The organism is Pseudomonas turukhanskensis (genome assembly GCF_027922365.1).
Lineage (GTDB): Bacteria > Pseudomonadota > Gammaproteobacteria > Pseudomonadales > Pseudomonadaceae > Aquipseudomonas > Aquipseudomonas turukhanskensis.
In genome coordinates, this window is sequence record NZ_BSFN01000004.1 from 115088 (window position 1) to 171478 (window position 56391).

Annotated in this window: 50 protein-coding genes (2 of these 50 only partly in view); 26 read left to right on the top strand and 24 right to left on the bottom strand. The window is 60.7% G+C overall.

The genetic code is table 11. The features are described from left to right. The 5 genes from lpdA to PKE98_RS09185 all read left to right on the top strand — a co-directional run. On the top strand, window positions 1-541 hold the 3' portion of the coding sequence (gene lpdA / locus PKE98_RS09165) for a dihydrolipoyl dehydrogenase (protein WP_271194978.1). 860 nt of this gene lie to the left of the window's left edge; the window shows 541 of its 1401 coding nt (coding positions 861-1401); its start codon lies beyond the left edge, outside the window; its stop codon occupies window positions 539-541. Window positions 542-767: 226 nt separating this feature from the next. Further along, entirely contained in the window at window positions 768-1832 is a 1065-nt protein-coding gene (locus PKE98_RS09170) for an AI-2E family transporter (protein ID WP_271194979.1), read from the top strand. 107 nt (window positions 1833-1939) lie between these two features. Continuing rightward, window positions 1940-2848 (top strand): glycosyltransferase, encoded by a 909-nt coding sequence (locus tag PKE98_RS09175; RefSeq protein WP_271194980.1) that lies wholly within the window; start codon window positions 1940-1942, stop codon window positions 2846-2848. Further along, entirely contained in the window at window positions 2848-3801 is a 954-nt protein-coding gene (locus PKE98_RS09180; RefSeq protein ID WP_271195209.1) for a glycosyltransferase, read from the top strand. The genes PKE98_RS09175 and PKE98_RS09180 overlap by 1 nt, the downstream gene beginning before the upstream one ends. Next, the gene (locus tag PKE98_RS09185) at window positions 3789-4664 is read left to right on the top strand and encodes a glycosyltransferase (RefSeq protein WP_271194981.1); all 876 of its coding nucleotides are present in this window, start codon (window positions 3789-3791) and stop codon (window positions 4662-4664) included. Before PKE98_RS09180 ends, PKE98_RS09185 begins: the two co-directional genes overlap by 13 nt. A gap of 8 nt (window positions 4665-4672) precedes the next feature. On the opposite strand, the gene PKE98_RS09190 is transcribed toward PKE98_RS09185, so the two are convergent. The 4 genes from PKE98_RS09190 to PKE98_RS09205 form a co-directional block, all read right to left on the bottom strand. Then, entirely contained in the window at window positions 4673-5851 is a 1179-nt protein-coding gene (locus PKE98_RS09190; RefSeq protein WP_271194982.1) for an O-antigen ligase family protein, read from the bottom strand. A 154-nt stretch (window positions 5852-6005) separates the two neighbouring features. Further along, entirely contained in the window at window positions 6006-7463 is a 1458-nt protein-coding gene (gene adeC, locus PKE98_RS09195; RefSeq protein WP_271194983.1) for an AdeC/AdeK/OprM family multidrug efflux complex outer membrane factor, read from the bottom strand. After that, window positions 7463-10594, bottom strand: coding sequence for an efflux RND transporter permease subunit (locus PKE98_RS09200; protein ID WP_271194984.1), 3132 nt, complete (start codon window positions 10592-10594; stop codon window positions 7463-7465). Before PKE98_RS09200 ends, adeC begins: the two co-directional genes overlap by 1 nt. A gap of 3 nt (window positions 10595-10597) precedes the next feature. Beyond that, window positions 10598-11779, bottom strand: coding sequence for an efflux RND transporter periplasmic adaptor subunit (locus tag PKE98_RS09205; protein ID WP_271194985.1), 1182 nt, complete (start codon window positions 11777-11779; stop codon window positions 10598-10600). Window positions 11780-12045: 266 nt separating this feature from the next. Here PKE98_RS09205 and PKE98_RS09210 point away from each other — a divergent pair, with 266 nt between their 5' ends. Then, complete coding sequence (locus tag PKE98_RS09210) at window positions 12046-12678, top strand: TetR family transcriptional regulator (protein WP_271194986.1); 633 nt, start codon at window positions 12046-12048, stop codon at window positions 12676-12678. Window positions 12679-12828: 150 nt separating this feature from the next. Here the strand turns inward: PKE98_RS09210 and PKE98_RS09215 are convergent, their stop codons facing one another. The 3 genes from PKE98_RS09215 to PKE98_RS09225 all read right to left on the bottom strand — a co-directional run bounded on the left by PKE98_RS09215 (window position 12829) and on the right by PKE98_RS09225 (window position 16351). Further along, complete coding sequence (locus PKE98_RS09215; RefSeq protein WP_271194987.1) at window positions 12829-14175, bottom strand: class II 3-deoxy-7-phosphoheptulonate synthase; 1347 nt, start codon at window positions 14173-14175, stop codon at window positions 12829-12831. A 111-nt stretch (window positions 14176-14286) separates the two neighbouring features. Beyond that, window positions 14287-15027, bottom strand: coding sequence for a sulfite exporter TauE/SafE family protein (locus tag PKE98_RS09220; RefSeq protein WP_271194988.1), 741 nt, complete (start codon window positions 15025-15027; stop codon window positions 14287-14289). Then, window positions 15017-16351 (bottom strand): flavin-containing monooxygenase, encoded by a 1335-nt coding sequence (locus PKE98_RS09225; protein WP_271194989.1) that lies wholly within the window; start codon window positions 16349-16351, stop codon window positions 15017-15019. The genes PKE98_RS09220 and PKE98_RS09225 overlap by 11 nt, the downstream gene beginning before the upstream one ends. Before the next feature lie 186 nt (window positions 16352-16537). Between PKE98_RS09225 and PKE98_RS09230 the strand changes: the two genes are divergently transcribed. After that, window positions 16538-17311 carry a spermidine synthase gene (locus tag PKE98_RS09230; protein WP_309298746.1) on the top strand — a complete coding sequence of 258 codons (774 nt, stop codon included), beginning with the start codon at window positions 16538-16540 and terminating at the stop codon, window positions 17309-17311. Between the two features lies 1 nt (window position 17312). Here the strand turns inward: PKE98_RS09230 and PKE98_RS09235 are convergent, their stop codons facing one another. Then, on the bottom strand, window positions 17313-18104 hold the full coding sequence (locus tag PKE98_RS09235; RefSeq protein ID WP_271194990.1) for a crotonase/enoyl-CoA hydratase family protein: 792 nt from the start codon (window positions 18102-18104) through the stop codon (window positions 17313-17315). A 411-nt stretch (window positions 18105-18515) separates the two neighbouring features. Here PKE98_RS09235 and PKE98_RS09240 point away from each other — a divergent pair, with 411 nt between their 5' ends. After that, the gene (locus PKE98_RS09240) at window positions 18516-20186 is read left to right on the top strand and encodes a DEAD/DEAH box helicase (RefSeq protein ID WP_507763566.1); all 1671 of its coding nucleotides are present in this window, start codon (window positions 18516-18518) and stop codon (window positions 20184-20186) included. Window positions 20187-20334: 148 nt separating this feature from the next. Here the strand turns inward: PKE98_RS09240 and PKE98_RS09245 are convergent, their stop codons facing one another. Then, window positions 20335-21105: a DODA-type extradiol aromatic ring-opening family dioxygenase gene (locus tag PKE98_RS09245; protein WP_271194991.1), complete on the bottom strand. Its 771-nt coding sequence runs from the start codon at window positions 21103-21105 to the stop codon at window positions 20335-20337. 98 nt (window positions 21106-21203) lie between these two features. On the opposite strand from PKE98_RS09245, the gene PKE98_RS09250 reads away from it, so the two are divergent. Beyond that, window positions 21204-21860, top strand: coding sequence for a thiopurine S-methyltransferase (locus PKE98_RS09250; RefSeq protein WP_271194992.1), 657 nt, complete (start codon window positions 21204-21206; stop codon window positions 21858-21860). A gap of 15 nt (window positions 21861-21875) precedes the next feature. Here PKE98_RS09250 and PKE98_RS09255 read toward each other — a convergent pair whose 3' ends face one another. Next, window positions 21876-22937 carry an SMP-30/gluconolactonase/LRE family protein gene (locus PKE98_RS09255; protein ID WP_271194993.1) on the bottom strand — a complete coding sequence of 354 codons (1062 nt, stop codon included), beginning with the start codon at window positions 22935-22937 and terminating at the stop codon, window positions 21876-21878. A gap of 134 nt (window positions 22938-23071) precedes the next feature. On the opposite strand from PKE98_RS09255, the gene rnd reads away from it, so the two are divergent. The 5 genes from rnd to PKE98_RS09280 all read left to right on the top strand — a co-directional run bounded on the left by rnd (window position 23072) and on the right by PKE98_RS09280 (window position 27593). After that, window positions 23072-24211, top strand: a complete 1140-nt coding sequence (gene rnd / locus PKE98_RS09260) for a ribonuclease D (protein ID WP_271194994.1) — start codon at window positions 23072-23074, stop codon at window positions 24209-24211. After that, the gene (locus tag PKE98_RS09265) at window positions 24208-24501 is read left to right on the top strand and encodes a YcgL domain-containing protein (RefSeq protein ID WP_271194995.1); all 294 of its coding nucleotides are present in this window, start codon (window positions 24208-24210) and stop codon (window positions 24499-24501) included. The genes rnd and PKE98_RS09265 overlap by 4 nt, the downstream gene beginning before the upstream one ends. Window positions 24502-24740: 239 nt before the next feature. Beyond that, the gene (locus PKE98_RS09270) at window positions 24741-25673 is read left to right on the top strand and encodes a D-2-hydroxyacid dehydrogenase (protein ID WP_271194996.1); all 933 of its coding nucleotides are present in this window, start codon (window positions 24741-24743) and stop codon (window positions 25671-25673) included. A 127-nt stretch (window positions 25674-25800) separates the two neighbouring features. After that, window positions 25801-26250 (top strand): YcgN family cysteine cluster protein, encoded by a 450-nt coding sequence (locus PKE98_RS09275; protein WP_271194997.1) that lies wholly within the window; start codon window positions 25801-25803, stop codon window positions 26248-26250. Window positions 26251-26330: 80 nt separating this feature from the next. After that, the gene (locus tag PKE98_RS09280) at window positions 26331-27593 is read left to right on the top strand and encodes a M61 metallopeptidase family protein (protein WP_271194998.1); all 1263 of its coding nucleotides are present in this window, start codon (window positions 26331-26333) and stop codon (window positions 27591-27593) included. A 91-nt stretch (window positions 27594-27684) separates the two neighbouring features. Here PKE98_RS09280 and PKE98_RS09285 read toward each other — a convergent pair whose 3' ends face one another. The 3 genes from PKE98_RS09285 to PKE98_RS09295 all read right to left on the bottom strand — a co-directional run bounded on the left by PKE98_RS09285 (window position 27685) and on the right by PKE98_RS09295 (window position 29321). Further along, complete coding sequence (locus PKE98_RS09285) at window positions 27685-28170, bottom strand: RNA methyltransferase (RefSeq protein ID WP_271194999.1); 486 nt, start codon at window positions 28168-28170, stop codon at window positions 27685-27687. An 11-nt stretch (window positions 28171-28181) separates the two neighbouring features. Beyond that, entirely contained in the window at window positions 28182-28553 is a 372-nt protein-coding gene (locus PKE98_RS09290) for a YajD family HNH nuclease (RefSeq protein ID WP_108099891.1), read from the bottom strand. A gap of 87 nt (window positions 28554-28640) precedes the next feature. Further along, entirely contained in the window at window positions 28641-29321 is a 681-nt protein-coding gene (locus PKE98_RS09295) for a spermidine synthase (protein WP_271195000.1), read from the bottom strand. Between the two features lie 64 nt (window positions 29322-29385). On the opposite strand from PKE98_RS09295, the gene PKE98_RS09300 reads away from it, so the two are divergent. After that, window positions 29386-29685, top strand: coding sequence for a hypothetical protein (locus PKE98_RS09300; RefSeq protein ID WP_271195001.1), 300 nt, complete (start codon window positions 29386-29388; stop codon window positions 29683-29685). Between the two features lie 135 nt (window positions 29686-29820). On the opposite strand, the gene PKE98_RS09305 is transcribed toward PKE98_RS09300, so the two are convergent. After that, window positions 29821-31887, bottom strand: a complete 2067-nt coding sequence (locus PKE98_RS09305) for a S9 family peptidase (RefSeq protein ID WP_271195002.1) — start codon at window positions 31885-31887, stop codon at window positions 29821-29823. A 99-nt stretch (window positions 31888-31986) separates the two neighbouring features. On the opposite strand from PKE98_RS09305, the gene PKE98_RS09310 reads away from it, so the two are divergent. The 3 genes from PKE98_RS09310 to PKE98_RS09320 are packed head-to-tail and all read left to right on the top strand — an operon-like array spanning window position 31987 to window position 33881. Beyond that, window positions 31987-32499 carry an MFS transporter gene (locus PKE98_RS09310; RefSeq protein ID WP_271195003.1) on the top strand — a complete coding sequence of 171 codons (513 nt, stop codon included), beginning with the start codon at window positions 31987-31989 and terminating at the stop codon, window positions 32497-32499. 39 nt (window positions 32500-32538) lie between these two features. Next, complete coding sequence (locus tag PKE98_RS09315; protein WP_271195004.1) at window positions 32539-33312, top strand: class II glutamine amidotransferase; 774 nt, start codon at window positions 32539-32541, stop codon at window positions 33310-33312. A 35-nt stretch (window positions 33313-33347) separates the two neighbouring features. Beyond that, a complete protein-coding gene (locus PKE98_RS09320) occupies window positions 33348-33881 on the top strand; it encodes a DUF2937 family protein (protein WP_271195005.1) in 534 nt (177 codons plus the stop codon). Between the two features lie 77 nt (window positions 33882-33958). Here PKE98_RS09320 and PKE98_RS09325 read toward each other — a convergent pair whose 3' ends face one another. From PKE98_RS09325 to PKE98_RS09335, 3 genes are all read right to left on the bottom strand, one after another. Beyond that, complete coding sequence (locus PKE98_RS09325; protein WP_271195006.1) at window positions 33959-35137, bottom strand: vWA domain-containing protein; 1179 nt, start codon at window positions 35135-35137, stop codon at window positions 33959-33961. A gap of 164 nt (window positions 35138-35301) precedes the next feature. Continuing rightward, window positions 35302-36147, bottom strand: a complete 846-nt coding sequence (locus PKE98_RS09330; RefSeq protein ID WP_271195007.1) for an AAA family ATPase — start codon at window positions 36145-36147, stop codon at window positions 35302-35304. Between the two features lie 181 nt (window positions 36148-36328). Further along, window positions 36329-37405, bottom strand: coding sequence for a DUF748 domain-containing protein (locus PKE98_RS09335; RefSeq protein ID WP_271195008.1), 1077 nt, complete (start codon window positions 37403-37405; stop codon window positions 36329-36331). A 249-nt stretch (window positions 37406-37654) separates the two neighbouring features. On the opposite strand from PKE98_RS09335, the gene cysK reads away from it, so the two are divergent. The 3 genes from cysK (at window position 37655) to PKE98_RS09350 (ending at window position 41682) form a co-directional block, all read left to right on the top strand. Beyond that, window positions 37655-38629: a cysteine synthase A gene (gene cysK / locus PKE98_RS09340; protein ID WP_271195009.1), complete on the top strand. Its 975-nt coding sequence runs from the start codon at window positions 37655-37657 to the stop codon at window positions 38627-38629. Between the two features lie 73 nt (window positions 38630-38702). After that, the gene (locus PKE98_RS09345; protein WP_271195010.1) at window positions 38703-39920 is read left to right on the top strand and encodes an ATP-binding protein; all 1218 of its coding nucleotides are present in this window, start codon (window positions 38703-38705) and stop codon (window positions 39918-39920) included. 97 nt (window positions 39921-40017) lie between these two features. Beyond that, a complete protein-coding gene (locus tag PKE98_RS09350; RefSeq protein WP_271195011.1) occupies window positions 40018-41682 on the top strand; it encodes an MFS transporter in 1665 nt (554 codons plus the stop codon). Here the strand turns inward: PKE98_RS09350 and PKE98_RS09355 are convergent. Then, on the bottom strand, window positions 41677-42579 hold the full coding sequence (locus PKE98_RS09355) for a DMT family transporter (RefSeq protein WP_271195012.1): 903 nt from the start codon (window positions 42577-42579) through the stop codon (window positions 41677-41679). The genes PKE98_RS09350 and PKE98_RS09355 overlap by 6 nt on opposite strands. 95 nt (window positions 42580-42674) lie before the next feature. Further along, window positions 42675-42992: a hypothetical protein gene (locus PKE98_RS09360; protein WP_271195013.1), complete on the bottom strand. Its 318-nt coding sequence runs from the start codon at window positions 42990-42992 to the stop codon at window positions 42675-42677. 158 nt (window positions 42993-43150) lie between these two features. On the opposite strand from PKE98_RS09360, the gene PKE98_RS09365 reads away from it, so the two are divergent. Continuing rightward, the gene (locus tag PKE98_RS09365) at window positions 43151-43621 is read left to right on the top strand and encodes a helix-turn-helix domain-containing protein (protein ID WP_271195014.1); all 471 of its coding nucleotides are present in this window, start codon (window positions 43151-43153) and stop codon (window positions 43619-43621) included. Between the two features lie 3 nt (window positions 43622-43624). Here PKE98_RS09365 and PKE98_RS09370 read toward each other — a convergent pair whose 3' ends face one another. After that, on the bottom strand, window positions 43625-44518 hold the full coding sequence (locus tag PKE98_RS09370) for a DUF6685 family protein (protein ID WP_271195015.1): 894 nt from the start codon (window positions 44516-44518) through the stop codon (window positions 43625-43627). Window positions 44519-44683: 165 nt separating this feature from the next. On the opposite strand from PKE98_RS09370, the gene PKE98_RS09375 reads away from it, so the two are divergent. Further along, window positions 44684-44917 (top strand): DUF2835 domain-containing protein, encoded by a 234-nt coding sequence (locus PKE98_RS09375; RefSeq protein ID WP_271195016.1) that lies wholly within the window; start codon window positions 44684-44686, stop codon window positions 44915-44917. 76 nt (window positions 44918-44993) lie between these two features. Next, on the top strand, window positions 44994-46019 hold the full coding sequence (locus tag PKE98_RS09380; RefSeq protein ID WP_271195017.1) for a quinone-dependent dihydroorotate dehydrogenase: 1026 nt from the start codon (window positions 44994-44996) through the stop codon (window positions 46017-46019). A gap of 116 nt (window positions 46020-46135) precedes the next feature. Here PKE98_RS09380 and rmf read toward each other — a convergent pair whose 3' ends face one another. Beyond that, window positions 46136-46351, bottom strand: a complete 216-nt coding sequence (rmf, locus tag PKE98_RS09385; protein WP_108099858.1) for a ribosome modulation factor — start codon at window positions 46349-46351, stop codon at window positions 46136-46138. A gap of 584 nt (window positions 46352-46935) precedes the next feature. Between rmf and rlmKL the strand changes: the two genes are divergently transcribed. Beyond that, entirely contained in the window at window positions 46936-49155 is a 2220-nt protein-coding gene (rlmKL, locus tag PKE98_RS09390) for a bifunctional 23S rRNA (guanine(2069)-N(7))-methyltransferase RlmK/23S rRNA (guanine(2445)-N(2))-methyltransferase RlmL (RefSeq protein WP_271195018.1), read from the top strand. Between the two features lie 922 nt (window positions 49156-50077). On the opposite strand, the gene dacB is transcribed toward rlmKL, so the two are convergent. After that, the gene (gene dacB / locus PKE98_RS09395) at window positions 50078-51511 is read right to left on the bottom strand and encodes a D-alanyl-D-alanine carboxypeptidase/D-alanyl-D-alanine endopeptidase (protein WP_271195019.1); all 1434 of its coding nucleotides are present in this window, start codon (window positions 51509-51511) and stop codon (window positions 50078-50080) included. A gap of 263 nt (window positions 51512-51774) precedes the next feature. Here dacB and PKE98_RS09400 point away from each other — a divergent pair, with 263 nt between their 5' ends. Then, the gene (locus tag PKE98_RS09400) at window positions 51775-52122 is read left to right on the top strand and encodes a YggL family protein (RefSeq protein ID WP_271195020.1); all 348 of its coding nucleotides are present in this window, start codon (window positions 51775-51777) and stop codon (window positions 52120-52122) included. Between the two features lie 938 nt (window positions 52123-53060). Here the strand turns inward: PKE98_RS09400 and PKE98_RS09405 are convergent. Together PKE98_RS09405 and PKE98_RS09410 are read right to left on the bottom strand one after the other, a co-directional pair. After that, window positions 53061-56033 carry an HD domain-containing phosphohydrolase gene (locus tag PKE98_RS09405; RefSeq protein WP_271195021.1) on the bottom strand — a complete coding sequence of 991 codons (2973 nt, stop codon included), beginning with the start codon at window positions 56031-56033 and terminating at the stop codon, window positions 53061-53063. Between the two features lie 165 nt (window positions 56034-56198). Beyond that, window positions 56199-56391, bottom strand: the end of a protein-coding gene (locus tag PKE98_RS09410) for an FUSC family protein (RefSeq protein WP_271195022.1). The gene runs 893 nt beyond the window's last position; the window shows 193 of its 1086 coding nt (coding positions 894-1086); its start codon lies off the right edge, out of view — the gene reads right to left on this strand; the stop codon is at window positions 56199-56201.

Consider the following 56391-nt stretch of genomic DNA (forward strand, 5'->3'; position numbering starts at 1 on the left):
TATCACGCCTGATAAACGTGGCATGCTGGAAAATCAGAAGCACCGCTCCGGCGTACCGGGCATCTGGATTATCGGCGACGTCACTTCCGGGCCGATGCTTGCGCACAAGGCCGAAGACGAAGCCATCGCCTGCATCGAACAGATTGTCGGCAAGGCGGGCGAGGTGAACTACGCGCTGATTCCGAGCGTGATCTACACCAAGCCGGAAGTGGCCACGGTGGGTAAAACCGAGGAGCAATTGAAGGCCGAAGGGCGGGCGTACAAGGTCGGCAAATTTCCGTTTGCAGGTAATAGCCGGGCCAAGATCAACCACGAGAGCGAAGGCTTTGTAAAAGTGCTGGCTGATGAGCGCACGGACGAAGTGCTAGGCGTGCACCTGGTCGGTCCCAGCGTCAGCGAGTTGATTGGCGAGTACTGCGTGGCGATGGAGTTTTCCGCTTCGGCCGAAGATATCGCGCTCACCTGCCATCCGCATCCGACCCGCTCGGAAGCATTGCGCCAGGCGGCGATGAATGTGGATGGTTGGGCGATGCAGGCGTAATGGGAGAGGAAGTGCCTGCCATCACACGGTCGTCCCAGCGCAGGCTGGGACCCAGACTCTTCTGTCGCACTCAATACCTCGCCACCTTCCACATTCCAGCCCCCAGGCGCTGGCGTGAAGGAAGGTTGTTCCCTCTTCACCGTCGGCCTACCGCTCCGATAAAACCTGCACTTGCCGTTGCGCTCGCGGACTAAAGGCTCATCAGCCCTTTAAACCGCGAGCCTCCATGGTCAACCCCGATTTTGAAAACAAACTGTTCCTGGGCCTTCTGGTGCTGGTCACCCTGGCGTTCGGCTGGATTCTGCTGCCGTATTACGGCGCGGTATTCTGGGCGATCGTGCTCGCGGTCTTGTTCAGTCCCTTGCAGCGTTGGCTGGCCCAGCGGCACAAGAGCTCACGCAACCTGACGGCATTGACCACCTTGCTGATCTGCCTGTGCATTGCCATTTTGCCGGTGGTATTCACCACGGCCTTGCTGATTCAGGAAGCGGGCGAACTGTACAAACGCATTGAAAGCGGTGAAGTGGATATCGGCGCGTATATGTTCGAAATGAAGCGCCACCTGCCCACGTTCGTGCAGACGCAGATGGACCGCTTCGGCCTGGGCAGCTTTACCGGCATCAAAGACAAAGCCATCACCGGCGCCATGCAAGGCAGTCAGGCGGTGGCAAGCCAGGCCTTCACGTTGGGGCAGAACACGTTCGAATTTCTGATCAGCTTCGGCATCATGCTGTATCTGCTGTTCTTTTTTCTGCGTGACGGCCATGAGTTGGTACGGCGAATCCGTATGGCCATTCCTCTAAACGAAGGGCAGAAGCGTCGTCTGCAATTGCGATTTACCCGCGTGGTGCGCGCCACAGTAAAAGGCAATGTGCTGGTGGCCGTCACCCAGGGCGCGCTGGGCGGGTTGGCGTTCTGGTTTCTGGGTATCACCAGCCCACTGCTGTGGGCGGTATTGATGGCGTTTCTGTCGTTGCTGCCGGCGGTTGGCGGCGGGATTGTCTGGGTGCCGGTGGCGGTGTATTTCCTGGCCACAGGGGCCATCTGGCAGGGCGTGGCGCTGACCCTGTTCGGGGTGTTGGTGATCGGTATGGTCGATAACGTACTGCGGCCAATTCTGGTGGGGCGTGATACGCAGATGCCGGACTATATGATTTTGCTGTCGACCCTCGGCGGGCTAACGATTTTTGGCTTGAACGGCTTTGTGATCGGGCCGTTGATCGCGGCGTTGTTCCTGTCGTGCTGGGGCATTTTTACCAGCACCAGGCAGACGGTGCGTTTGCCTTCGTAGTTTCACCGTGGATACGAGGATTTTCCTACTGATGTGAACGTGGCGTCTGGCAGAAGCGCCAATAGGGACTGCGGAACATAGTCACATTTCCGCCCAGGCCTCGCCGCATGTCTCAGTCAGCCCCCCTGATCAGCATCGTCATTCCCACCTACAACTACGGTCACCTCTTACCCCGAGCCCTGAATTCGGTAGTGGCGCAACTGGCCCCGGACGTTGAAGTGGTCGTGGTCGACGATGGTTCTACCGATGACACGCTGGCGGTGCTCGCCGTCTACCAGAGCCGCATTGGACAGCCGTTGCAAGTTATTGCGCAGGCCAATGGCGGCGCCGCCGTTGCCCGCAACAACGGTGTGCGCGCGGCGCGCGGGCGTTATGTGCTGCTGCTGGACGCCGATGACGAATTGCTCCCCAATGGCCTGCAAGCGTTGCGCAACGCACTGTTGACTGACCCTGACGCTGGAATGGTGCTGGGCGCTTACCTGTCGGTGAATGCCGCAGGTGTGGAGCGGTTGCGTTTGCCTACTGGGGTGACCGGCGACAAAGTCGAACGGGTGCGGCGCTATTTGCTGGAAAAGAAAATCGCCGTGTCCCACAGCCGTTCCCTCTTTCGCCGTGACCTGCTGCTGCGTAGGCCCTATCCGCAAGGCTTACCCAGCGGGGAAGACATCCCGGTATTCGCCTGTCTCCTGGCTACGGCCTCGGTGGTAACCACCGAGACGGCGGTGGCGAAAATCTATAAACACGCAGACAGCCTGCGCCATCGGCGGGGTCTGGAGGTGCTATGTGCTGAGCGCCTGGTGGCGGAGGTGTTCGCCTCGTTGCCGCTGGAATGCCAACACCTTCGTCAGCGGTATCAGGCGCATCGATATCTCTCCTTGTTTCGTGCGGCCGCGCTGTATGGCGACCGTTCGGCGGCAGCAGTGTTCTATCGTCACGCGTTGCGGCTCAGCCCTTTGCAAGCACTGCGTATGTGCTACCTGAACCGGTGGCTGCGGGTGAACCTGGGGTGGCGTTGATGCGGGTGCTGGTGATCACCGCTGCACAGCGGCTGCCGGACCTGAGCACTCTTTACGCGAAGCTCGCCGAGCAGTTGGACCTGGATATCCGGCTTCTGGACAAGGCTGAGCAACGCAATCTGAAGCGCAGCTTGGCAGGTGTGGACCTGGGCCAATACGCGCGCATTCTGGTGGATGTGCCGTTTCGCCGTATTACTCGTCAGCGTGCGTTTCTGAGTTCCTTGCAGGGGCTGGTTTTCTATGAGGAAGACGCCTGCCAGAACTACATCTCCAGCTCTAGCCGCTTTGGCGCGTTCAGCCGTTTTTATGCGGGGCTGGCTGCTCCCCGGGTAATTGTCACCGGCGCCAGGTTGGCTTGGCGATTGCGCCAGGAAGGCGTGGATGCTCATTTTCTAGGCAAGGGTTACGACTCGGCCTGCTTGTATGCCGAAAACCGAACGCGCGATATCGAGCTGGGTTTTATCGGCCGGGTTGCCAGCGTCGAATACGCCGAACGTTACCGCTTGTTATCCCAATTGGCTGCCTGCGAACCCCTGCAGTTGCTGCGAACATCGCCCGGCGAGGCGTACCGGCAGATGCTGAATCGAATTCAGGTGTTTGTCAGTGCAGACGTGGGGCTTGGCGAATACATGGCAAAAAACTTCGAAGCCATGGCGTGCGGTTGTCTGCTGCTGGCCTGGCGCCAACCGGATGAAGAACGTGCGTTGGGGCTGCGTGACGGTGAGCACCTGCTGCTATTCAGCAGCCTGAGCGAGCTGCGGGGCCACATTCAGCAGCTACGCGCCGACCCTCTGCGCCGGGCACGCATCGCCTCTGCTGGGCAGCAATGGGTCATGACCCAGCGCAGTTACCCCGTCATGGCTGAACAACTCGGGGTGCACCTGAGCGCGGCCTGGCCGGCAGGTGTAGAAAACCCGCAGTCGAATTGCTGGAGAAAGTTATGGCCGTTCTAGGGCGCGAGCAGCTGCCGCTGGTGAGCGTCATCATCGCCAGTTACAACCACGGAGCTTATGTTGAGCAGAGCATCCTCAGTGTGCTGCAGCAGACGTATCCGAACGTGGAACTGCTGGTGGTAGATGATGGCTCGACGGATCACAGCGTGGGGCGCATCCAGCAGTTGCAGCAAGCGCATGGCTTCGATTTTCGCACCCAGTCCAACCAGGGCCTGTCTCGCACGTTGAACGAGGCCATTTCCAGAGCCCGAGGCAGCTTGATCGTTCCCTTTGGTTCCGACGACATCATGCTGCCTGAGCGCTTGGCGCTCCAGGTGGACTACATGCGAGACAAACCACAAGTAGGTATCTGCGCAGGCAATATCGAAGAAATAAATGAGCTGGGAGTGCTGCTCGCGCCCGCTCGACCGCTGCCGGCGAGACGCCTGACCTTCGATGATATTTTCATGCACCGCCAACCTGGCGCACCGGCCCCGACCTTGATGTTCCGCCGCGAAGCATTGGAGCGCGTAGGCGGTTTCGATCCGGCGATCCGCCTGGAGGATTTGCTGATCCAGCTAAAAATTACCCGTATCGGTTTTTGCATTGATGTGTTGGAAAAGGTGCTGGCGCAGTACCGCGTTCACCCCACCAACACTTACAAAAATTACCGGTTTATGCTCGAAAACGTGCTGCGCACCTATGCCCATTTCAGCGACCACCCGGCTTACCCGCATGTATGCCGCCGCTTTCGCCACTCGATGTTTTTAAAAGCTGCGGGTACCGACAAGGCCTTGGCTTGGCAACTGTTGCACGAGATGCCCCTGCATGAATGGGACGGCAAGACATGGCGCGGTCTGCTGCGGTTGTTGTTGCGCCGCTGACGCCTGGGTCAGGCCGTGTGCGTTGGTGCTTGGGTAGCCGCCAGTAACGCCAGCGGAATCCACAGCAGAAACCAGTATTCGTTGGGGCGGGCAAAGAATCCGCTACCTTCGGTGAACCCCGCCACCACGCCGAATACCACCAAGGCCGAAGCCAACACCACGTTGCGTTGTTCACGTTGGCGCCAGGCGTAGCCAAGGGCATACGCAAAAATCAGCAGCCATAACACCAGACCCACCAGCCCACCTTCAAACAGCACACCGAGCAGAATGTTGTGGGTGTCAGCGAATACTTCGGCGACGTTGGCAATGGCGAACACCTGCGGGTGGTTTAAGCCAAGTCCGAAGAGCAGGCGGCCGTCCAGTTGGTGTAAGGCTTCGGTCCAGATCGCTGGACGCAACGACAACCCGCGGCTCAGGAGGCTATCGACCGGTTGGGTAAATTGCCAAATCAACACCGCCGCGACTCCCACGGCAATGATCGGCCAAATCCGCCGCCGCCACTGCAACGCGGCCATCCAGAGCAGCGCCGCCGTCACCGCCAGCAGGGGTGTGCGCGAACCGGTCATCAGCAGCAGTAGCCAGAGCGGCGCCAATGCTGCCAGAGGACCCCAGGCCATGGGCGTTGGATGCTGATACCAGCGACACAACCAATACACCGTGAAAAAACCAAACACATGGGTGCTTTTCAGCGCGTTGTAGAGCGCACCGTACCCGTGTAAGCGGCCGCCTTCTCCCAAGTAGTAGTAATAGGCGATGGAAAACACAGCGGCCAGGCCTGCGGCCCGCGCCGCCCACTCGGTGGTGCGTGCAAGCTGACCTGGCCGCTGGTTGGCTAGAACCAGAGCGGCGGCAAACACCAGCACGATATACAACGGACGTTTGGCCATGCTTAGCCAGGCGTGGTCACTGTCGGACCACCCAAACGACACCAGCATGTAAGCGGCAAAAAGCAGAAACAGCCGCACTAGCCATGACGTTGTCAGCTCCGCCATCCACCGTGGTTGCAGCAGTAGAACAAGCAGCGTTGGTGCGGCTAGCGTCGCGTAGTAAAGGGCGTGATAAAACTGGCGCTCGCCAATCCAGAACATCCCCGTCAACAAGGCAAACCATCCAAGGGGCAGGCAGTAGTTGAGCAGCACGTGGGTGAGCGAGTGACGAAAACAGGGGGGGGCACTGTGAGAGGTCATGGCGGTGGCTTTGCGCAGGATGGGAGGCCGCAAAAGTATTGGGCTGCGCGCGAAAAGCGAACCTGAAAAATACGCAGAAATTTCTTAGGGAATTTCGCTTAGGCAGATACCCATCCCGAATTAAAAAAACCCGCGATCTGGCGGGTTTTTTTTATTACTCGGAAAACTGTCCCGGCGTGGCCGGGTCAGCCGTTTTTTGCCCGGTGTTTTCCACCCAGCCGCCACCTAAGGCCTTGTACAGGTTGACCTCGCTGGTGAGCTGCGCCAACCGGTCGGTGATCAGCGCCTGCTGGGCGCTGAACAACGAACGCTGGGCGTCGAGAAAGGTCAGGTTGCTGTCGATACCGGTGCGATAGCGCCGCTCGGCCAGGCGGTAGTAGTCCTGGTTGGCGGTGACGAAATCACGCTGGGCCTGCAACTGTTGGTTGTAGGTCTGGCGTGCTGCCAGGCCATCGGAGACTTCCTGGAAGGCGGTCTGAATGGATTTCTCGTACTGGGCTACGCGAATGTCCTTCTGGATTTTCGAGTAGTCGAGGCTGGCTTTGAGCTCACCGGCGTTGAAGATCGGAATGCTGATGGTGGGCGAAAAATACCAACTGCCCGAACCGCCTTTGAACAGGTTGGACAGGTCGGCGCTGCTGCTGCCGGCATTGGCGGTCAGGCTAATGGTCGGGAAAAACGCTGCACGGGCCGCGCCGATATTGGCGTTGGCCGCTTTCAGCAGAAACTCGGCCTGGAGAATATCCGGGCGGCGTTGCAGCAGTTCAGACGGCAAGCCGGCCGGCAATTCTTCCAGCAGGTCATCGGCCAGCGGCTTGTTGGCCACCAGGTCGTCCGGCACCGAGGTGCCGAGCAGCAGGGCCAGGTTGTTGCGGTCTTGGGCAACCAGGCGTTGGTACTGAGCCAGGGCCACCCGCGCGCTTTCTACCGAGGTGCGTGCCTGGCTGAGGTCCAGGGCCGAGGCCACACCGACATCGTTGCTACGTTGGGTCAGCTTGAGGCTGTCTTCGTAGGTTTTCAGCGTTTCCTGCGTGAGCCGCAGGAGCTCCTGGTCGGCAGTCAGCGTCAGGTAGGCGTTGGCAACGTTGGCCACCAGGCTAAGCTGGGTGCTGCGGCGGGCCTGTTCGCTGGAGAAGTAAGTTTGCAACGCTTCTTCACTGAGGCTGCGCACGCGGCCAAACAGGTCCAGCTCATACGCGCTGACACCCAACGTGGCCGAGTACTGGCCGCTGGTGGTGGCCTTGCCGGTTTGCGACAGGTCCCCCGGCACGCGCTGACGCACACCGGTGCCATCGGCGCTGACCTTCGGGAACAGCTCCGAACGCTGAATACGGTACTGCGCGGCGTAGGCGTCGAGGTTCAGCGCGGCCACGCGCAGGTCGCGGTTGTTGACCAGCGCGGTCTGAATCAGCTGTTGCAGCGCGGGGTCGTGGAAGAACTGGCGCCAGCCTTGTTCGGCTTCGGCCACTTGCGCCGACTCGTTCGGGCCGTAGGCCGGCCCTTGCGGGTAGGCCTGGGCAACCGGCGAGGCCGGCTGCAGGTATTCAGGAATCAGCGAGCAGCCACTGAGCATCAGGCTGGCAATCGCGAGGGACAGGAGTGACTTGCGCATCAGTGGCCAGCCTCATTGCTTGGAGTTTCAGTCTCTTTGCCTTTGAACAGCGAGGAGATGGTGACGAAGAACAGTGGCACCCAGAAGATTGCCAATACGGTTGCGGTGATCATGCCGCCGATTACGCCGGTACCGATGGCGTGCTGGCTGCCTGAACCGGCACCGGTGGAAATCGCCAGCGGTACCACGCCAAGGATAAAGGCCATGGAGGTCATGATGATCGGTCGCAGGCGCATGCGGCAGGCTTCCAGCGCGGCGTCCACCAGAGACTTGCCTTGTTCGTGCAGTTCTTTGGCGAACTCCACGATCAGGATGGCGTTTTTCGCCGCCAAGCCCACTGTGGTCAACAGGCCCACCTGGAAGAACACGTCGTTGGACAGCCCACGCAGGCTGGTGGCCATGAGCGCACCGATAATACCCAGCGGTACCACCAGAATGACTGCGATCGGAATCGACCAGCTTTCATACAGCGCGGCCAAGCACAGGAACACCAGAAGCAGCGAGATGGCGTACAGTGCCGGCGCTTGCGAGCCGGACAGGCGTTCTTCGTACGACAGACCGGTCCAGGAAATACCCACGCCGGCAGGCAGCTTCTTGGCCAGTGCTTCGACTTCGGCCATGGCTTCACCGGTGGAGTAACCCGCCGCTGGCGAACCCATGATTTCCATGGCTTCTACACCGTTGTAACGGGCCAGTTTTGGCGAGCCGTAGATCCACGAGCCGGAGGCAAAGGCGGAGAAGGGCACCATCTTGCCTTCGCCGTTGCGCACGTACCATTTCTGCAGGTCTTCGGGCGTCATACGCGATTTGGCTTCGCCCTGGATATACACCTTCTTCACTCGACCACGGTCGATGAAGTCGTTGACGTAGCTACCGCCCAGAGCAATCGACAGGGTGTTGTTGATGTCCGACAGGGTGACGCCCAAGGCGCTGGCGCGTTCGTCATCGATAGTCAGCTGGAACTGCGGTTCATCGTTGAGACCGTTGGGGCGCACTTGCATGAGCACTTTGCTTTGCGCGGCCATGCCGAGGAACTGGTTGCGCGCTTCCATCAGCTTGTCGTGGCCAATACCGGCACGGTCTTGCAGGAACACGTCAAAACCGGTGGCGTTACCCAGTTCCAGTACCGCTGGGGGCGCAAAGGCAAACACCATGGCATCGCGGAAACTGAAGAAATGCTGCTGAGCACGCTGGGCCAGGGCAAACACGGTGTTTTCCGAGGAACGCTCACCCCACGGCTTGAGCATGATGAAGGCCATACCCGAACTCTGACCGCGGCCGGCGAAGTTAAAGCCGGTAACGGTGAACACCGAGTTCACGGTGTCCGCTTCGTCTTTCAACAAGTAGGCACGCATTTCATCGACCACCACCTGGGTGCGGCCGGCACTGGAACCCGCTGGGGTTTGTACCTGAGCAAACAGCACGCCTTGGTCTTCTTCCGGCAGGAACGCGGTTGGAATGCGAGTGAAGAGCCAGACCATGCCTACCAGCAATACGGCATAGCCCAGCAGGTAAGGCACCTTGTTACGCAGCATGCCGCGCACGCCACGTTCGTAGCCGTTCACTGTGCGGTCGAAGTTGCGGTTGAACCAGCCGAAGAAGCCGCGTTTCGGTCCGTGGTCGCCTTCCTTGATCGGTTTGAGCAAGGTGGCGCATAACGCCGGGGTGAAGATCAGGGCAACCAGCACCGACAGGCCCATGGCCGAGACAATGGTGATGGAGAACTGACGGTAGATCACACCGGTGGAGCCGCCGAAGAAGGCCATTGGCAGCAATACCGCCGAAAGCACCATGGCGATACCGACCAACGCACCCTGGATCTGACCCATGGATTTCTTCGTCGCCTCTTTGGGCGACAAGTGTTCCTCGGCCATTACCCGTTCAACGTTTTCCACCACCACGATGGCATCGTCCACCAACAGGCCGATGGCCAGCACCATGCCGAACATGGTCAGGGTGTTGATGGTGAAACCTGAGGCAGCAAGGATGCCGAAGGTACCCAGCAACACCACCGGTACAGTCATGGTGGTGATGATGGTGGCGCGGATGTTCTGCAGGAACAGGAACATCACCAGGAACACCAGCGCTACGGCTTCCAGCAGGGTGTGCACAACGCCTTCGATGGAAGCGGTGACCACTGGGGTGGTGTCGTAGGGGTATACGGCTTTCATGCCGGCCGGAAAGAACGGTTCCAGGTCGGAAATGGTGGCGCGAATGGCTTTGGCGGTATCCAGGGCGTTGGCACCGGTCGCCAGCTTGATCGCCAGACCCGAAGCCGGCTTGCCGTTGAACTGGGCGCTGATGCTGTAGTTTTCACCGCCAAGCTCGACCTTGGCGACATCACCCAGGCGCACTTGCGAGCCGTCGCTATTGACCTTGAGCAGAATGTTCTTGAACTGATCTGCGTTCTGGAAACGGGTCTTGCCGATGATGGTGGCGTTCAGCTGCTGGCCGGCGACGGCGGGCAAGCCACCGAGCTGGCCGGAGGACACTTGCACGTTTTGCGCGGCGACGGCGGTTTTCACGTCCACCGGGGTCAGCTGGAATTTGTTCAGCTGGGCCGGGTCGAGCCAGATACGCATGGCGTACTGCGCACCGAACACCTGGAAGTCACCCACACCGGCGGTGCGCGAGATCGGGTCCTGCATGTTGGACACGATGTAGTTCGACAGGTCGTCCTTGGTCATGCTGCCGTCTTCGGACACCAGACCCACCACCATCAGGAAGTTCTTCACCGCCTTGGTGACGCGGATACCCTGTTGCTGCACTTCTTGCGGCAGCAGCGGGGTGGCCAGGTTGAGCTTGTTCTGCACCTGCACCTGAGCGGTGTCGGGGCTGGTGCCCTGGTTGAAGGTGGCGGTGATGGTCATGCTGCCGTCGGAGTTACTTTCCGAGCTCACATAACGCAGGTTGTCGATACCGTTGAGCTGTTGCTCGATGATCTGCACCACGGTGTCTTGCACGGTCTGTGCGGAGGCGCCCGGGTAGGTCACCTGAATGGCGATGGCAGGCGGGGCAATTGCCGGGTACTGGTTGATTGGTAGTTTGAGAATGGACAGCGTGCCGACCAGCATGATCACCAGGGCGAGTACCCAGGCGAAAATGGGGCGGTCGATAAAGAATTTCGACATGAGTTACTTCCCTTCGCCTTGAGCCTGGCCTTTGTCGTCAGCCGCTTTGGCTGGCTTTTGCGCTGCTGCCGCGCCATTTGCCGGGGCAACGTTGGTGGCTTCGGACACTTTCACTTCCACGCCCGGTTTCACGTATTGCAGGCCTTCGGTGATGACACGGTCGCCGGCTTTCAGGCCATCGTTGATTAGCCATTCGGTGCCCAGGGTGCGTTCGGCATTGAGCTGACGCAGCTCGACCTTGTTCTCGGCGTTGACTACCAGCGCGGTAGGCTGGCCTTTCAGGTCACGGGTTACGCCTTGCTGCGGAGCGAGGATGGCGTTTTCGTTGACCCCCGATTGCAGCTGGGCATGCACGAACATGCCGGGCAGCAGTTGGTGGTCGGGGTTGGGGAATACCGCGCGGATGGTGACCGAACCGGTGCCTTCATCTACCGACACTTCGGAGAATTCCAGCTTGCCTTCTTTCTCGTAGAGGCTGCCGTCTTCGAGCACCAGCTTGACCTTGGCGGCGTTGTCGCCGGCTTTCTGCAGGTGACCGCTTTCCAGTTCGCGGCGCAGTTTCAGCAGTTGGGCCGAAGACTGGGTGACGTCGACATAGATGGGGTCCAGCTGCTGGATGGTCGCCAGGGCGGTGGTCTGGCCGTTGCTGACCAGGGCGCCTTCAGTGACCGCAGAGCGGCCGATGCGACCGGCAATCGGCGCCAGCACTTTGGTGTAACGCAAGTTGATCTGTGCGCTTTGCAGCGACGCTTCGGCCTGCAGGCGTTGGGACACGGCGTTGTCGTATTCCTGGCGGCTTACTGCTTGCTCACCCACCAGCTGCTTGTAACGGTCGGCCAGCGACTTGGCCGATTGCAGGGTGGCTTCGGCGCTTTTCAGGGTGGCTTCGTAAACGGCGGCGTCGATCTGATACAGCTGCTCGCCGGCTTTTACCTCACGGCCTTCGGTGAACAGACGCTTGAGGATGATGCCATTCACTTGCGGGCGAACTTCAGCCACGCGGTACGCGTTAGTACGACCTGGCAGTTGGCTGACGAGGGAATAGGCCTGCGGCTTCAAGGTCACCACGCCCACTTGTGGGGTCTGTTGTGGCGGCGCTTCTGCTGCTTTTTCGCAACCGGTGAGCAACAGCGTTGCCAGTGCGAGGGCGGTAACCAGAGCGGTGGGGGCTGGCTTGAATTGCATGAAAGGCCTCATGTCGATCGGCGCTTGGAAGGGCGTCGGTACGATTGGTTAGTTTTTAATCGTTTTGGTTAGGCGGCTGATCAAGGCGTGATCAAAAAGTAAAAAAATTAAGTTGGATAGGTAGGATGCTAAGAAATATACTTACATTCACGGTTGTTTGTAAATGTCTAAAGCTCGCTGTTACATAAGCTTTTTTCAGGCTTTGCACCTAACTGACACGACGCTGACATAACCCTTACGTGTCGCTAACCAAAGGCTGTTTCTGCATGGTCAGACGTACAAAAGAAGAAGCGCAGGAAACCCGTAGCCAAATTCTCGATGCCGCCGAAAAGGCCTTTTACGAGCATGGCGTCGGGCGTACCACGCTGGCCAGAATTGCCGATGTCGCCGGGGTAACCCGAGGCGCCATCTATTGGCATTTCAGTAACAAGAGCGATCTTTTCCAAGCCATGCTTGAGCGGGCGCATTTGCCGTTCGAAGAGCTGGCCAAGGCCAGTGAAAGCGCCACCGAGCCCGACCCCTTGGGGCGCATGCGCGAGCTTCTGGTGCAGGTGCTGAAACAGACAGCGACGGATGCCAAGGTACGGCGCATCAACGAGATTCTGTTCCACAAATGTGAATACACTGAAGAGCTCAACGACCTGCGTCAGCAGATGCAAGACAACAGCATCGACTGCGACCAGCGTATCGAGCTCACGTTACGTAACGCCATCAACAAAAACCAGTTGCCAGCCGACCTCGACACCCAGCGAGCGGCGATCTGTCTGCATTCGTTTATCGACGGAGTACTGGCCAAGTGGCTGCTGGCGCCCAAGAGCCTGGCCCTGGGTAAAGAGGCGGAGCGGATAGTGGATGCGGCGCTGGATATGTTGCGGTTGAGCCCGGGGTTGCGGGTGTAACCTGGGCCGGGTTAAAACGCCCGTCGTCCCCGCGAAGGCGGGGACCCAGAATCTCGGGTGATACGAGTGATGTGCCGGGCACACTATTCTGGATTCCCGCCTACGCGGGAATGACGGTGTCGAGTGTAATTACGTCGTTTGGGACAAAGCCTAACGACGAACCTGCTTCAACGTTTCCGCAATCAAAAACGCCAATTCCAGCGACTGATCGGCATTCATCCGTGGGTCGCAATGGGTGTGGTAGCGGTCGGACAATCCATCTTCAGTAATTGGCCGCGAGCCGCCGATGCATTCGGTGACATTCTGCCCGGTCATCTCGATATGAATGCCGCCGGCGTAAGTGCCTTCGGCTTCGTGCACCTGGAAGAACTGTTTCACCTCGGCCAGAATCTGCGCAAAGTCGCGCGTCTTGTAGCCGCTGGAGGCCTTGATGGTGTTGCCGTGCATGGGGTCTGAACTCCACAGCACATGGCGGCCTTCTTCTTTAACGGTACGCAGCAGACGCGGCAGCCCGGCTTCCACCTTGTCGGCGCCCATGCGCACGATCAGGTTGAGGCGGCCCGGGTCGTTATCCGGGTTGAGAATATCGATCAGGCGAATCAGGTCTTCGCTGCTCATGCTCGGGCCGCACTTCACGCCGATGGGGTTTCCCACGCCGCGCAGGAATTCCACATGGGCGCCGTCGACTTGCCGGGTGCGGTCGCCAATCCACAACATATGCGCCGAGCAGGCGTAGTCGCCGCCGGTCAGGCTGTCGCGGCGCACAAAGGCTTGCTCGTAGTTCAGCAACAGTGCTTCGTGGGCGGTGAAGAAACTGGTTTCGCGCAGTTGCGGCGAGGTGTCCATGCCGCAGGCGCGCATAAATGCCAGGGTTTCGTCGATGCGGTCGGCAAGCTGGTTGTATTTTTCGCCGAGCGCCGAGTTCTCGATAAATTCCAGGTTCCACTTGTGCACCTGGTGCAGGTCGGCAAAACCGCCCTGGGCAAAGGCGCGCAGCAGGTTGAGGCTGGCGGTGGACTGGTGATAGGCCTGCAGCAAACGCTCCGGGTCGGGCACGCGGCTGGTGGCGTCGAAGCCGATGCCGTTGACGATGTCGCCGCGGTAGGCGGGCAGGGTAACGCCGTCGATGGTTTCGTCATTGGCTGAGCGCGGTTTGGCGAATTGGCCGGCCATACGCCCGACTTTTACGACCGGGCTGCCGGCAGCGAAGGTCATGACAATGGCCATTTGCAGCAACACCTTGAAGGTGTCGCGAATTTTCGCGGCGCTGAATTCGGCAAAACTCTCGGCGCAATCGCCCCCTTGCAGCAGAAACGCACGACCCTGGGTGACCTCGGCAAACTGGCGACGCAGTTCGCGCGCTTCGCCGGCAAACACCAGCGGCGGATAACTGGCCAGGGTTTGCTCAACGGTGCTCAGGTGGGCGGCGTCTGGGTACTGCGGTTGCTGCTGGATGGGTTTAGCTCTCCAGCTGCTGGGGCTCCATGGTTGCGACATCGAGGTTCTCGGCTCAAGCAGATTAGGCGGATGGGCATGGTAACCGATCGGCCCGGGCTCACAAGCGCACAGGCTCTCGATAGGCGTGATAGAGGCGCTGCATGCGCGCTTTCAGAACAGTTTCCACGGCGCGACAAGCAATACACCGGTCACCACCAGCACGGCATAAATGCCGAGACGGAAATAGCGCTCATCCACGCGACGATGCAAACGTTCACCCAACCAGATGCCGAGCACCAACAGCGGTGCAAAGCTCACCACCTGCGGCAGCGCCGGCAGTAGGCGACCATCCAGCGCAAACGCCAGCGTCAGCAGCCCGTTGAGGGTGAACCACACCGCCACCAACGTGGCGCGCAGCCGGCTTTTGTCCAGCGGACTGCCCGCCAAGGCGAGCACCAGCAGCGGCCCGCCCGAGGCAAATAGCCCATGGCAGGCACCGGCCGCCGTGGTGGTGGCGCGCATGATCCAGATCGGCACATGGCGCACCTTCGCACTCGGCCGGCGCAGCAGTTCACGCAGCGCAAACCACAGAATCAATACGCCGAACCCGCGCTTCAGCGCCTGGCCATCCAGCCACGGCGACAGGCAATAGCCCAGCAGCGTGCCTACCAGCATGCCTGGCAGAATGCTGCCGGCCAGCAAGCGGCGGTCGATCAGCCGGCGGTAGCGCCAGCTGAGGTAGCCCGTCATGCAGATATTCAGCGGCACCAGAATCGGCAGCAACTGCTCGATAGGCAGCAGCAGGGCGCCCAGCGACAGCGCGATTACCACGCTGCCGAAGCCGGTGATCGCTTCGAGGGTGTACGCCAGCAGAATAAAAACGCCTAAGGCCAGGTGAGCCTCAAGAGGCATTCGTGGCGGCGCTCAACTGCTCGATATGTTGCTGTTGCAAACGCAACTCGGCGGCGTGCTGGGCGATGCTTTGGCGGTAGGTGTCTTTGTGTACGTAGTAGGCCATGCGCTCCAGTTCCAGATACTGGTAGCCGCCGTCCAGGCGAATGCTGGCGCGCTCGCGCTTGGTGGCCTGGAAGGCTTTGGCGGCGGCGCTGCCGGCCTGCAAATGACGAATAAACAGCGCTACCAACTCGGCTTGCTCCGCACGGCCCTGCCAACCGAGGCCCGAGGCTTCGACCATGCCCATCATGAACAGGTCGTCGTATTCGGGGTGAAACACGTTGAGGTACAGCTTCGGCGCGCCGGCGTTCTCGGGCCAGTTGAGGTGGCTGCGCTCGATAAAGGGATAGTCCAACTTGTAACCGGTGCCTTGCAGAATCAGGTCGTACTCGGCCTGCTCGCCGTCGGTGAAGGTCACCCATTTGCCGTCGACATTCGCCACATCGCGGCGCGCCTTGATATCGCCATGGCCTAGGTGATGCAACACCAGGGAATTCACCACCGGGTGCGATTCGTAGAGTTTGTAGTCCGGGTCTGGCAGGCCGTAATTCGACGGCTTGCCAATCAAGGCGCGAATCAGCAGGCCATCGATGCGCTGCTTGAACGCGCGCGGCAGTTTTACTGCGCCACCGAAGGTGTCGATAGGGCGGCCCAGCAGAAACTTGGGCAGGAAGTAGTAACCCCGGCGTACCGACAGATCCACCGAGGCCGCGCGGTGTACGGCATCCACTGTGATGTCGCAGGCCGAGTTGCCGCAACCAACGATCAGCACCCGCTTGCCAGCGAACACCTCGGGGGAGCGATAGTCGCTGGAGTGCATCAGCTCGCCGGCAAATTGCCCCGGCAGCTTGGCCAGGTTGGGTGTGTGCAGGGTGCCGTTGGCAATCAGTACGCCCTCGAACTGCCACTCGCGGGTGACGCCGGCTTTTTCCGTATACAGCGTCCAGCCTGTTTCCTGGCGTTCCATGCGCACTACGCGGGTGCCGAACTGGTAGTGCTCGTACAGGCCGAAATGCTCGGCGTAGTCGCGGAAATACCGGCGCATTTCGCTATGGTGCGGGTAGGGCGCCACGTCGTCACGCATGGGGAATTCGGCAAACTGGGTAGTGCCCTTGGAGGAGATCAGGTGCGCTGAGTCGTACATGGTGCTGTGCGGGTTATCGATATCCCACAGCCCCCCCACGTCGTCGTGCAGCTCGAAGCCGACGAAGGCAATGCCGTGTTTTTGCAACTGGCGGGCAGTGCAAAGCCCCATTGGACCGGCACCAATAATCGCGTACATGAAAAGCACCTCGCGTTCTTATTCTAGTAGGGGCAATAAAGTGGACGAATTATCGCGTGACCGGGCCCCGACTCATCAATGACAATCGGCGCCTTTCTCGCCTGCCCCATGGTCGGTGATGTCATCGGACCGTTTGAAAATTGCTGTGCTTTCAAACGGTCCGAACGGTGGATTTTGGAGAGTGCAATGCCTGAACAGCCGCCCCGCGACGAGCTGACCGAAGAGCTTCTGCTGGCCGAGGTGCACGACGAATACGGCGTGATCAAGGTCATGCAGGTGGGCGAGTATCGCTTTCTCGAGTTCGGCGATGCCATCGAGCAAAGCTGCGTGTTTTTGCCTGAGCCGACCTGGCTGGAGTACGACTACACCCGCGCCATGTTTATCGGCGCGCTTAGTCATGCGCAGCCGGAGAGTGCGTTGTTTCTTGGCCTCGGCGCCGGCACCCTGACCCAGGCATGTCTGAAGTTTCTGCCGCTGGACGATGTGGAAGCTATCGAGCTGCGCCCCGATGTGCCGCGCCTGGCGATGGAGTACATGGGGCTGGACGACGATCCACGCCTGTACGTGCGCATCGGCGATGCCTTGGAACTGCTGGAAAGCGCGGAAAACGCCGACCTGATCTTCGTCGACCTCTATACCGACACCGGCCCCGCTGTAGGCCATCTGGCCTGGCGCTTTCTTGAAGGCTGCCAGCAGCGTCTGAATCCGGGCGGCTGGCTGGTGATCAACCAATGGGCCAGCGATGACGGCAAGCCGTTAGGTGCGGCGCTGCTGCGTGGGTTGTACCACCGGCATTACTGGGAGCTGCCGGTGAAGGAGGGCAATGTAATTCTGCTGGTGCCGGCCGACCTCGATCAGCAACTGGATATTGACGCCCTGAAGCAACGCGCCGAAGCGCTGCAACCACTGCTTGGTTATTCGCTGCAGCCCTTGATCGAACTGGTGCGCCCGGCCACCTGAGTCAGCGGCCCTTGAACTCGCCCGGGCGGCGTTCCTGCATGGCACGCACGCCTTCCTGCGCATCTTCGCTGGCCATCAGGCGGCGCATGGTGGTTGGCAGGTCGGCCGCTGCTGCTGTTTCCCCTTCGTTCACGGCCTGACGGGCCGACGCCAGGGTCGCCTGGACACCGAGCGGCGCCTGGGCGGCGACCCGCTCGGCAAGCTGCAGGGCACGCGGCATCAGCTCTTCGCTGGCCAGCACTTCCTGCACCAGGCCCAGGCGGCACGCCTCATGGGCATCGAATTCATCACCCGTCAGCAGCCAACGCATGGCGTTGCCCCACCCAGCGGTCTGGTGCATGCGCAGTGTGGCGCCGCCAAAGGGGAAAATGCCGCGCTGCACTTCCATCTGCGCAAAGCGGGTGTTGCTGGCGCACAGGTTGATGTCGGAGGCGAGCATCAGTTCGATGCTGATGGTGTAGCAGTAACCCTGCACGGCGACGATCACCGGCTTGCTGACCCGCGGGCCGCCGAAAACGCCCCAGGGGTCGCAGCCGCCTTCGGGAATCTGCCAACCGCTGACAAAGGTGGCGGCGACATTGGCCAGGTCCAGGCCGGCGGTGAAATGTTCGCCGTGGGCAAAAACCAGCGCCACCCGCGCCTCGGTGTCGCGTTCGAATTCGCCGTAGGCCAGGGTCAGGTCATCGAGTAGCGGCAAGTCGAAGGCATTGCGTTTGCTCGGGCGATCCAGGCCGATCAGCATGATGTGGCCTCGTTTTTCCCGCGTGACACGACCGACGCTGCTGCGATTCATCGAATTATCCTTGTAAGAACGGGCAAGAAAGAGGGCCACTGGTGCGGTATAGCTGGGCTGCTTTGCCTTGTCCATGTACGTCTGTGTGCTACGGTTCACAAGCGTTGCAGCGGTCTATCTCGGTGACCGGCCAGCGGAGTGTAAGGATTTTCTTGGCAAAACTTACACCGCGGTCAAGATTTTCCGGTATAGTGCGCGCCGGCTTCAGACAGCCGTGTTCAGGTTTTGCAGGTTTTTCCGGAGCGAGCTCCGGTTGCAGTTCACCAAGTGGGCGTCCTGAATATCTTCTTTTTTCATTAATACGTTTTCGCAAATCCCCGCCTACAGGGCTGCCAGGGTTACCTTCGGGTCTTACACGGCATGCGCAGCTTTGGAACATGGGTCTTTGCGGATGCACTTTGAGGCAGACCCATGACCCAGGTATCCGGCGGCTTCGCCGCGCTCGGACTTAACCCCAATATTCTCGCTGCAGTAATCGCTACCGGTTACGAAGAGCCTTCGGCTATTCAATTGCAGGCCATTCCGGTCATTCTTGCCGGGCACGACATGATCGGCCAGGCGCAAACCGGTACCGGCAAAACCGCCGCGTTCGCACTGCCTATTCTGAATCGCATCGACCCGGCCAAGCGCGAAGTACAAGCGCTGATCCTGGCGCCGACCCGCGAGCTGGCCCTGCAAGTGGCCACCGCGTTCGAAACCTACTCCAAGCAAATGCCTGGCGTTAACGTGGTTGCCGTTTACGGCGGCGCGCCGATGGGCCCACAACTGAAAGCCATTCGTAATGGCGCACAGATTGTTGTGGCAACTCCAGGTCGTCTGGTTGACCACCTGCGTCGCGACGAGAAAGTGCTGTCGACCATTCAGCACCTGGTGCTCGACGAAGCGGATGAAATGCTCAAGCTGGGCTTTATGGATGACCTGGAAGTTATCTTCAAGGCCATGCCTGCTACCCGTCAGACCGTGCTGTTCTCGGCCACGCTGCCGCACTCGATTCGCGCCATTGCTGAAAAGCACCTGCGTGATCCGAAGCACGTCAAAATCGAAACCAAAACCCAGACCGTGACTGCCATCGAGCAGGCGCACCTGCTGGTTCACGCTGACCAGAAGCACGCTGCCGTATTGCGTCTTTTGGAAGTGGAAGACTTCGACGCGCTGATCGCCTTCGTACGTACCAAGCAAGCCACCCTGGATCTGGCCGCCGCGCTGGAAGCCAAAGGCTACAAGGCCGCTGCACTGAACGGCGACATCGCTCAGAACCAGCGTGAGCGCGTCATCGAATCGCTCAAGGATGGCCGTCTGGACATCGTTGTGGCGACCGACGTTGCTGCTCGTGGTCTCGACGTGCCGCGCATCACCCACGTGATGAACGTGGACATGCCGTACGATCCGGAATCCTACGTACACCGTATTGGCCGTACCGGCCGTGCCGGTCGTACCGGTCGCGCGCTGCTGCTGGTAACCCCGCGTGAGCGCCGCATGCTGCAAGTGATCGAGCGCGTAACCGGGCAGAAAGTTGCCGAAGTACGTCTGCCGAACGGCCAGCAAGTACTGGACGCACGCATCAAGAAACTCACCAACGCCCTCGCGCCGCTGGTGGCTGATGCTGAAGCCAGCCATGGTGATCTGCTTGACCGTCTGACCGCCGACATCGGTTGCAGCCCGCGTGCCCTGGCCGCTGCGCTGCTGCGCAAGGCCACCAATGGCCAAGCGCTGACCCTTGCCGAAGTTGAGCGTGAGCAGCCGCTGGTTCCGACCAGCGCACCGCGTGAGCGCAGCGAGCGTCCTGCCGGTTCCGAGCGCAGTGAGCCGCGTGAGCGTCGCGCGCCAATGCCACTGGCCGAAGGCCGTGCCCGTTGCCGTACCGCCCTGGGCGCACGCGACGGTATTGCTGCCAAGAACCTGTTGGGTGCCATCCTCAACGAAGGCGGCCTGGCCCGCGAAGCCATCGGCCGCATCCAGGTGCGCGACAGCTTCAGCCTGGTTGAGCTGCCGGAAGAAGGTCTGGAGCGTCTGCTGACCAAGCTTAAAGACACTCGCGTGGCGGGTAAGCAGTTGAAGCTGCGTCGGTACCGCGAAGACTGATTCAGCGCCCAATAAAAAACCCGCCTTGTGCGGGTTTTTTATTGCGGTGTTTTTGTAGGAGCCAGCTTGCTGGCGAACCCTGGAAGCGATGTTATCGGTCCCGAACACCGTTTCTAGGGTTCGCGACCAAGGTCGCTCCTACAACTGCTCAACCAAAGCGGTAGATATCCATCCCCAACGCCCCCATCGTGAACCCCTTGTGCGCCACGCTGAACGTACCGCCCGCGCCGCGGGCAAAGTACAGCGGCAACAGGTGTTCATCGCGCGGGTGGCTGCGGACGGCGAAGGGTGCCTGGCTGCGGTAGTCGTGCAGCGCCTGTTCATCGTCCGCAGCCAGATGGTCCACCATCCAGTCGCGGAACGCCTTGGCCCAGGGTTCGATCACTTCCGGCCCGGCGCGCCAGTTCAGCTCGCCGAGGTTATGGGTGATGCTGCCGGACCCAATCAACAGCACGCCTTGCTCACGCAAGCTGGCCAGGGCACGGCCGACGCGGGTTTGGAAGGTTGGGCCGAGGCGGGTAGGAATCGACACCTGGGCGATAGGAATATCGGCAGCCGGGTACATCAAACTCAGTGGCACCCATACGCCGTGATCGAATACGCGGTTGGCATCCAGCTCGGCAGGCAGATCGGCGGCCAGCAGCAAGTCGCGCGCAGCAATGGCCACGTCCGGCGCACCAGGGGCCGGGTATTGCACGGCGTACAGCTCGGGCGGGAAGCCGCCGAAGTCATGCCAGGTATCGGGCTGCGGGTTGCTGTTAACCAGCAATTGATTGCTCTCCCAGTGCGCCGAAACCACCAGAATCGCCTTCGGGCGCGGCAGTTCGGCGGCCAGGCGGGCAAGGGCCGGGCCACTGGCGCCGGGCTCCAGCGCCAACATGGGCGAGCCATGGGAAATAAACAGACTGGGTAACGACATGGGTGAATCCTCGAAATGCATGACCGCATCTTCGAGCTTGGATATATCGAAAACCAGTATAAAATTTCGAGCAATTCAATCGAATTAGTGAGGCAATCATGCAGCCTGAGTTTTGGCAAAGGCGCTGGCAGAACAACCAGATCGGCTTTCATGCCGCCACCACCAATGCCTATTTGCAGCAGTACTGGCCGCAGTTGAACGTGCCTGCTGGCGCCCAGGTGTTGGTGCCGTTATGTGGCAAAAGCCTTGATCTGCTGTGGCTGGCAGGGCAGGGGCTGCGGGTGCTTGGGGTGGAATTGGTCGAAAAGGCCGTGCAGGACTTTTTCCGTGAACAGGCGCTGGAGCCGGAGGTGCGAGAACATGGCGCCTTCCGTATTTATCAGGCGGGTGATCTGCAGCTGTGGTGTGGCGATATCTTTGCCCTTACGGCGCAAGACGTGCGCGACTGCCACGCCTTGTACGACCGGGCTGCCCTGATCGCGTTTCCGCCGGCGATGCGTGAGGCCTACGGGCAGCACCTGACGCGCGTGCTGCCGAGCGGTTGCCAGGGGTTGTTGGTTAGTCTCGATTACGACCAGAGCCAAATGGAGGGGCCGCCGTTCTCAGTGCCCGATGAAGAGGTGCAAGCGCTACTGGCCGACTGGCAGCCGCAATTGCTGCACGTGGAGAACGGGCTGGAGGCTGAAGAAAACTGGAAGTTCTTGCAACGAGGTTTGAGGCGGATGGATGAGCGCATCTACCGCCTCAAGCGCTAAACACTAGGCAGGCGTTCAGTCGATCTTCAGCTTGCCAATGCGGTCGTTATCCAGGCTGCCGAAGTACAGGTAGCCGCCCACCGGTTTTACTGATGTAACCATACGCAGGTTGGTGCCGCTGGTGTCGTGCAGGCTGCGAGTGATTTTGCCTTGCTCGTCCACGGCAATCGCCAGGCCGTATTTGGCCGGTTTCGGCCACAGGGCGCGCGGCAGCTTGGCCATTTGCGCTTTCAACCAGGGCTGGCCCTGCAAAAAATCGGCGTCGGCTTTGCGCGGGGTAGGCAGTGCAACCCAGAAGGTGCCGGCGCGGTCGCCTTGCAGGTTGTCAGGCATGCCGGGCAGGTTGTCGATAAAGATATCGTGGGTGCCGGTTTTCGGGCCTTTGAGCCATAGGCGGCTGATGCGGTAGCGGTAGGTTTCGTTGACCAGCACAAAGTCTTCTTTGGCCGACAGCGCCACGCCGTTGGCGAAGTACAGGTCTTTGAGCAGCACGTCGGTGGTTTTGCTCACCGGGTCGTAGCGCAGCAAGCGACCATAAGGGCGGCCTTCGAGCAGGTCGAGCAGGTAGTCCGGTTGCTGGAACTTGCTTGAGGCGTCAGAGAAGTAGATGCGCCCGTCGCTGGCGATATCCAGGTCGTCGGTAAAGCGGAACGGCACGCCACCGGCCTCGGTGGTGAGTACGCTGATCTGGCCTTGCGGGTTGATGCTCAGCAGGCCTTTATAGGCGTCGGCCACAATCAGGTTGCCCTTGGCGTCGAAGTCCATGCCCAGCGGACGACCCTGGGTCTCGGCGAAGGTTTCGACGCTGCCGTCGGTTTTCACCCGGATGATCTTGCCGTCGTGGGTGCCACCATATAGGCGGCCTTCACTGTCCACGGCTGTGTCTTCGGGGCCGTGCACCTGGCCTTTGGCGAGCAGCTCGGCTTTCATCAGGGCATCATTGGGCTCCAGTACGCCGGTCATGGCCGGTTCGTGGGGCGGGGTCCACGCCAGCGGGTCGATCGGGCTGGGTTTGGCCAGCAGATAGACGACGGCGATGACCAATAGCAGGGCCACCAGGCCGAGAAACTTTTTCATGACATATCCTTGTTCTGATTATTGTCGGACAAAACGACGGCAGCATAGGAGCGCCGATTGCGCAGAGCAAGCCGTGAATCACCGGCTATAGCCAGGCTCGATATATACTGCGCGGCAAATTTAAGGAGAGGCATGTGGCCATCGATATCAATTGGATCCGCGATGACGCCAGCTTGGTGCGTTTGTGCGCCGAATGGCGGCGTCTGCCGTATGTGGCCCTCGACACCGAATTCATGCGGGTCGACACGTTTTACCCCATCGCCGGTCTGTTGCAGGTGTGCGATGGCAGCCAGGTTTTTCTGATTGATCCGCTGCTGATTCAGAGCTGGGACGCGTTCGCCGAGCTGTTGTCCGACCCTGCTGTGCTCAAGGTTTTACATGCCTGCAGCGAAGATCTCGAAGTGTTTTCGCGCCTGACCGGCACCTTGCCGTTGCCGCTGTTCGACACCCAGATCGCCGCCGCCTACCTCAATATCGGTTTCTCCATGGGCTATTCGCGCCTGGTGCAGAGCGTGCTGGATATCGACCTGCCCAAGGGCGAAACCCGCTCCGACTGGTTGCAGCGCCCACTCTCGGAAACCCAGGTGAGCTACGCCGCCGAAGACGTATTGCACTTGGCTGAAGTATTTGAAGCCCTGCGCGCGCGCCTGGCGCCGGACAAGTTCAGCTGGGTGCTGGAAGACGGCGACGAGATGGTGACCAACCTGCGCCGCGAGATCGATCCCAACGAGGTATACCGCGACGCCAAGCTCGGCTGGAAACTGCCGCCGGCTAAACTGGCCGTGCTGCGCGAGCTGTATGCCTGGCGTGAACAGCAGGCGCGCTTGCGTAACCTGCCGCGCAACCGGGTGATCCGCGAGAACTCGCTGTGGCCGATGGCCCGCAGCCAGCCCGACAACCTCGTGGCCCTGGCGCGCATTGAAGACATGCACCCGAAAACTGTGCGTCAGGATGGCGAGTTTCTGCTGGGCCTGATCAAGCAAGCCGCGGCCAAACCGGCCGAGGAATGGCCCGAGCCGTTGCCCGAGCCCTTGCCCGTAGAAGCCACCACCTTGCTCAAGAAACTGCGCGCCATAGGCCAGGCGCAAGCCGAGCGGCTGGATATCGCCCCGGAAATCATGCTGCGCAAGAAAGTGCTCGAAGCGCTGCTCAAAAGCGGCTACCCGAATGGTCCTTACCAACTGCCCGAGTCCCTGCGTGGTTGGCGACGTGAATTGATGGGCCAGGAACTGCTCGACAGCCTGGCAGCGCATCCCCAGGAAGAACAGGCATGAAGCAGATCTGCTCGATTTATCGCAGCCCGAAAAAGAACGAGATGTACCTTTACGTGCTCAAGGCCGACGCCTTGAAAAAGGTGCCGGAATCGTTACTGGTGGCCTTCGGGCCGCCCAAGCACACGTTTGATCTGGTGCTGAGCCCGGAGCGGGCGCTGGCCCGTGAGGATATCCATAAGGTGCTGGAAAACCTGGAAACCCAGGGCTATCACCTGCAAATGCCGCCCGCCGAAGACGAATACATCCAGCATCTGCCCGAAGAGCTCCTGCGCCGCAACGACCCTGTGTAATGCGACCCTCTGGGGGCGGCCAGGCGGCGTTGCGTCCTCGCTTTTAATGCTCACGTACGCAAGTACGCTGCGCTTAAAAGCTCCGGGGCGCCTTGCCTGGCTCTAGCCCAGTAGGTCGGAAGAAGCTTTAAAAGCAAAAAGCAAAGCCGGGCGGAGTCTCGGCAATCACACCGTATTTTTCTGTCTAGAGGTGGTGCCACCTAGCGTGGCTTCGCCGTGTCTGAAGGTTTTTCTGTCCCATGCGCGTTTTACTTGCTGAACATGACCACGCCTTGTATGCCGACTTGCTGCGTGCCGCCCAACCCGATCTGGATCTGGTGATCAGCGACGATCCCAGCGAATTGGCGACGCTGGCGCCCGATTGCGAGGTCTGGCTGGGTGAGCCAGGCCTGCTGGCCACTGTGCTGCGCAAGGGCCACCAGCCGCAATGGTTCCAATCGACCTGGGCGGGCATTACGCCATTGCTGCAAAAAGACCTGCCCACCGACTACCGCCTGACCCGCGCCGTGGGCATTTTTGGCCAGGTGATGGCCGAATACGTGCTCACCTATATGCTTGCCCATGAACGCGAAGTGCTGGCGCGCCTGGCCGCGCAGGTCGAGCGCCGCTGGGATAACCACGCGCCGCGCAGCCTGGCCGGGCGCCGCGTGCTGATCGTCGGTACGGGTGAAATCGGCTTGAGCGTGGCGCAGTTTCTCGCCCCGTTCGGCGTCGAGTTGTACGGTGTGGCCACCGCGGTGCGGGAGTTGGCGCCGTTCAGGGAAGTGGCCGCCATGGCCGAGTTGCCGCGCCTGGTCGCGCAGGCCGACTACGTAATCAACCTGCTACCCGATACGCCGGCTACCCACGACATCTACGACGCGACACTGTTTGCCAAATTCCTGCCCACGGCACTGTTTATCAACGCTGGGCGCGGTGTGGCGGTGGTGGATGCCGATTTGGTGGCAGCCTTGCGCGAAGGCCATCTGGCCGGCGCCATTATCGATGTGTGCCGCCAGGAGCCGTTGCCAGCGCGGCATCCGTTCTGGACCGCCTTTGGTCTGCTGCTGACCGGCCACAGCTCGGCGCCGACCTTGCCGCCGCTGATGGCCCAGCTGTTTCTGGACAATCTGCAGCGCTTTAAAGACGGCCAACCGCTGCGCGGCGAAGTGGACTTTTCCAAGGGCTATTGAGAGTAGATAGCCGAGCGCGGTTCGCAGGCTGGTAAAACGGTCTGCAACCGTTTGGCCATGCGGCCTTGGCCGGTGCGCATGCAGGCGCTAGACTGCCGCGCTTTTCATCCTCAACCGGGTCCTCGCTATGGCCGCCAAAGTCGAACCCTTCTGGAAACGCAAAACCCTCGACCAGCTCGACAAGGACGAGTGGGAATCGCTGTGCGACGGCTGTGGCCTGTGCTGCCTGCAAAAGCTCGAAGACGAAGACGATGGCAGCGTTTATTACACGCGCATTGCCTGCAAGCTGCTGGACCTGAAAACCTGCCGCTGCAGCGACTACGCCAACCGCCGCCAGTTCGTACCCGATTGCATTCAGCTCACGCCGGGCCAGGCCAGCGAATTCCGCTGGCTGCCGCCTACCTGCGGGTATCGCCTGGTAGCCGAAGGCAAAGACCTGGAAAGCTGGCACCCACTGGTGTGTGGCGACCCGGAAATGGTCCACAACGCCGGCATTTCACAAGTGGGCACTATGCTCAGTGAGACCGCCGTCGCTGAAGATGACTGGGAAGACTATATGATCTTCCGCTCTGGCTAACGGGCCAGACCTCGGTGAATCAAACGAAATCAGGCCGGTCATAGGGAATTACCGCGCCGCGTTACAAGGACCTGTTTTTGATGCCCATCCACCACCGTCTGCTGTTCACTTTCGCCCTGCTGGCTTGCAGCACACCGCTACTGGCGGTGGAAAAGGTCGACCTCGACTACACCGTGCGTTTTCTCCCTGACAGCGACCAGGCCGAAGTACGCCTGACCCTGGACCAGGGCGAAGCGGTGCGCAGCCTGAGTTTCAATCTGGGCAAAAAAGGCTATTACAGCGACTTCAAAACCGACGGCACCTGGCAACTGGACGCCGCCCAACCGGGCGAGCGGCAGAACGGCGTATGGCAACCGGGCAAGGGCAAAACCACGCTCACGTACCGCGTGCACATCAACCATCCCCGCCCGGCCGCCGAAGGCAAAGCCACCAGCTTCGATGCGCGCATGACGGCCGATTGGGCACTGCTGCGCGGTGACGATCTAGTCCCTAGCGCCAAGCTGGACCAGCACGAGGGCACCGAACTGGTATCGCGCCTGCAATTCGAATTGCCCAAAGGCTGGAAAAGCGTGGAAACCGGCTGGCCGCGCATCGGCAAGAATCGCTTTCGCATCGACAACCCTTCGCGCCTGCTCGACCGCCCGACCGGCTGGATTCTGGCCGGCAAGATCGGCACCCGCCGCGCCAGGCTGGGCGAAACCGAAGTGACGGTGGCCGCGCCCGTGGGCGCCGGCATGCGCCGAATGGATGTGCTGACCCTGCTGACCTTCGTCTGGCCGCAGGTGCAGGCGGTGTTCCCGCGTGACCCGGCCAAGCTTTTGGTAGTGGGGGCGGGGAATCCGATGTGGCGCGGCGGTTTGTCGGCCTCCAATTCGCTGTTTATGCACGCTGACCGCCCGCTGGTGAGCGAGAACGGCACCAGCTCGCTGGTGCATGAACTGGTGCATGTATTCAGCCGCATTCGCGACACCGACCAGAGCGACTGGATCAGCGAAGGCCTGGCCGAGTACTACGCCATCGAACTGGTGCACCGTGCCGGCGGCATGAGCGAGGAGCGCTACCAGGCGGTAAACGCCAACCTTAAGCAATGGAGCCGCAAGGTGGTGAGCCTGCGCGGCAACAGCGTCAGTGGCCGCACCACGGCCCGCGCCGTGTTGCTGCTACAAGACCTTGACCGCGAAATTCGCAAGGCCACTGGCAATAAACGCTCGCTGGACGACGTCAGTCGTGGGTTGATGCGTATGGATGGGGTGAGCACCAAAGACTTTGTCAGCGTGGCTGAGGATGTCATGGGTGGGGCGTCGAAGGTGCTGGATACTCCGCTGCTGAAGGTAACGGAATAACCGTAGGGTGTGCTCTGCGCACCGTTGCGGTCTCCTGAGAAATCGCAATGGTGCGCGGAGCACACTCTACAAGAGCAGATCGGCGGCGCTTTCAGGACTGAAACGATTTCCCAAACAACGGCCCAGACTTGGTATTCAGCCCCTTGGCTAGACGGTCATAGAGCACCACGTTAACCGTCGCCGCCAGGTTCATGCAGCCATTGGTGGGGATATAAATCACCTCTTCACACCAGGCCAACACCTCTTTGCTCAACGAGCCGTCTTCGGGGCCGAAGATATAGATCGCCCGGTCCGGGTGGGTGTATTCGGGCAGCGGCCTGGCGCCTTCCACCAGTTCCACAGCCACCGGCGTGCAGCCCAGCGGAATGATGCTTTTCAGGTCTTCGATGCCAATCAGCGGGATGTCCTGGTGGACCATCTTGGTGTCGGTGACAAATTCCTGCGCGCGGGCGTAGCGCTTGCCGGTGTAGAACACCGAGTTCACACCGTAGCAGCCGGCGGCGCGCATGACGGCGCCGACATTGTCTGGGGATTTTGGATTGAACAACCCGATGCAACTGTAACGACGGTTAGCCACAAATCGCTCTCTTACTCTTTGCTTTTCAGCAGGGCGGCCAGGTCGGCAAAGGCTTTGTGTGTCACCTTCGGCCCGGTGGGGCTGGCGGTGGAGCCTTCGCTGAAGTACTGCTGGTCGGTGTAGCGCGAGTGTTCGTTGTCGTGACAGAACAGGCACAACAGCTCCCAGTTGGAGCCGTCTTGCGGGTTGTTGTCGTGGTTGTGGTCGCGGTGATGCACGGTCAGTTCGCTCAGGCGTTTGCCTTCGAACTCGCGTTGGCAGCGGCCGCAAATGTGCGGATACATCTTCAGGGCTTTGGCGCGGTAGCCTTCTTCGCGGCTGCGCTGGGCTTCGGCGATCAGGCGGTCGGTTTTAAGGGTGGCCGCCGATTTTTCTGTGCTCATGGGAATACCTGTTCAGTCCAGGGTGTAAAAAGAGATTTGTCACGTGATTGCTATGGTGAGCCCGGCGCGCGGGCTTCTCAAGCGGGCTCAGCGTTTTTCCGCGATCCAGATGGTGTGCCGCGTGCCTTTGTTGCCGTGGGCGTACACCTGCACTTCTTCAACCTTGAAGCCGGCTTTGGCCACGCGCTCGGAAAACTTGCGGTCGGCGCTGGCCGACCACACGGCCAGAATGCCCTTGGCGCGCAACGCGCGGTGGCAGTTCTGTAAGCCGGCGGCGGAGTACAAACCGCTGTTACTTCTTTGCGTGAGACCTTCGGGACCGTTGTCGACGTCGAGCATGATGGCGTCGAAGCCCTGCGGTTCGCTTTGCAGTACGTTGGCGACGTCGGCGCAGCGGATCTCGCTGCGGGGGTCGTCAATGGGCATGCCGGCTTTGGCGCCGAGCGGGCCGCGGTTCCATTCGATGACGCCGGGCACCAGTTCGGCTACCACCACTTGGGCATTTTTGCCCAGGTGTTTAAGCGCCGAAGCCAGGGTAAAGCCCATGCCCAGGCCGCCGATCAGCACGCGCGGAGTGGGGCGGTGAGTCACGCGTTTGCAGGGGATTTCGGCCAGGGCGTCTTCGGAGCCGTGCATGCGCGTGTTCATCAGCTGGCCGCCGTCGCCGCCCTGAATCTTGATTACGAAATCTTCGCCATACTCGAACAGGCACAGGGCGCCGCCATTCTCGGGAATCGGGGCAGTGTCGAGCAGAACGAAGCGTTTCATCGAGAGTGAGCCTAATACGGGGGCGCGTAGTCTAACGTTCACGCCAGGGTTACGGAGGTGCGATATGCAACTGTTCAGATTGATGGTGCTGGGTGCAGGGCTGCTGGCTTGCTCGGGAGCGATGGCGGCGACGCCGGGTTCGCCCGGTACGCCCACGCCCAATCCCTACCAGACCATTCAGCCACGCAATGTGCCGATGCCGGCACCGGCAGCCCGGCCGACGGCTCCGGGCGCCTACGATTCGCGAAGTCTGCCGCCGGCCAATACGGTGAACCAGCGGGATAACGGCTTGCAGATGCAGCAGGCGCCGAGTACGCCGAAGGTGAAGCCCGCGGAGCCGGTGAGGCCGCGGGTGGAGGAGTAGGAAGATTAACGGCCCCTCACCCCAACCCTCTCCCGCACGCGGGAGAGGGTGCTAAAACAGTGATCGGCGGGAGAAGTCACCCCTGGCCCGCGTGCGGGAGCGGGGGCCGGGGGTGAGGGCGGACCAAACGCGGTATCAGCCCACCAACCCCAATACCTTCAACAAAAACGCATACTCCAGCGCCACATCTTTGATCCCTTGATACCGCCCACTCATCCCGCCATGCCCGGCCCCCAGGTCGGTCTTCAATAGCAGCAGGTTGTCGTCCGTCTTGTGCGCTCGCAACCGGGCTACCCATTTCGCTGCCTCCCAGTACTGCACGCGACTGTCGTTGTAGCCGGCCACCGCCAGCAGCGCCGGGTAGGCTTGAGCGGCGACGTTTTCATACGGCGCGTAGCCTTTTATGCGCTCGAATACCTCGGGCTCGTGCGGGTCGCCCCATTCGTCGTACTCGGTCACAGTCAGCGGCAAGTCGGGGTTCTGCATGGTGTTGAGCACGTCTACGAACGGTACTTCGGCGATGGCGGCGGCGAATAGATCCGGGCGCTGGTTCAGTACCGCGCCAATCAACAAGCCGCCCGCACTGCCGCCACTGATAGCCAACTGCTGCGGGGTGGTGTAGCCCTGGGCGATCACGTGCTCGGCGCAGGCGATAAAGTCGCTGAAGGTGTTGGCCTTGTGTTCCAGCTTGCCAGCGCGGTACCAGGCTTCACCCAGTTCGCCGCCGCCGCGAACGTGGGCGATGGCAAAGACAAAGCCGCGGTCCAGCAGGCTCAGGCGGCCATGGGAAAACCAGGGGTCGAGGCTGGCGCCGTAGGCACCGTAGCCGTAGAGATAGAAGGGCGCTGGCTTGCCCAGGGTTTCGCGGCGTGCCACCAGGCTGATGGGGATTTGCGTGCCATCGGCAGCGCTAGCCCACAGGCGCTGGCTGACGTAAGCATCGGCATCGAACACGCCTTCCACCGGCGTTTCTTTCAGTACCACCTGCTCGCCGCTGACCAGATGCAATTGGCGCACTTGCGCCGGGCGATTGAGCGCCTCGTAGCGCAGGCGAATCACCTCGCTCTCGAACTCCAGGCTGTCCTGTACATGCAGGCTGTACGCGGCGTCGGGCAGTTGAACGCGCGCTGGCGGCAGGCCCAGGCCGTGCACTTCGAGAATCGGTAAACCGCCTTCGCGCAGGCTGAGGATGATGGCGCCGGCGTTCAGCGTCGTGTCTTCGAGCATCACGGCCGGGTTATGGGCAATCAGCTCTTGCCAGTCGACGCGGCTCGGTACGCCGGTGGTGGCGGCGTGATAGAGGGCAAAGTTGATGCCGGTCTGGTTACTGCGAATGATCCACCCCCAGTTGCCGGCGACATCGCCATGCACCAGACGGCCATGGTCGACAAAATACTCGTGGCCTTCCACGCGGGGCGCCAGGCAGGTGAATGCACCGCTGGGTGTGTCGGCATCCAGCGCCCAGGTTTCGCAGGTGGTTTTGCTGTTGAGCAAGACAAACAATTGGCGCTCGGAGCTGGAGCGGTAGCAGTTGAGGAAAAAGCGGCCATCCGGTTCTTCGAACACCAGCTCGGCGCCGTCGCCGCCCAGGGTGTGGCGGTAGAGTTTGTGAGGGCGGTGGGTGTCGTCCAGTTCGCCGAAGAACAGCGTCTGGCTGTCGTTGGCCCAGGTCATGCTGCCGTCGCAGTCTTCAAAGGGCAGGGCGGTGATGGCGCCGCTGGCGAGTTCTTTGACGAACAGCCGATAAATCTCGTCGCCGCTGGTGTCCAGGCTATAGGCCAGGCGCGCGTGGTCGGGGCTGATGCTAAAGGCGCCCAGGGCAAGAAAGCCGCCGTCGGCCAGCTCGTTCGGGTCCAGCAGCAGGTGCTCGCTGGTGGTGTCGACGGTGTTGCTGCCATCGGCTGGGCGCTTGCAGCGGTAGTGGCGCGGGTATTCGTCCCCGGCGGTGGTGCGGGTGTAATACAGGTACGGACCCCAGGGCGATGGCAATGACAGGTCGGTCTCGCGGATGCGGCCTTTTATTTCGGCAAACAATTGCTCGCGCAGCTCGGCCTGACCGGCCAGTTGCTCGTCCAGGTAGGCGTTTTCGGCCTTGAGGTAATTCAGCACGTCGTCGCTGTCGCGGTTTTCCAGCCAGTGGTAAGGGTCGTTACCCGGCTCTGTGCGGGCGAGAGGTGGGCGGGTGGTGGGCGCTTGCGGCATGCAGAAAACTCCAGAGCGAGGGCGACCGACGTCGAGCGCGCCGGGCAGGAGAAAAGCCGCTATCATAAGCGCCCCTTCGCCAGCATCGCCACGAACCGCATGAACGAAAACGATTACGTCCTCGTCTGGGGCCTCTATGCCATTGCCGCCCTGGGCTGCTTGCTGGTGTTCTTCCGCCTGACGGGCTGGATGTGGCGCTACCTGCGTGAGCCGTTGCGGGTGGTGGTTGCCGTGCTGCTGTTTACCCCCACCATTGTTGACCCGGCCAAAGACTTGTACGCCCCCGCCGTGGCCATTTCTGCGCTGGACCTGCTGTTCAAGGTGGGCAGCAACGTCTGGCGCGCGGTAGCCGATCTGGCCATGTACGGCATGATCGCCTTGGCCGTGTACCTGTTGTTTGTGCTGATTCGCTGGCCCATCGAGCGCGCCTGGAACAAACGCCAGGCCGCCAAGGTGGCGCCCGAGCCGGACGACGAAGACGCTCCGACCCTGCGCGAGTTGATGGAGCGCGAGCCGCAGAGCAAGCCATACATCAAGCCCCGTACCGAAAGCTATACGCCTCCCGCCAGTGGCAGCGATGGCCGTCGGGCGCGTATCGAACCTCGTCTTTAAGCCCCTGCCGTCCTGAGCTGTCTGCAAGAGTGTTGAGCCATGTGTGAACTACTGGGCATGAGTGCCAATGTGCCGACCGACATCGTGTTCAGCTTCACCGGGCTGATGCAGCGCGGCGGCGGCACCGGCCCGCATCGCGACGGTTGGGGTATCGCCTTTTATGAAGGGCGCGGCTTGCGCCTGTTCCAGGACCCACAGGCGAGCGTTGACTCGGAAGTGGCCAAGCTGGTGCAGCGCTACCCCATCAAAAGCGAAACCGTGATTGGCCATATCCGCCAGGCTAATGTCGGCAAGGTGTGCCTGGCCAATACCCATCCGTTCGTGCGCGAACTGTGGGGCCGCAATTGGTGCTTCGCCCATAATGGGCAACTGGCGGATTTCGCTCCGGCGCCGAGCTTCTACTGGCCGGTGGGCGATACCGACAGCGAGGCCGCATTCTGCGACCTGCTCAACCAGATTCGCAGCGCCTTTCCGCAGCCGGTGTCGGTGGAAATGCTGCTGCCAACCCTGGTGCGGGCGTGCTCAGCGTATCGCACCAAGGGCGTGTTCAACTGTCTGTTAAGCGACGGCGACTGGTTGTTCGCCTTCTGTTCCACCAAGTTGGCGCAAATCACCCGCCGTTCGCCCTTCGGCCCGGCGCGGTTGAAGGATGTGGATGTAATTGTCGACTTCCAGGCCGAAACCACGCCCAACGACGTGGTGACCGTGCTGGCCACCGAGCCGTTGACCGAAAACGAAAGCTGGACCTTGTACCAACCTGGCCAATGGAGCCTGTGGCGTCGCGGCGAATGCATCGCCCAGGGCCGCAGCTAAGCCGGGCCGTAGAGCGATAAGGAGCAGGAGCGGGCATGTTCAGAAGTTATCTGCGTTTGGTGCTGTTCGCCGTAGGCTTGCTGGTAGGCGTGCAGATTCCCGGTTTTATCAATGACTACAGCCAACGCATCGAAGCGCATTGGCAAGAGTCCGAGCAAAGCCTCAGCGGCTTTCGCCAGACCGCCAAGCAATTTTTCAACGGCGACCTCGACGCCCTGGTGGCCCACTACCGCGCCAGCAGTGACCCGGTGTTTGCCAGCGATGCCAACAGCCTGACCAACCTGCTGGTGCGCTCGCGCCTGCTGGATGCCGAATGGCAGGCCATGAATGGGCCTTGGTACGTGCGCGTGTGGCATGTAGCGTTCAACGCCAATCCAGACTTGTTCAAGGAAACCTACGACGGCTATCGCTATCAGGTGCTGTTGGCCCCGGAAGCGATTGCCTGGGGCATTGGTTGTGCGTTGCTGCTCGCGTTCGTGGTTGAGTTGCTGGTGTTGGGAGCAGGGTGGACGTTGGGGTTCAACCGGACTCACAAGGTTACTCAGCACGAGCAGCGGCCTTGGCGGTAAAGGTGTGATCGAGGTTTGCGGGGATTGAGGCTGATCTTCAGCAGCCATAAAAAAACGCGCCCTTGCAGGCGCGTTTTTTATTTGGACAAAAACTTCATCCCGTCTTCCAACCCACGCAAGCTCAGTGGGTACATCTGGTCTTCCAGCAGGTCGCGAACAATATTGGTCGAGGCCGTGTAGTTCCAGGTGTCCTTGGGGTAGGGGTTGATCCAGATAAGCTTCTTGTATTTTTCACGGAAGCGCTGCATCCACACGTAGCCCGGCTCTTCGTTCCAGTGCTCGACGCTCCCACCGGCCTGGGTGATTTCATACGGGGCCATGGCGGCGTCACCGACGAATACCACTTTGTAGTCGGCGCCGTATTTGTGCAGCAGGTCCTGGGTGGAAAAACGCTCGGAGGTACGGCGCAGGTTGTTCTTCCACACCGACTCGTACACGAAGTTGTGAAAGTAGAAGTACTCCAGATGCTTGAACTCGGTTTTGCATGCCGAAAAGAGCTCTTCACACACCTTTACGTGCGCGTCCATCGAGCCGCCGATATCGAACAGAATCAGCAGCTTTACCGCGTTGCGGCGTTCCGGGCGCATCTGGATATTCAACAGGCCGCCATCGCGGGCGGTGAAGTCGATGGTGCCGTCCAGGTCCAGCTCATCTTGCGCGCCCTGGCGGGCAAATTTGCGCAAACGGCGCAGGGCCACCTTGATGTTGCGGGTGCCCAGTTCCACCTGGTCATCGAGGTTTTTGTACTCGCGCTGGTCCCAGACTTTTACGCCCTTGCCCTGACGCTTGCCGGCATCGCCCACGCGAATGCCTTCAGGGTTGAACCCGCCAGAACCGAACGGGCTGGTGCCGCCGGTGCCAATCCACTTGTTGCCGCCCTCGTGGCGTTCCTTCTGCTCTTCGAGGCGTTTCTTGAATTCCTCGATAAGCTTGTCCAAGCCGCCCAGCGACTCGATCTTGGCGCGCTCTTCATCGGTAAGCGAGCGCTCAAATTCCTTGCGCAGCCACTCATCGGGGATCAAGGCCTCGATGTGCTGGTTGAGGTTTTCCAGACCCTTGAAATAGGCACCGAAGGCCCGGTCGAACTTGTCGAAATGGCGCTCGTCTTTGACCAGAATCGCCCGCGACAAGTAATAGAACTCATCCATGTCGGCGAAGGTGACGTTGTGCTTCAACGCGTTGATCAGGTCCAGCAACTCGCGAACCGAGACCGGAACCTTGGCGGCGCGCATTTCGTTGAATAGGTTGAGCAGCATGGCTGCATCTCCGTTGGAGTTCACTCGATCCGTCCCCTCTCCCTGAGGGAGAGGGTTAGGGTGAGGGGGAGGTGTCAAGCCGGGCGCGATCTGCGTAACGGCCTGCCCTCACCCCCGGCCCCTCTCCGGCAAGCGGGCGAGGGGTGCAAAGCAATGTGAGTTTGTTAGCGGCTAGCGCGGCGGCTCATAAAGGCCAGGCGCTCGAGCAGTTGAACGTCCTGCTCATTTTTAACCAGCGCCCCCGCCAGCGGCGGGATGGCCTTGGTCGGATCGCGTTCACGCAGCACCGCTTCGCCAATGTTGTCGGCCATCAGCAGCTTCAGCCAGTCAACCAGCTCGGAGGTGGAGGGCTTTTTCTTCAGGCCCGGCACCTTGCGCACGTCGAAGAACACATCGAGGGCTTCGGCCACCAGGTCTTTCTTGATGTTGGGGTAGTGCACATCGACGATCTGCTGCAGCGTCGCGCGATCCGGGAAGGCGATGTAGTGGAAGAAACAGCGACGCAGGAAGGCGTCCGGCAGCTCTTTTTCGTTGTTCGAGGTAATGATGATGATCGGGCGTTTTTTCGCCTTGATGGTCTCGTTGGTCTCGTAAACGTAGAACTCCATCTTGTCGAGTTCTTGCAGCAGGTCGTTGGGGAACTCGATGTCGGCCTTGTCGATTTCGTCGATCAGCAAAATCACGCGTTCTTCGCTTTCGAACGCTTCCCAGAGCTTGCCCTTCTTGATGTAGTTGCGCACGTCATGGACTTTGTCGCTGTCCAACTGCGAGTCGCGCAGACGGCTCACGGCATCGTACTCGTACAGACCCTGATGGGCCTTGGTGGTGGATTTGACGTGCCAGGTGATCAGCTTGGCGCCGAAGGACTCGGCCAATTGTTCGGCCAGCATGGTTTTGCCGGTGCCCGGCTCACCCTTGACCAGCAGCGGGCGCTCCAGGGTGATGGCGGCGTTGACTGCCAGTTTAAGGTCGTCGGTTGCGACGTAAGCCTGGGTGCCTTCGAACTTCATCGGAAAATCCTCAAACAGTAGCGAACAGGGTTCTGTAGGAAACCTGGAGTTTTTATTAAGAATAGGCAGCGACTATAGCGCGCACCTCACGTGGCTGTGAACGCAGACGCGCCATTCAGTCACTGAATGGGCGGTCACGCGCGAACAAGTAGCCAGAAACCGCCCATTGGTTGGGGCGGGTCTAGTCTTCCGTAGGCTTGGCCCGTTCATAGCGGGCGTTGAAGGCCTGAATAAAGCCATTGCGCAGAATCGCCAGAAACGCCTGGAAGGGGTTGATGTTCTGCTGGTGCACGTTGCCGCTGAGCTCGACGCGCGTGGCGAACTGGTCTTTACCCTGGTTTTTCAGCACGGTCTCGCTGCCACCCACCAATGCTTCCCAGATCGAGCGGAAGAAGCCTTTGTCCTTGTCCTCAACGTCCTGCTGCCAATTGAATACGTCCACATCGCGCAACAACGGCTTTATATAGCCGCTGAGCTGGGCCTTTTTCGCATCGGCTTCAATCACCAGGTCGCCGTGCCCGGCGTTGAAGTCGAACTTGGCGTAGGCCGCGGAAAAGTCATTGAGCTTGCGCAGCTCAATGTCGCGGGCGCGCAGGCGGAATTTGAAGTCTTCGAAGTTCTCGTACGGGTCGAACACGATGGTGCATTCCAGCGGCGCGTGGCCCAACAGCAATGCCTTGCCCTCGAAGTGAGCCACCCGCTCGCCGTTCTTGTCAGCTACATTGGTGAGGTTATAGAGGCTGGCATTGACCTCGGTGGCCTGCATATTTACCTGCGGCGTGGAGGTGTAGTTGTGGAAGCCCAGCTTGCCGTCGACCACTCGCACTTCGTCCAGGGTGATGGGCAGCAGCTTGTTCAATTGCTCGCGCCAGTCAACGCCTTTACCGGTCTGCGAAGCATCCTTGTCTTTGCCGCCATCGACGAAGTTGAGCGTGGGTTGGGTAAAGAGCACCTTGGCGACCACGGCGTGGTCGTACCAGAGCGAATGCCAGCTGACGGCAATATCAATGTGTGGGGCATCCAGCAGGGGCACCGGCACCTTGCCGTCTTCCTTGCGGATGTTCAGGCCATTGATTTGGTAGGCACCTCGCCACCAAGCGAGGTCAACGTCGGTAACCTCGCCTTTGTATTCGCCCATGTCGGCCAGTTTGCCGTTGAGGTAATCGCGTACCACGTAGGGCAGGGTGATATGCAGCACCACCACCAGCACTACCAGTCCAACAAAGATCCAGAGCGGCCAACTGTAGCGTCGTTTCATGTGTTCGGCTCCGATTGCCTGGTCGTCGGCCATACGGCGTTGAATCGGCGCCTCAGCTGCTCACGTACCGGAGTACGCTGCGCGCTTGGGCGCCGATTCGCCTTGTCTGGCTCTAGCCCAGAAAGTCTCTATTAATGTAGAGGCTAGACCGCTCGCAGGCCGCTGCGGTTCGGATTTTTTCAGGCTGGACGCTGGCCCGTTGGCAGGCATAGGCTGTTTGCCTTTGCGAATCACCAAAGGACAGAGGATATGAGCCGCATCTACGCAGACAACGCCCAGTCCATCGGCAATACGCCGCTGGTATTTATCAACCGCCTGGGCCCCAAAGGCGTGACCATCCTGGCCAAGATCGAAGGGCGCAACCCCGCTTACTCCGTCAAATGCCGCATCGGCGCCAATATGGTCTGGGATGCCGAAGAACGCGGCGTGCTCAAACCGGGCATGACCATCGTCGAGCCCACCTCCGGCAACACCGGTATCGGTCTGGCCTTTGTCGCTGCCGCCCGCGGTTACAAGTTGCTGCTGACCATGCCCGCGTCCATGAGCCTGGAGCGCCGCAAGGTGCTTAAAGCCTTGGGGGCGGAACTGGTGCTCACTGAGCCGGCCAAGGGCATGAAAGGCGCTATCGAGAAAGCGGCTGAGATTGCGGCTTCCGACAGCAGCAAATACTTCCTGCCGCAGCAATTCGAAAACCCGGCCAACCCGGCTATTCACGAAAAAACCACCGGGCCGGAAATCTGGAACGACACTGAAGGCGCCATCGACATGCTGGTGGCGGGCGTCGGCACCGGCGGCACCATCACTGGTGTGTCGCGCTATATCAAGAACACCTGCGGCAAACCGATTATTTCGGTAGCAGTCGAGCCCAGCGGCTCACCTGTGATTACCCAGGCGTTGGCCGGTGACGAGATCAAGCCGGCTCCGCACAAAATCCAGGGCATTGGCGCCGGTTTCGTGCCGAAGAACCTGGATTTGAGCATTGTCGACCGCGTGGAGTTGGTGGACGACGAAGAAGCTAAGGCGATGGCCCTGCGTCTGATGCGTGAGGAAGGCATTTTGTGCGGCATCTCCTGCGGCGCCGCCATGGCCGCCGCCGTGCGCCTGGCCGAGCGCCCGGAAATGCAGAGCAAAACCATCGTGGTGATCCTGCCCGACTCCGGCGAGCGCTACCTGAGCAGCATGTTGTTCAGCGATATGTTCAGTGAGCAGGAGTTGGTGCAGTAGGGCATGAATAAGTGGTGGAAATTCATCCACTAGAGTGGTGTAATTTCAGCCACTCAGTGGATGAATTTACATCATGTTCTCACGTCAAATTCGGCAAAATACGCTTGAGGCGTTGAACGACTCGCCAGTCGTTCTGATCAATGGCGCGCGCCAGACCGGCAAGAGCACGCTGGTGCGAACGCTGGCGCAGGATTTTCGCTATTTCACCTTTGACGATCCGGCGGTGCTGGCGGCGGCGCAGACCGACCCCGCTGGTTTTATCGGCGCGCTTGAAGGCCCGGTGTGCCTGGATGAAGTGCAACGTGCACCGGGCATTTTTCTGGCCATCAAGGCCGCGGTGGACAAAGACCGTACGCCAGGTCGCTTCCTGCTGACGGGTTCGGCCAATGTGCTGCTCCTGCCGCAGATTGCTGATTCTCTGGCCGGTCGTATGGACGTGCTGACGCTCTGGCCGCTGGCGCAAAGTGAAATTGCTGATCGGCCACTTAGCCTGATTGATCGGCTATTCGATGGCGATTTCCCAGATCGGTGTGCCTACCAACGGGATGACTTTATCGACCGGCTGATGGCGGGCGGGTACCCGGAAGCACTGTCTCGTACGACCGAGCGCCGGCGCGAAGCCTGGTTCGACAATTACCTGAGCACCATTCTCTTGCGTGACGTTCGTGATCTGGCGCAGATCGAGGGCCTCACTGAATTGCCGCGGCTGATGCAATTGCTGGCTGCGCGCAGCGGCGGGCTGCTCAACGCTGCCGAGTTATCCCGTTCAACCGGTATTGCGCAGACCACATTGAAGCGCTACCTCACGCTGCTGGAGACGCTGTTCCTGATTCGTCAGGTGCCGTCCTGGTCGTCCAACCTCGGCAAGCGCCTGCAGAAGTCGGCGAAATTGTTCGTGACCGACTATGGGCTGATGGCGCACTTGCAAGGGCTGGGCAAGTCGGGCGTCGCCGCTGCGCTCGGTCTGCCGGGCGATCTGGTGGAGGCCTTTGTATTTGCCGAACTCTCCAAGCATCAAGCCTGGGCACAGATGCGCACAAACTTGCTGCACTACCGCACCTCTACGGGCATGGAGGTCGACTTTGTTCTTGAAAACCGGCAAGGCGAATTGGTGGGCGTGGAGGTCAAGGCGGCAACCACGATCAGTGCCAAGGACTTCAATGGCTTGCGCCATCTGCGCGATACCACGCCTGGGCAATTCAAGCGCGGAGTGGTGTTCTACACCGGGGAGCAGGTGGTGCGTTTCGACCAGCAACTGACTGCCGTGCCGCTTTCGCTGATCTGGGCATGAGTGGCTGAGGTGGTTTTCGCCCCTGGCCGCCAATCGTTGGGCTTCGCTATGCTCAACCCAACCTACACTGGGCTTACCTCTTAAAAAGGTGTTGCCCATGTTGCAGTCCGTTTCCCCGAAAAATGATCTCCCTGCTGAACCGGCCAACCCTGAAGCTGAAAAGCCCAAGGCCGGCGGCATCTTCTCGCCGTTTAGCGTGCGCGCCTTTCGCATCATCTGGATCGCCAACCTGTTCGCCAACCTTGGCACCTGGGCGCAGTCGGTGGCGGCTGCCTGGGTGGTCACTGAGGCGCAGGCCAGCGCGCCGATGGTGGCGATGATTCAGGTGGCATCGGCGTTGCCGCTGGTGGTGCTGTCCATCGTTTCCGGGGTGCTGGCCGACAACCATGACCGGCGCAAGATCATGCTGATCGGCCTAACGTTCGAGCTTAGCGGCGCCACCTTTCTCACCGTGATCGCCTTTGCTGGCCTGCTTGATCCGCTGCTGCTGATTGTGTCGATTCTGTGGATCAGTCTCGGTGGCGCCATCACCATTCCGGCCTGGCAGGCGGCGGTAAATGAGCAGGTGCCGCCGAATATGGTCGGCAATGCTGTGTTGCTCAACAGCGTGAACTACAACGTTGCCCGCGCGGTGGGGCCGGCGTTGGGCGGATTGCTGCTGAGTTTCACCGGCTCGGCCTGGGTATTTCTCTTCAACTGCGTGTGCTACCTGGGCCTGATCGCCGCCATCTGGCAGTGGCGCCGTGACCTTCCGACGCGGCAGTTTCCGCCAGAGCATATCGTTGAAGGGGTGAAGGCGGCCCTGCGGTTTACTCAGCATTCCAGCGTGACGCGCCTGGTGATGTTGCGCTCGTTCAGCTTTGGCGTGTCGGCCAGTTCCATCTGGGCGCTGTTGCCGATTCTGGCCCACCGCAACCCCGAGGGCGACGCCTCGGTGTACGGCTATATGCTCGGCGCGCTGGGGATTGGCGCGATTGTCGGCAGTACGTTGGTCAACCGCGCGCGGCAGTTTGTCGGCAGCAGCCGGTTGATCAGTTTTGCCGGGTTGCTGCTGGCGGTGATCGTGCTGTTGCTAGGGAGCGTCGACACGCTGTGGGTGCTGTACCCGGCACTGCTGGTGGGCGGCGCCTGCTGGATTGCAGCGGTGGCGACCTATAATTCGGCGGTGCAGATTCTGGTGCCCGACTGGGTCAAGGCGCGCGCCTTGGCGTTGTATCAAACCGCGTTGTATGGCGGTTTGGCACTGGGCTCGTTTCTCTGGGGCCACCTGGCACAGACCATGGGCGTGCAGGGCGCCTTGCTGGCGGCCGGGAGCCTGATGTTTGCCTGCGCGCTGCTGTTGTACCAGTCGCGCCTGCCTGAGCTGGATGCCACCAATATCGCTCATGCGCCGGCCACGCTGCCGGGGCAGCCAACCTTCGTGTTCAACCCCGAACGCGGGTCTGTGCTGGTCACCATCGAATACCGCATCGCCAGTGAGCGCACCCGTGAATTCGTCAAGGCCGTACAGGGCTTGCGCCGGTTGCGGTTGCGCAATGGTGCATTGCGCTGGGCCATGTATCGCGATGTCAGCGATCAGGAGCTGTGGCAGGAAGTGCTGGTGGTGGACAACTGGCTGCAACACTTGCGCATGCTCGACCGCCTGACGTTGTACGACAAAACTCTGATCGACACGGTGGTGCTGTTGCATAGCGGCGAGGAGCCACCGCGGGTGCGCCATGGCGTGAGTTTTGAGTCGGGCAACTACGACGCCGGTTTATGAGGCCTCGGCCGCCTTGGCTATGGGCGTGGGTTTGACCACCAGCCACAGGGCCAGGCCAATCAATACGCCGCCGTACAAATAGGCCCAGGACAGCGGCTCGCCGAGCAGCAGCACGCCCCACAACACACCAAAGGGCGGCACGGCGAAGGTGACAGTGGACGCTTTGATCGGGCCGATATCGGTGATCAGGCGGAAATACAGCACGTAGGCAAACGCGGTGCACACCAGGCCCAGGCCGGCCAGCGACAACCACACCGTCATGCCGCCCCAGCTGGCCGGCGGTTGTTCCACCAAGGCGTAGCCGAAGAGGGGCAGCAGAAACAGCGTGGCGCCAAACATGCTGCCGCAGGCGGTCACGCGGTTATCCAGCGGTACGCCGCCCAGCCACTTGCGCGTGAGAAAACCGGCAAAGCCGTAACAGGTGGTCGCGATCAGGCAGGCGAGGGCGCCCCACAGCAGCTCGGCATCGAAGGCCACGGGACCCGTACGGGTCAGTAAACCGACACCAAAAAGCCCGAGCATCACGCCGAGCGTTTTGCTCGGGGTTGGCGGTTCGGCAAAAAACAGCATGCCGATCAACACGCCCATCAAGGGGGTGGTGGCGTTGAAAATCGAGGAGTAACCGGCCGGCAGCACCATGGCCGCCAGGCAATACATCGTGGCCGGCAGCCCGGAATTGATCACCCCAAGGGCCAGGCAGTGGCGAAACTTGCCGTGGAAATTCCACTGCACGCGCATTACCCAGAGAATTACCACTAGCCCGACGGCCGCCAGCGCTACACGGAAAAACGCGCTGGGCAAGGGCCCAAGCACCGGCACGATCACCCGCATAAACAGAAAGCTCGCGCCCCAGATGGCAGCCAGGCTGAGAAGGCGGGTGTAATCGGCAACTCTCACGACAATCTCCAGCCATTAACAAAAGAGGCGAGAGTGTTGCCGCTGAGGGACCGATTGGCAATCTGGAAGTTGCTTTTGAGTGGGCGAATGGCGAACTAGTCAGATAACACCGACTGCTGCTTGGTGAACAGAGTCGCTAGCGCGTGAGAGGGGTTTGCTCGCGGTGTAAGGGTAGGCCTTTCCTGGCCGAGGAAAGCTTCGTTGGAGGTGTCCGAAGGCAGCATCAACATGAGCCGATGCATATCTATCATCAGGTGCCGACCCAACTGTCGAGTGGGTAGAACGCCTTGTTTTACAAGGTTTTCTATCTGATTTTCCTGGCCTTTTAAGCCGGCCATGTCGCTAAAGCGTTTGGCGCTCAAGTAGCGCGGGCATTGGCCAAACCAGGCCGGGGTCAGTTCTATTGGTTTCATAGGGCTTCCTGCACCATCGCGGCCTGTCAGTGCGAATGACAGGCCTTTAATCCCTTAAATTTTCCGTAGCTTATTACTAACAGTTAGGTAGTCAATCATGATCTCCTCACTGGTAGTAAAAAGCAGAAATACGGTCTTTATCTAGACAGGACAGTCAGATGAGCAATCAACATTTTCTCTTCACCGCCGGCCAGCGACTGCGCGGTTTGCGCGAACTCATGGGCCTCAAGCGTCCGGCCTTTTCCCAGCTGACAGGGATCGACAGGAAGCGCCTGGAAAATATCGAGTGCGGTCAGCAGCGAATGCATGACATCGATTTCGAAAAGGTCTGTGGTTTGTACCCCGAGTTCGCTCGCTGGATTACCTACGGCGGCCCGGTGGACGGTGACTTGCTGGACCTGAGGGTTGCTGACTCGGCGCAGATGTCGGCGGTTTATCTGGTGCAATGCAACCCGGTGTTGCTCGACAGCATTGGCCTGAGCCTGGAGGAGTGGACCCAGCGCCATCAAACCCAACTGCAATTGATCAGTGAAAGCGAAGCGCTGTATGAGCGTCAGTTGGCGTTGGAAACAGACGACGATGTGATTGAAGGGCAAGTGGTGTCCGAAGACGACGAAGACCTCGTCTGACACCTAAGGCGGCGTGATGGTGGCTGCCAGCTGCAGCAGGTACGCCACCACATCGGGTGCCCCCGCCAGGCGCAGCCCTTCACCGAGGGCGGTGGCCTCCGGGGAGTCTTTCGGTAGCAGCAGAAACTCTGGCGCGCCCGGTGTGCGCAGCATAGCCAGCCGCGCGTAGGGCAGGCCCTTGTCCAGCAACAGCCCCATAAACTGCGGGTCGCTCCAGGCCTGCACGGGCATTGCCAGCATGTGATAAGCACCTTGCAGCGCCTGCAGACCAGGGGTGCTCAGGCGGTAGCGGGTGATTTCCGCTGGCAGGCTGACGTCCAGCCCACGCAAGCGCGCATAGGCAATGGCGCTGGCAAATGCCTCGTGATGATGCTCGCCGACCCAATAGACGCGATTGGCTACCCAGTCGGCCTGGCGCAACACGATGCGCTCACCGGCCAGAAAGCGCGGCAAGGCTGTGCTGATAACTTTGACGAAGTCCTTGTAACTGATGATACGAACGCCGCGACAGGCATCGCTGCTGGCGTATTCCTCGAAATGGGCGAAGGGCTTGGCGGCGAGGTCGCTGCCGCACAGGCCATCAATTAGCCGCAGGTCAAAGGCATTGAGTTGCTGGGTGTCGTGTTCCACCACCTTGATCAGCATTGAATGGGCTTTGGCCTTATCTTCCTGCACCGGGCCGGAAAGTGCGTTGCGCGGCATATCCACCAGGCGTTGCAGCGGCGCGCCGTTTTGCCACCAGATTTGCTCGGGCGGCTGCGGCAACGGCTGGAACGGCAAGCGCAAGCTGCTGGCCCGTTGCAGGATTTGCCGAGGCCCACGGCTACTCAGGCCCAGGCGTTGGGCCAGTGCCGAAAGGCGATCGCTAAGGGAGATGGGAGGCTCGCTGGAACTCATGGCCAAATGCTACATCCTGGGTCATCCAAGCCAGTGTGGCAGACGATGTGCAAATCTGCCGGAGCAATTGTCAAACGACTATCGCCGTCAAGCCGACAGCCTTGCGCCAGCACCGGCGCGGGCGCCTGTGGCAGTATTGCGTGAATCATTTGCGAGGTAGCCTCCATGCCAAGCCTGGAGTTGGATATTGCCCTATCTGCAGAACGTTTGCGCGCGGTCTATCAAGGGCAGGCCAACCGGATTCTGTTGCGTAGCCGTGATGGGCGCAAAGTCAGCCTGCCTGCGCACCACCTGCGGCCATTTCTGACCCACGATGGCGTCTACGGTTCCTTTGAGCTGGAGTTTAACAGCGCGGGCGAGCTTCTAGCGCTTCGCCGCGTAGCGCCTCGTGGGGGCTGAGCACTAAGCGCCTCGCCGCCGAGGGTCAGCGCGGCTATAATCGCGCACCTCTTTTTTCCTCGAGCTAAGCCTGCCCATGTATACCCTGGCCCGCGAGCTGCTGTTCAAACTCTCCGCAGAAACCTCCCATGAACTGTCGATCGACCTGATCGGCGCTGGCGGCCGCCTGGGCGTGAATGGCCTGCTGTGCAAGCAGCCGGCGCGGGTGCCGGTGCGGGTGATGGGGCTGGACTTCCCGAATCCGGTCGGGCTGGCGGCGGGGCTGGATAAAAACGGCGATGCCATCGACGGCTTTGCGCAGTTGGGTTTTGGTTTTGTCGAAATCGGCACCGTTACCCCACGCCCGCAGCCCGGCAACCCCAAGCCGCGCCTGTTTCGCCTGCCGGATGCCGAGGCCATCATCAATCGCATGGGTTTTAACAACCACGGTGTCGATCACTTGCTGGCACGCGTGCAGGCGGCCAAATACAAAGGCGTGTTGGGCATCAATATCGGCAAGAACTTCGATACGCCGGTCGAGCGCGCAGTGGATGACTACCTGCTGTGCCTGAACAAGGTGTACGCCCACGCCAGCTACGTAACCGTCAACGTCAGCTCGCCCAACACCCCGGGCCTGCGCAGCCTGCAGTTCGGCGATTCGCTCAAGCAATTGCTCGAAGCCTTGCGTCAGCGTCAGGAAGACCTGGCCCAGCAACACGGCAAGCGCGTGCCGCTGGCGATCAAGATTGCGCCGGACATGAGCGACGAAGAAATTGTTGAAGTGGCCCGTGCGCTGGTCGAGGCCGGTATGGATGCAGTGATTGCCACCAACACTACGCTCAGCCGTGTGGGCGTCGAAGGCTTGGTACATGGTGACGAGGCGGGCGGGCTGTCCGGCGCGCCGGTGCGTGACAAGAGCACCTACACCGTGCGCGCGCTGGCGACCGAGTTGGGCGGGCGTTTGCCCATTATCGCCGCTGGCGGCATCACCGAAGGCAAACACGCGGCTGAGAAAATCGCCGCCGGTGCGAGCCTGGTGCAGATCTATTCGGGCTTCATTTACAAGGGCCCGGCGCTGATTCGCGAGGCGGTGGATGCGATTGGGGCGATGCCCAAGGCCTGACCAGTAAATGGCACGCAATAAAAAGGGCTCCTTAAAAGGAGCCCCTGGGCTCTCGCCCGCCGTCCGGATGGGACGTGCATGGTAAAGCGGGAGTTAAGTAGTCGGAGTTTCCTTGTTTAACCGACTGCGTTCAGTTCGTTAAGCCTATGGATACCGGCGGTGCCGATCATTCCGTCCCAGTTGTCACCGCGACCCTCTCGCCAGCCGTTAATCCAGGCTTGGCGTACGGACGGAAGGGTAAATGGACACAATTCACGAGATTTGCCATGGACGCCAAATTGATAGCCGCGCAAAAAAGCTCTTTCTAAAGGATCACGCTTAAGTCTTCTCATAGGGTGTTGCCCTCACTTGTTGACTGTTATGTCCTGGTTCGCCTCTTTCGAGGCCTGGCAGAAATCCTCTACCAGTGGAGCCCGCTGCCGGCGTTACGGGTCTCCTGCCAACGTCGTTGCGACGCTGGGCTGAGTTGATTTCTAACGAATGCGGGGGGTGCTGGGAATGATCGTTTTGTCATAAGCACGTAACGTTTGTCGTGGTGTTGCCATAAGGGAGTGGCCACCTTGGCGTTAACGCCAGCAGGGGCGGGGGTGTGGCCTGCGGTAACGGCTAAAAGCCCGTGCGATCTTTTCGCAGTTGTAGGGTTCGGGTATTCCGACGAAGGGTGCAAATCCGGCCGTTGAGAACATTTTTTACGTGGTCGCCGCAATTTGCGGCCACGCGCTAGGCCCGGCAACAGGCACGGCACAGGGGTTGCGACTAGGCTCCCAGCAGTGTGAGACGCCACCTGGCAGCGTCGAGCTGATATCAGCTCGCACAGCGCTCCATACCGGAGTGCGGGATCGTCGGGTAGAACCGAGGTCTTTAACCGGGCACGCAGCAGACCTGCGGGCCACCACGCTTAGGCACTGGAATACATATGTCGGATCGTTTTGAACTGTTTCTTACCTGCCCCAAGGGCCTGGAAGGCTTGCTCGCCGAGGAAGCCACTGCGCTGGGGTTGGAAGAAACCCGCGAGCACACCTCGGCGATCCGCGGCTTTGCCCAGATGGAAACGGCCTACCGCCTGTGCCTCTGGTCGCGCCTGGCTAACCGCGTATTGCTGGTGCTCAAGCGTTTTCCCATGGCTAACGCTGATGACCTCTACGACGGTGTGCTGTCGGTAGACTGGGCCGAGCACCTGGACGCCGCCGGCAGCCTGGCTGTTGAGTTCAGCGGTAACGGTTCGGGTATCGATAACACCCATTTCGGCGCCCTGAAAGTGAAGGACGCCATCGTCGACAAGCTGCGTACCAGCACTGGCGAGCGGCCTTCCATCGACAAGGTCAACCCGGACCTGCGCATTCACCTGCGCCTGGACCGTGGCGAAGCCATCCTGTCCCTCGACCTCTCCGGCCACAGCCTGCACCAGCGCGGTTACCGCCTGCAGCAAGGTGCGGCGCCACTCAAAGAAAACCTCGCCGCTGCCGTGCTGATTCGCGCTGGCTGGCCGCGCATTGCCGCAGCCGGCGGCGCTCTCGCCGACCCGATGTGTGGCGTGGGCACCTTTCTGGTGGAAGCGGCGATGATCGCTGCCGATATCGCGCCCAACCTGCGCCGCGAGCGCTGGGGCTTCACCTCCTGGCTTGGCCATGTACCGGCGTTGTGGAAGAAGTTGCATGCCGAGGCTCAGGAACGTACCGACGCCGGCCTGGCCAAACAGCCTTCGTGGATTCGTGGTTATGAAGCCGACCCGCGCCTGATTCAACCGGCGCGCAACAATATCGAACGTGCCGGTCTGTCCAACTGGATCAAGGTGTACCAGGGCGAAGTCGCCACCTTCGAGCCGCGGCCGGACCACAACCAGACGGGTCTGGTGGTGTGCAACCCACCCTACGGCGAACGCCTGGGCGATGAAGCCAGCCTGCTGTATCTCTACCAGAACCTCGGCGAGCGCCTGCGTCAGGCCTGCATGAACTGGGAGGCTGCGGTGTTTACCGGCGCGCCGGACCTGGGCAAGCGCATGGGCATTCGCAGCCACAAGCAATACGCCTTCTGGAACGGCGCGCTGCCGTGCAAGCTGCTGCTGATCAAGGTGCAGCCCGAGCAGTTCGTGACCGGCGAGCGCCGCACGCCCGAGCAGCGTGAACGCGAGCGCGAGCAAGAGGCGCTGGGCACCACGCCAGACGCGCCGGCCAATGCCCCGGTTGAGCAAGCTCGCCTGAGCGAGGGCGGGCAGATGTTCGCCAACCGTCTGCAGAAAAACCTGAAAACCCTCGGCAAGTGGGCCCGTCGTGAAGGCGTGGATTGCTACCGTGTGTATGACGCCGATATGCCCGAATATGCCTTGGCCATCGACCTTTACCACGACTGGGTACACGTGCAGGAGTACGCACCGCCGCGCACCATTGACGCCGACAAGGCCCAGGCCCGTCTGTTCGACGCCCTGGCCGCCATTCCGCAGGCCCTGGGTGTGGACAAATCCAAGGTGGTAATCAAGCGTCGCGAGCGCCAGAGCGGCACCAAGCAGTACGAGCGTCAGGCCAGCCAAGGCACCTTCACCGAGGTAAGCGAGGGCGGTATCAAGTTGCTGGTCAACCTCACCGACTACCTCGACACCGGCCTGTTCCTCGACCACCGTCCCCTGCGCCTGCGTATCCAGCGCGAGGCCAACGGCAAGCGGTTCCTCAACCTGTTCTGCTACACCGCCACAGCATCGGTGCACGCGGCCAAGGGTGGTGCGCGTAGCACCACCAGTGTCGACCTGTCGAAAACCTACCTCGATTGGGCGCGGCGCAACCTGTCGCTCAATGGTTTTTCCGATAAGAACAAGTTGGAGCAGGGTGATGTGATGACCTGGCTGGCGGCTGATCGCCAGGACTACGACCTGATCTTTATCGACCCGCCGACCTTCTCCAACTCCAAGCGCATGGAAGGCGTGTTCGACGTGCAGCGCGACCACGTGCAGTTGCTGGATCTGGCCATGGCGCGATTGGCCTCGGGTGGGGTGCTGTATTTCTCCAACAACTTCCGCAAATTCCAGCTCGATGAAGGGCTGGCGGCGCGGTATCAGGTGGAAGAAATCACCGCCAGTACGCTGGACCCGGATTTTGCCCGTAACGCCAAGATCCACCGGGCGTGGAAATTAATGGCGAAATAAACACCTCGCCGTCATTCCCGCGGAGGCGAGAATCCAGACTTTTCGGTTGGCCGATTTCTTAGCCACCTTCAGCATTCTGGGTCCCAGCCTACGCTGGGACGACGCGAGTAGTGGCCAAATCCTCCGTCATTCCTGCGCAGGCAGGAATCAGAGTCTGAAGCCGGACTGAGACCTTAGGCGCCTCCAGCATTCTGGGTCCCAGCCTGCGCTGGAACGACGCGGGCAGCGGCCAAAACCTCCGTCATGCCGGCGCAGGCCAGAGTCTAAAGTCGGACTGAGACCTTAGGCGGCGCCAGCATTCTGGGTCCCAGCCTACGCTGGGACGACGCGGGCAGCGGCCAAACCCTCCGTCATTCCTGCGCAGGCAGGAATCCAGAGTCTGAAGCCGGACTGAGGCCTTAGGCGGCTCCAGCATTCTGGGTCCCAACCTGCGCTGGAACGACGCGAGTAGCGGCCAAAACCTCCGTCATTCCTGCGCAGGCAGGAATCCAGAGTCTGAAGCCGGACTGAGACCTTAGGCGCCTCCAGCATCCTGGGTCCCAGCCTGGGCTGGAACGACGCGGGCAGCGGCCAAAACCTCCGTCATTTCTGCGCAGGCAGGAATCCAGAGTCTGAAGCCGGACTGATACCTTAGGCGGCTCCCGCATTCTAGGTCTCAGCCTACGCTGGGACGACGCGAGTGGCCAAACCCTCCGTCATTCCTGCGCAGGCAGGAATCCAGAGTCTGAAGCCGGACTGAGACCTTAGGCGCCTCCAGCATTCTAGGTCCCAGCCTACGCTGGGACGACGCGAGTAGTGGCCAAACCCTCCGTCATTCCTGCGCAGGCAGGAATCCAGAATCTAAAGTCGGGCCAAAACCTTAGGCGCTACAGTAATTCTGGCTCCCTGCCTGCGCGAGGACGACGGCGAAGTGAGAGGGCTCTCAGTTAGCCTTGCGATAAAGATCCAGCAACACCTGATCCAGAATCGACGATGCACCCCACGGGCGGGGGTCGTTGAGGATGGCGACTACCGCCCAGGTGTCGCCGCTGGCGTCGCGGCTGAAACCGGCGATGGCGCGCACGGTGTTCAGCGTGCCGGTCTTGATATGGGCATCGCCGCGCAGCGGGGTGTTTTTCAGGCGTTTGCGCATGGTGCCGTCCATGCCCACCAGAGGCAGCGAGCTGATGAACTCCGCCGCATACGGGCCTTTCCAGGCGGTCTGCAGAATCGCCGCCATCTCCCGCGCACTTACGCGTTCAGCCCGCGACAACCCCGAACCGTTTTCCATCACCAGGTGCGTGGCGGTAATGCCTTTTTTCGCCAGCCACTGGCGGATTACCCGTTGCGCGGCCTTGGCGTCGTCACCGTCGGCACTGTTGCGGAATTCCGCACCCAGGCTCAGGAACAGCTGACGCGCCATGGTGTTGTTACTGTACTTGTTGATGTCGCGGATGATTTCCGCCAGGTCCGGCGAAAAGGCGCGGGCCAGCAGGGTGCCGCTTTTCGGCACTTCGCCGATGCGGTCCTTGCCCATGATGGTGCCGCCCAGTTCCTGCCAGATAGCGCGCACAGCTCCAGCGGCATAACCGGCGTGGTCGAGCAGGGAGAGGTACGACTGGGTGTTGCAGCCTTCATTCAACTGGCCGGTCACCACCAGGGTAGTGCCGTCGAATTCGGTGACGGGATTGAAGCGCACATCGCCTACGCACTTGCCTTTGCCCAGGTACTTCACCCGGTTGTCGATGCGCACGTTGGTCAGCGGCGGTTCCATCATCACGCTGACCTTGCCGCTGTCGGCGCGGGTGATCATGCGCACGGCCTTGAGGTTGACCAGCAGCGAATCCGGGGTTACGAGAAAGGGCTTGTTGTCGTCTTTGCCGTCGTCGTCGAACACCGGCAATTGCGGCTGAATAAAGCGGGTGCGGTCCAGCACCAGGTCGCCGGTGATTTTCTGCACGCCGTTGGCGCGCAGGTCACGCATCAACAACCAGAGCTTTTCCATGTTCAGCTTGGGGTCGCCGCCACCTTTGAGGTAGAGGTTGCCGTTGAGCACGCCGTCTTTTACCGGACCGTCGGCGTAGAACTCGGTTTTCCACTGGTAGGTGGGACCGAGCAATTCGAGGGCGGCATAGGTGGTGATCAGCTTCATGGTCGAAGCCGGGTTTACCGACACGTCGGCATTGATGATGGTCGGCGTGCCGTTGCCGGTCATGGGCAGGGTAACGACCGATATCGAGTCATTGCCGATCTTGCCGGCTTTCATGGCTTTTTGTACGGAGGCGGGCAGGGTGGTGTTGAGCGGGGCGGAAATTGCCGGCAGCGCGGCGGGAAGCAAAAGGCTGGCGATGACGAGGTGGCGAAGCGATTTGATCATTGGCGAAAAACCCTTCAGGCAAGGGCCAAAAAAGAAAGATGGCGTAAAGAAGAAAGCGCACGGGGCCACAGGTTCCCGATAGCGCGGAGAAAGTGCCGGCATTATGCCCGAAGCGTCGCAGCCTGTGCGGCGCGCCCCGTGCGATTTACTGACAATCGCCTACAGTAGGCAGGGCATTGCATACGGGCGCCCGGCAGAGAGTCGGGCAAGGCGCGGCCTTTGCTGGTAAAGTGCCGCGCGATATCACTTTTGAGGATTGTTCCATGGCTACTAACCGTTCCCGCCGCCTGCGCAAAAAACTCTGCGTGGATGAATTCCAGGAGCTCGGTTTCGAGCTGAACCTGAACCTCATGGCGGACCTGAGCGAAGCGGACATCGACGCTTTCCTCGACGCATTCCTGCGTGAAGCCATGAAAGACAACGGTCTTGGCTATGTGGGCGGCGAAGACTACGGCCTGGTGTGCCTGGCCAAGCGTGGCTCGGTAAGCGAAGAGCAACGCGCTGCTGTCGAAGCCTGGCTCAAGGCCCGCAGTGAAGTCACCGACTACACCGCCAGCCCGCTGATCGACGTTTGGTACCCGGAAAACGAGATCAACGCTGAGCACGCATAAGCCTTAGGGTTTTTGCGTAAAACAAAGGGGCCTTCGGGCCCCTTTGTCGTATTTGCTGTTTGAGAGACGCGGTATCAGCTTGGGAATCTGGATCCCGCCTTCGCTGGAATGACGGTGATGGAGGGCAAAACTTCCGTCGTCCCAGCGTAGGCTGGGACCCAGAATGAGCCAGGAGAACGCATATCCATCCGGCATTCTGGATTCCAGCCTTCGCTGGAATGACGGTGATGGAGGGCAAAACTTCCGTCGTCCCAGCGTAGGCTGGGACCCAGAATGGGCCAGTAGAACGCATATCCATCCGGCATTCTGGATTGCAGCCTTCGCGGAAATGACGGTGGCAGAGGCAAAAACCTCCGTCGTCCCAGCGCAGGCTGGGCCCTACTAATGGGCCAAGAGAACGCATATCCATCCGGCATTCTGGATTCCAGCCTTCGCTGGAATGACGGTGATAGAGGGCAAAACTTCCGTCGTCCCAGCGCAGGCTGGGACCCATAATGGGCCAGGAGAGCGCATGTCCATCCAGCATTCTGGATTCCAGCCTTCGCTGGAATGACGGTGATAGAGGGCAAAACTTCCGTCGTCCCAGCGTAGGCTGGGACCCAGAATGCGCCAGGAGAACGCATATCCATCCGGCATTCTGGATTCCAGCCTTCGCTGGAATGACGGTGATAGAGGGCAAAACTTCCGTCGTCCCAGCGTAGGCTGGGACCCAGAATGGGCCAGGAGAACGCATATCCATCCAACACTCTGGATTCCAGCCTTCGCGGAAATGACAGTGGCAGAGGCAAAAACCTCAGTCGTCCCAGCGCAGGCTGGGACCCAGAATGCGCCAGGAGAACGCATGTCCATCCGACATGCTGGATTCCAGCCTGCGCTGGAATGGCGGTGTACTGGGAACAAACACCCGTCGCCTCCGCGCAGAAGGAGCCCGGAATCTGTCAGGCGATCTTCGCCAACAACGCCTCAACATCTACCTCATCAATCTGCTCGGGCTGCAAAAAGCGCAGTGCGTATTCCATGTGCAGGCCGCTGCGCACAAACAGGGCAAACAGCGCCTTGTCGATATGCGCGCCGTTGCACATGCCCACCATGATGCCTAGCGACTGCGACAGCGTCTTACCGCGCTTGTACGGCCGGTCCACGGCGGTCAGCGCTTCGAAGATATCGGCAATGGCCATCATCCGCGCCGGCAGGCTCATTTCGTCGCACTTAAGGCGTTTGGGGTAGCCGCTGCCGTCCATTTTCTCGTGGTGCCCGCCGGCGATTTCGGCCACGTTGGCCAAGTGTGCAGGGAAGGGCAGGTGGTTGAGCATCAGGATCGTTTGCACGATGTGGTTGTTGATGATGTAGCGCTCTTCATTGGTCAGCGTGCCGCGCGCGATGCCCAGGTTGTACAGCTCGCCACGGTTGAATTTGTATTCGGGCTCATCGAGCTTGAAGCCCCAGGGGTTGTCCGCCGGCATGCGGTCTTTTTCGCCGCGCTCGAACAGGTGCTCGGGCTTGTCCGCCAGCAAGGGTTCGCTGACCGGCAGGGCCGGCGCCGGGGTGCGGCTCTGGCGCTGATTTTCTTCCCACGACACGCCCAGGCGGTCGTCCAGCGTGCGGGTCCAGGTGCGCATGCCAATCTGCGCCAGGCGTTCGAGGTCGGCCTCGGCCATCGCTTCGCCGCCGAGGTTGCTGCGGGCAACAAAGGCGAACTCTTCATCCAGCGCGGCCAGCAATTCGTCGCGCAGGGCCGCCAGTTGCGGTTCGTCACCGCCGCCGGCGACGCCTTGCCAGTAGCTGATCCAGGCATCGCGTTTCAGCACTTCGAAGCGGGTGCGCACTTCGTGGATGCGGTCGTAGAGGGTTTCCAGCTTGGTCGCCTTGTCCACCACATATTCGGGCGTGGTGACCTTGCCGCAGTCGTGCAGCCAGGCGGCGATATGCAGTTCTTCCCATTGGTCTTCAGTGGGTTGGTAGCTGGCAAAGGCCGGGTCGTCGCTGTCGGCAGCGGCGCGGGCGAGCATCAGGGTCAGCTCCGGCACTCGCTGGCAGTGGCCGCCGGTGTAGGGGCTCTTGGCGTCGATGGCGCCGGCAATCAATTGGATAAATGCGTTGAGCAGCTTTTTCTGGCTGTCGAGCAGGCGCTGGCTTTCGATGCACAACGCTGCCACGCCGGACACCGCTTCCACAAAGGCAATGCGCTCGGGCCGCAGCATGGCGTCGTCTTCGATATGGCCGGTGTCGCGTTGCAGCAACACCAGCACGCCGAGGGTCTGGCCCTGGCGGTTGTGCAGGCCGGTGGCGGCCAGGTGCACGCGTGGGCTGTCGAACGTCAGGAACACCGGCTGCAACACGCCGGCTTCATCAAAGCCCAGGCTGTGGGTGGAACTGGCGCCGCCGTGAGCCGGGCCGTCAAGCCAGCGCGGCATGTCGTCGGCGTGCTCGGCAAAGCTGGGCAGGGCGAACTCGCCGAGATCGCGCGGCTGCTTGTCGAGAATCAATCCTTTGGGTTCCAGGCTGCCGGTGTCGGCGTCAAACAGATAGATCAAACCGCCCTGGGCGGCGCTGATGTCCACGGTTTCGCGCAGCACGCGCGCCAGCAGGGTGTCAAAGCGCGACTCGGCCGAGAGGCTGGCGGAGATGCTCAGGAAGCTGGAAATGGTTTCCTTCATGCGCGCCATGGAAGTGGCCAGTTGGTCGATTTCCAGCACCGGCGAATGGCCGCTACTGGGCTGGCTGAAGTCGAAGCGGCGGATGGCTTCGGCTTCCTGCACCAGGCTGCGCAGCGGACGGATGATCAGGCGTGAGCTCAGCCAGCCCAGTGGCAGGCACAGCAGCAGAATGGCCAGGGTCACCAGCGCGCCTTGCCAGCGAATACGGTAGGCCTCGGCCAGCAACTCATCTTCGGGCACCACCAGGGCCAGCTCCAGGCCCTGCGGCCCACCTTCGATCAAATGCGTGCGCGACACCACCCAATTGCGCTGTGCCAGTTGCAGGTTGCCGGTGTCGGCGCCTTGCAGGTCGTGGTCGAGCAGGGCGGCCAATACCGGGTTGAGGTCGCGGGCTTTGGCTAACTGAGCCTTCTCGGCTTGCACAATGAGCCGGCTGCTATCGGGGTAGGCAATGGCGTTGCCGTTGGCGTCGTACAGCACCACTTCGCTGGACGGGGTGATCTTGTGCTTGGCCAGGGTGGCGGACAGATCGTCCAGCGTCAGGTCGGCGGCAATCACGGCATGCTCGCCACTGGCCCGGGCCAGGGTGGTGCCTACGTTGCCAGTGGAGAAAAACACATAGGGCGCAGTGGTGATCTGCTCATTGAGGGCGCTGGCGCTGGCAAACCAGCTGCGGTTGCGGGGGTCGTACTTTTCCTTGAGGTTCTGCCGGCGGGTTATAAGGTTCATCTCGCCATCGTAGTAGGCCGACTCCGATTGGACGGTTTCGGTCATGGCCGACTCGCCCATGCGGTCGATGGTCCACACCTGATACGCGGCGTTTTTCGGCGCGTCGAATTTATCTTTCAGGGCCTGCGTGCGCAGCGGGCGCACCATGAAAAAGTCGCCATCGTCGTAGCCCAGGTACAGCGAAGCCAGCTTGGGATTATCGCGCAAGGCCTGCACGAAGGAGGGCAGCAGCGCCATGCGCTGGTAGTGGTCGGCGGCCTGGTTGCTTTCCTGCAAAGCCAGCAGGCTGAGCAGGTGGCGGATGGGTTGGTAGGTATTGAGCAGGTCGTGCTGCACATCTTCCTGAATGCGGCTGAACAGTTCGTTGCTGCTGGAATAGATGATCTGGGTGGTCTGCCGGTAGTTGAACAGACCCAACACCACACCGGTAATCAGCAACAGAAAAGTGAATAGCACGCTGATGTGCACGTGCAACGAATAGCGACGTTCGGCGCGACGGGGTTTGGGCAGTGCGGGCGGGGTCATTGCGCATCACTCCTTGAACAGCGCAGATGGGGCATACAGGTTCAATTTTGCGTACGCGAGGCAGGCGTAAGCGGCATGGGTATCGCTGCGCTCAACCCCGTGCCGAAGCAAGAGCCAAGCATAGTGAACGCCATGGAGTTCTGCCCTCGAAATAACGGGCTTTTGTCACTCTTGTGAAACAGGTTTTTCCGGGTTCGCGGCAGGCTCCATTTTTCGCGCCAAAAGGTGGTTCACGTAGTGCCGTACCCAATGCATCAACAATGCCACGGCCAGGGCTATCGCTACCCCGATCAAGGTGTTGATCACGCGCACCTGGCCCAGGTGCCAATCTTGCGACAGGCTCTCGGCGAGCAGCACG

Bases quoted from the DNA above. Each gene is read 5' to 3' on its own strand.
- PKE98_RS09265 (WP_271194995.1), top strand. From the start codon at position 24,208: ATGAAGCAGATCTGCTCGATTTATCGCAGCCCGAAAAAGAACGAGATG.
- PKE98_RS09365 (WP_271195014.1), top strand. From the start codon at position 43,151: ATGAGCAATCAACATTTTCTCTTCACCGCCGGCCAGCGACTGCGCGGT.
- PKE98_RS09180 (WP_271195209.1), top strand. From the start codon at position 2,848: ATGCGGGTGCTGGTGATCACCGCTGCACAGCGGCTGCCGGACCTGAGC.
- PKE98_RS09345 (WP_271195010.1), top strand. From the start codon at position 38,703: ATGTTCTCACGTCAAATTCGGCAAAATACGCTTGAGGCGTTGAACGAC.
- PKE98_RS09325 (WP_271195006.1), bottom strand. From the start codon at position 35,137: ATGCTGCTCAACCTATTCAACGAAATGCGCGCCGCCAAGGTTCCGGTC.
- PKE98_RS09245 (WP_271194991.1), bottom strand. From the start codon at position 21,105: ATGTCGTTACCCAGTCTGTTTATTTCCCATGGCTCGCCCATGTTGGCG.
- PKE98_RS09375 (WP_271195016.1), top strand. From the start codon at position 44,684: ATGCCAAGCCTGGAGTTGGATATTGCCCTATCTGCAGAACGTTTGCGC.
- PKE98_RS09185 (WP_271194981.1), top strand. From the start codon at position 3,789: ATGGCCGTTCTAGGGCGCGAGCAGCTGCCGCTGGTGAGCGTCATCATC.
- PKE98_RS09330 (WP_271195007.1), bottom strand. From the start codon at position 36,147: ATGAAGTTCGAAGGCACCCAGGCTTACGTCGCAACCGACGACCTTAAA.
- PKE98_RS09215 (WP_271194987.1), bottom strand. From the start codon at position 14,175: ATGTCGCAACCATGGAGCCCCAGCAGCTGGAGAGCTAAACCCATCCAG.
- PKE98_RS09235 (WP_271194990.1), bottom strand. From the start codon at position 18,104: ATGAATCGCAGCAGCGTCGGTCGTGTCACGCGGGAAAAACGAGGCCAC.
- PKE98_RS09190 (WP_271194982.1), bottom strand. From the start codon at position 5,851: ATGACCTCTCACAGTGCCCCCCCCTGTTTTCGTCACTCGCTCACCCAC.
- dacB (WP_271195019.1), bottom strand. From the start codon at position 51,511: ATGATCAAATCGCTTCGCCACCTCGTCATCGCCAGCCTTTTGCTTCCC.
- PKE98_RS09250 (WP_271194992.1), top strand. From the start codon at position 21,204: ATGCAGCCTGAGTTTTGGCAAAGGCGCTGGCAGAACAACCAGATCGGC.
- PKE98_RS09300 (WP_271195001.1), top strand. From the start codon at position 29,386: ATGCAACTGTTCAGATTGATGGTGCTGGGTGCAGGGCTGCTGGCTTGC.
- PKE98_RS09175 (WP_271194980.1), top strand. From the start codon at position 1,940: ATGTCTCAGTCAGCCCCCCTGATCAGCATCGTCATTCCCACCTACAAC.
- PKE98_RS09170 (WP_271194979.1), top strand. From the start codon at position 768: ATGGTCAACCCCGATTTTGAAAACAAACTGTTCCTGGGCCTTCTGGTG.
- PKE98_RS09320 (WP_271195005.1), top strand. From the start codon at position 33,348: ATGTTCAGAAGTTATCTGCGTTTGGTGCTGTTCGCCGTAGGCTTGCTG.
- PKE98_RS09210 (WP_271194986.1), top strand. From the start codon at position 12,046: ATGGTCAGACGTACAAAAGAAGAAGCGCAGGAAACCCGTAGCCAAATT.
- PKE98_RS09270 (WP_271194996.1), top strand. From the start codon at position 24,741: ATGCGCGTTTTACTTGCTGAACATGACCACGCCTTGTATGCCGACTTG.
- PKE98_RS09310 (WP_271195003.1), top strand. From the start codon at position 31,987: ATGAACGAAAACGATTACGTCCTCGTCTGGGGCCTCTATGCCATTGCC.
- PKE98_RS09255 (WP_271194993.1), bottom strand. From the start codon at position 22,937: ATGAAAAAGTTTCTCGGCCTGGTGGCCCTGCTATTGGTCATCGCCGTC.
- PKE98_RS09290 (WP_108099891.1), bottom strand. From the start codon at position 28,553: ATGAGCACAGAAAAATCGGCGGCCACCCTTAAAACCGACCGCCTGATC.
- PKE98_RS09275 (WP_271194997.1), top strand. From the start codon at position 25,801: ATGGCCGCCAAAGTCGAACCCTTCTGGAAACGCAAAACCCTCGACCAG.
- PKE98_RS09380 (WP_271195017.1), top strand. From the start codon at position 44,994: ATGTATACCCTGGCCCGCGAGCTGCTGTTCAAACTCTCCGCAGAAACC.
- adeC (WP_271194983.1), bottom strand. From the start codon at position 7,463: ATGCGCAAGTCACTCCTGTCCCTCGCGATTGCCAGCCTGATGCTCAGT.
- PKE98_RS09295 (WP_271195000.1), bottom strand. From the start codon at position 29,321: ATGAAACGCTTCGTTCTGCTCGACACTGCCCCGATTCCCGAGAATGGC.
- PKE98_RS09200 (WP_271194984.1), bottom strand. From the start codon at position 10,594: ATGTCGAAATTCTTTATCGACCGCCCCATTTTCGCCTGGGTACTCGCC.
- PKE98_RS09225 (WP_271194989.1), bottom strand. From the start codon at position 16,351: ATGTACGCGATTATTGGTGCCGGTCCAATGGGGCTTTGCACTGCCCGC.
- PKE98_RS09315 (WP_271195004.1), top strand. From the start codon at position 32,539: ATGTGTGAACTACTGGGCATGAGTGCCAATGTGCCGACCGACATCGTG.
- rlmKL (WP_271195018.1), top strand. From the start codon at position 46,936: ATGTCGGATCGTTTTGAACTGTTTCTTACCTGCCCCAAGGGCCTGGAA.
- PKE98_RS09405 (WP_271195021.1), bottom strand. From the start codon at position 56,033: ATGACCCCGCCCGCACTGCCCAAACCCCGTCGCGCCGAACGTCGCTAT.
- PKE98_RS09370 (WP_271195015.1), bottom strand. From the start codon at position 44,518: ATGAGTTCCAGCGAGCCTCCCATCTCCCTTAGCGATCGCCTTTCGGCA.
- PKE98_RS09350 (WP_271195011.1), top strand. From the start codon at position 40,018: ATGTTGCAGTCCGTTTCCCCGAAAAATGATCTCCCTGCTGAACCGGCC.
- PKE98_RS09335 (WP_271195008.1), bottom strand. From the start codon at position 37,405: ATGAAACGACGCTACAGTTGGCCGCTCTGGATCTTTGTTGGACTGGTA.
- PKE98_RS09205 (WP_271194985.1), bottom strand. From the start codon at position 11,779: ATGCAATTCAAGCCAGCCCCCACCGCTCTGGTTACCGCCCTCGCACTG.
- rmf (WP_108099858.1), bottom strand. From the start codon at position 46,351: ATGAGAAGACTTAAGCGTGATCCTTTAGAAAGAGCTTTTTTGCGCGGC.
- PKE98_RS09280 (WP_271194998.1), top strand. From the start codon at position 26,331: ATGCCCATCCACCACCGTCTGCTGTTCACTTTCGCCCTGCTGGCTTGC.
- PKE98_RS09240 (WP_507763566.1), top strand. From the start codon at position 18,516: ATGACCCAGGTATCCGGCGGCTTCGCCGCGCTCGGACTTAACCCCAAT.
- PKE98_RS09400 (WP_271195020.1), top strand. From the start codon at position 51,775: ATGGCTACTAACCGTTCCCGCCGCCTGCGCAAAAAACTCTGCGTGGAT.
- PKE98_RS09220 (WP_271194988.1), bottom strand. From the start codon at position 15,027: ATGCCTCTTGAGGCTCACCTGGCCTTAGGCGTTTTTATTCTGCTGGCG.
- PKE98_RS09305 (WP_271195002.1), bottom strand. From the start codon at position 31,887: ATGCCGCAAGCGCCCACCACCCGCCCACCTCTCGCCCGCACAGAGCCG.
- cysK (WP_271195009.1), top strand. From the start codon at position 37,655: ATGAGCCGCATCTACGCAGACAACGCCCAGTCCATCGGCAATACGCCG.
- PKE98_RS09230 (WP_309298746.1), top strand. From the start codon at position 16,538: ATGCCTGAACAGCCGCCCCGCGACGAGCTGACCGAAGAGCTTCTGCTG.
- PKE98_RS09360 (WP_271195013.1), bottom strand. From the start codon at position 42,992: ATGAAACCAATAGAACTGACCCCGGCCTGGTTTGGCCAATGCCCGCGC.